Origin of the sequence: Symbiobacterium sp. (assembly GCF_040797425.1) — a bacterium.
Classification (GTDB): domain Bacteria; phylum Bacillota; class Sulfobacillia; order Symbiobacteriales; family Symbiobacteriaceae; genus Symbiobacterium.
In genome coordinates this window covers 1-57,671 of record NZ_JBFNEH010000002.1, presented here as the reverse complement: position 1 = coordinate 57,671, position 57,671 = coordinate 1, and the positions used below count along the sequence as shown (strand labels likewise).

The following is a 57,671-nucleotide window of genomic DNA, read 5'->3' as shown; positions in this document are numbered from 1 at the left end:
GGATCACCCGCCCCCCGGCCGCACGGCGCAGCCGGTTCATGATGGCCAGGCCCATGCCGGTCTCCGGCACGCCCTCGGCCAGAATCACATCCACCCCGTGCCGGTCGAACGCGCGCAGGGCGGCAAACAGGTCGCTGGCCACACCGCTCAGGTCTGCCCGCGAGCCATACTCCAGGATCACCGGCGCCACGTACACGCCCCGGCTCTCGGCGCTGCAGAGGATGCCGACCCGCTTCCCCTCCTCCAGATACTCCATGGCGAGGTCGCGGATCTTGTTCTGCATCTGGATCACGGGGCCGTCCACCAGAATCAGGGGGGCCCGCGGGGCGTAATGCTTGTACTTCATGCCCGGCGAGCGCGGGCGCTCGCCCGGGTCAGCACCCAGCACTGCGGGGGCGACCTCCACGTGGCCGATCGCCGCCTCGAGCTCCTCCAGGGTCACGCCGCCCGGCCGCAGGAGCACCGGCGGGTCGACGGTCACGTCCAGCACGGTGGACTCCACGCCCACGCCGGTCTCGCCGGCGTCGAGCACCAGCGGGATGCGGTCGGCCAGATCCTCCACCACGTGCTCGGCCGTGGTGGGGCTCGGCCGGCCCGAGCGGTTGGCGCTGGGTGCGGCGATCGGAACACCCGCCGCCCGGATGAGAGCCTGCGCCACCGGATGGTCAGGCATGCGCACACCCACCGTGTCCAGGCCGCAGGTGACTTCAGGGGCCACCTTGGGACCCTTGGGCATCACCAGCGTCAGCGGGCCGGGCCAGTAAAGGTCCATCAGCCGCTCGGCCGCGGGCGGCACCGAGGCCACCACGTCTGCAAGCTGCGCCCGGTCGGCCACATGTACAATCAGCGGGTTGTCCGAAGGCCGGCCCTTGGCGGCGTAGATCCGCCGCACCGCCTGGCCGTCCAGCGCGCTGGCGCCCAGCCCATAGACGGTCTCCGTGGGGAAGGCGACCACGTCGCCCGCGCGCAGGAGCGCAGCGGCCTCGCTGATAGCCGCCGGGTCCGGTTCGGCCGAATCCACCTGCAGCACTCGCGTACCCGCTACCTTCCGCTCCACGTTCCACCCTCCCCAGTCGGTAGCCTTGAATCTCGTTAGACTTCGGGGTCAAACGCGCCATTTCCTGCCCGCTTTCCTATGCGCGTGGTCGCGAAGTTAGCATGCGATGTCGACCCTTCCGCCCCTCGTGGGAAAGTGTGGCAGGTGAGGCGCGCACAACGAAAGAGCGCCGCACACTACGGTGCAACGCTCCCGAAGACGGCGCGATCAACGCCGGCGGTATCCGCATGGACGGTGATGCCGACGAACCCCGCCGCCCGGAACAGCCCGGCCACGGCTCCGGCCTGACCCGCCCCCACCTCGACGCCCAGGAAGCCGCCCGGACGCAGAAAGGCCGGCGCCTCCGCCGCAAGCCGGCGGTAGAAGATCAGGCCGTCTGGTCCGGCTGCGAGGGCAAGGCGCGGCTCCCAGTCCCGCACCTCGGGCATCAGCCCCTCCAGTTCCGGCTCACTGATGTAGGGCGGGTTGGACAGGATCGCATCGAACCAGACGTCGTCGGCACCAATCCCGGCCGCAGCCGGCGCATCTGCCCTGAGCGGCTCCAGCAGGTCGCCCTGCCGCAGCTCCACCCGGTCGGCCACGCCGTTCAGGCGGGCGTTCTCGGCGGCCACGGCCAGTGCGGAAGGGCTCACGTCCACGGCCACCACCCGGGCCGCGGGCAGCCGGTGGGCCACGGCGACGGCGATCGCCCCGCTGCCCGTGCCCACGTCCGCCACCCGCACCGGCCCCCGCCCCGCCAGGCGGGCCACCGCCTGCTCCACCAGCACGGCGGTGTCCAGGCGGGGGATGAGCACCGCCGGGGTCACCCGGAACGTGAGCCCCATGAACTCCTCGGTGCCGAGGATGTACTGCAGGGGTTCCCGCCGCTCCCGGCGCGCCACCAGCGCCGCGTAGGCTTCGTCCGCCTCCTGCGGCAGCGGCTCGTCCCGCCGGGCCAGCAGCGCCCCCGCGGAGCAGCCGAGCACGTGCGCCAGGAGCCAGGCGGCCTCCCGGTCGGCGCCGTCAACGTCGGCCGCCCGGAGGCGCTGCCGGGCCCCGGCCAGCGCCTCGCCGACGGAACGCCGCTTCGCCACGGCTGGTCAGGCCTCCTCGCCCTGCAGCCGGGACGCCTGCTCGTGCTGGGCCAGCGCGTCGATGATCTCGTCCAGTTCTCCGTCCATGATCGCGGCGATGTTGTGCACCGTAAGGCCGATGCGGTGGTCGGTCACGCGGTCCTGCGGGAAGTTGTACGTGCGAATCTTCTCCGCGCGCTCGCCCGTTCCCACCTGCGCCCGGCGCTTCTCTTCCTCGGCGCTCTTGGCCTGCTGGCGGTAGTAGTCGTAGACCCGGGTCCGCAGCACCCGCAGGGCCTTCTCCCGGTTCTGCATCTGCGACCGCTCATCGGCGCAGTAGACCACGATGCCCGTGGGCAGGTGGGTCATGCGCACGGCCGACTCGGTTTTGTTCACGTGCTGGCCGCCGGCGCCGCCCGCCCGCTGCACCTCGATCTTCAGGTCCTCCGGCTTGATCTCGACGTCGATTTCCTCCGCCTCCGGCATCACGGCCACCGTGACGGTGGAGGTGTGGATGCGCCCCTGCGACTCGGTGACCGGCACCCGCTGCACCCGGTGGACCCCGCCCTCGTACTTCAGGCGGGAGTAGGCGCCCTCAGCGTTGATCTGGAAGAGCACCTCCTTGATCCCCCCGGCCTCATTCTCACTGATGGAGATGACCTCGGTCTTCCACTTGTGGCGCTCGGCGAGGCGGGTGTACATGCGGAAGAGCTCCGCCGCAAACAGCGAGGCCTCGTCGCCGCCGGCCCCGGCGCGGATCTCCATGATCACGTTCTTGTCGTCGTTGGGGTCGCGGGGCAAGAGCAGGACGCGCAACTCCTCCTGCAGCTTCTCCAGCCGCTCCTTCAACTCTTTCAGCTCCTGGTTGAAGAGGGCGCGCTCCTCAGACTCCAGGTGGCCGTCGAGCAGGTCGAGCACGTCCTGGATGTCCCGCTCGGTCTTTTCGTACTCCCGGAACTTCTCCACCACCGGGCCGAGCCGGTTGTGCTCGCGCGCCACCTGCTGGTACTCCGACGGGTTGCCGATCACCGCCGGGTCGCCCAGCTTGTAGGTGAGGTCTTCATAACGATCAACGACGCCCTCCAGCTTCTCTCTCATGCGGGCATCCATCGGGTTTCACCTCGCGTGTGCGAATTCAGGGCATGGAAAAGGGGCGCGGGCGTCCCCGTGCCCCGTGAAGCGCGACGCTAACCCGGCAGGCCGTGGCCCCGGGCGGTCTCGAAGGAAGCGATGGCCACCTCCAGCTGGCTGTCGTCGGGCTCGCGCGTGGTGAGCCCCTGCAGCCACATGCCGGGCCGGCTCAGGGCGTTCACCAGGGGGCTGTCGGAGCGCCCCGCCAGGCGGATCCACTCGTAGGCCACGCCGGCCACCAGCGGCAGCATGCCGATACGCGCGACGATACGCAGCCACACGTTCTCCACGCTGACGATAGAGAAGATCAGGATGGAAATAACCACAACGTAAAGCAGGAAGCTGGTGCCGCAGCGCTTGTGCTCCCGGGAGTAGCGCCTCACGTTCTCCACGGTCAGCTCCTCGCCCGCCTCATAGGCGTTGATCACCTTGTGCTCGGCCCCGTGGTACTGGAACACCCGCTGGATCTCCTTCATGAGCGAGATCCCCACCAGGTAGCCGATGAACAGCGCGAGCCGGATGCCCCCCTCGACCACGTGGGTGAGCAGCGCACTGGCAGAGAGCGCCTTCACGTAGGTGGTGAGCAGCGTGGGTGCGACGACGAACAGGGCGATGGCCACCACGATGCCCACGGCGGTCGTCAGGGTCATCTCGCCCTTGCTCAGCTGCTCGTCGTCGGGCATGGCCTGGTTGGCCGAGAACATCAGCGCGCTGATGCCGAGGGAGAGGGCCTCCCACATGGCCACCACGCCCCGCAGGAGCGGCAGCCGCAGCAACGGGTAGCGCTGCGTCAGGGACTGGACTTCCTCCCGGTGGATGGCGATATCCCCGTCGGGACGACGGACGGCGATCGCCATCCACTTCGGCCCGCGCATCATGACCCCCTCGATCACGGCCTGTCCGCCGTACACCCCACGCTGGACGCTCACTGCGGGCTCCCCCCTCTCAATCTGACGAAGAAAGCAGAGCGCGCTGGCTCTGCTTTGCTTCTCCCCATCTGCGGACTACCGGCCGTACTTCTTCCTGAACCGGTCGATACGGGAGCCAGCCTCCACGCGCTGCTGCCGCGTGCCGGTGTAGAACGGATGGCAGTTGGCGCAGATCTCCACCCGGATGTTCTTCTTGGTGGAGAGCAGTTCATACGTGGCGCCGCAGCCGCAGGTGATGGTCGCCTTTTCGGTCTTCGGATGGATTCCTGGCTTCATGCTCTCCCAAACTCCTTTACTATGGCTTCGAACCCGACGCCGTTACCGGTGCACCCGGTGGAGCAGTTGCAGCTGCTTTCAGGGCGCCGGTCTACGAAGACGGAGTCGTACCGACGTATTATAACACGCGCGATTTGAGGGTTGCAACGACCCCAGCAGGAGAATGCCCCCTGATCATCAAACCCCTTGTGCAGCCTTTTGCGATCTGATGCTTGCGGGGGTGAACCCTTGCTCCGTCTGTTTGCTTACGCCGGCGCCCTCCTGGTTGCGCTCGTGACCCTGGCGCTGGCGACCCGCACTGCGGCCCCGGCCGTCCTCGCGTTGGTAGTGGGGGCGGCCGCCGCCACGGCCCTGCTTTTCCTGCAGCGCCACCGCCCGCGGCAGCAGGGGGCGGTGACCGTTGCCGGCCTGCGCGCACCGGTGGTGATCCGACGCGATCGGCACGGCACGCCTCACATCACCGCCCAGAACTGGCACGACCTCTTCCTGGCCCAGGGGTACATCGCCGCCAGGGACCGGCTCTGGCAGATGGAGATGGCGCGGCGCACGGCTGCCGGCCGCCTCGCCGAGGTCCACGGCGAGCCGTCCTTGGCCCGCGACCGCCTCATGCGCACCTTGGGCCTCCAGCGGCTGGCCGGGCAGGCCCTCGCCGCCTGCCCGCCCGATGTCCGCGCCTGCCTGGAAGCCTACGCCGCCGGCGTGAATGCCTTCATCGCGGAGGGCCGCCTGCCCCCGGAGTTCGCCGTGGCGCGGCTGCGGCCCGAGCCCTGGCGGGCGGAAGACTCGCTGGCCGTGGGCAAGCTGCTGACACTCGAGTTCACCTCGCCGCTCTCCGGCGCACTCGTGCGGGCCCAGGTTGCCCAGGTGGCCGGGCCCGAGGCGGCTGCAGCGCTCTGGGGCGACGCTGGACCGGACCTCGCGCCGTTTCCGACACTGGCCGACCTGTGCGACGTAGCCGCCTGCTCGCCTCAGACCGTCGCCGGCGGCGCCGCCTGGGCGGTCGGCCCTGACCGCGCGGCAGCGGGCTTCCCCCTTTCCGGCTGCATCCTGGAGACGGCGCCTGTGGCCCCCTCGCCGCTCCACCCGGTCGTGCTCTCCGGCCCGGGCGGGGCCCGCCTGGAGGGCGTGGCCCTCGCCGGCCTGCCGGGGCTCATGGCGGGCCGCTCATCCCAGTTCGCCTGGGGCCTCGCCCCGTCGGGCACCGAGGGGGCAGACCTGGTCACCGAACCCCCGGACGGGCCGGCGCCGCAGCAGTTTGATGCGCCCATCCGGGTGCGGGGCCGGGCGGAGCCGGTCGCCCACACCGTGGCGGAGACCGAGACGGGCCCCGTCCTGGCCGAAGGTCCGGCCGGCCGGCTCGTGCTGCGCTGCCCCGTGCTCCGGCCCGCGGCGGAGGCGGCCGTCCTGGTGAGCCTCTGCCAGGCGCACGGGTACGCCGACTTCCGGGCCGCCCTGTCCGGGTGGACCGCCCCGGGGCTCGCCGCCGTTTACGCCGGGACCGACGGCACCGTCGCCCGGCTGGAGACCGGCCCCGTCCTGCAGGAAGAGGTGAACCCGCCCGGCGGCGTCGCCGTGGCATGCCCTTCCCGGTACGCCGCCCGCCGCATCCGGGAGGTCCTGGAGGCCCGGGCCGACTGGAACCTGGAGCGGATGGCGCCGCTCGCCGCGGACGAGGTGAGCCTGCAGGCCCGGCTGCTGCTGCAGCCCTTGCTTCAGGCCATGCAGGAGGGCCTGCGCCAGGGCCCGCACAACGAGAGCCTCTCCAAGCTGGAAAAGCAGGCACTTCTCCTGCTCTCGGACTGGCAGCAGGACGAGCCGGCCGGGTCGGGGGCGGCCTGCCTGTGGGAGCAGTGGTACTTCAACCTGGTGGAAGACGCCTTCCGTCCCCGCATGGGCCTCACCCTGTTCAACCGGTTCGTCGCGGCGCGGGGCGGCCTGGAGGCGGCAGACCGGCTGCTCCTTCGGACCCTGTCGGGTGAGGAGAACCCGTGGCTCACGCTGGAGGGCGACCTGGGGCTGCCGCGCGTGGCCCTGCGGGCCTTCCGGCGGGCGGTGGCCTATCTGGCGGCCCGGCAGGGGCACCGGCCCGAGGCGTGGGCCTGGGGCCGCGAGCACCGGGTACGCTTCCGCCACAGCCTCAGCCAGGCGCTGCCGGCGCTGGCTCCCCTGGTCGACCAGGGCCCTTATCCGCTGGGCGGCGGCCCCGCAACCGTGAACCGCAGCGGCCCGGACCCGGCCGGGGTGAACGGGGTCCACACCGCCACCACCTACCGGCGCCTCGACGACCTCGGCCCCCCGGGCGACTCCGCCGCCATCCTGGCTCCCGGTGCGGGCAGCCACCCCCTGGACCCGGCGGGCGCAGACCACGTGGCGCCGTGGCTGCGGGGTGAACTGGCGCCGATCGCGACGGGGAGCGGCGGCGTCGAGTTACGCCTGGTGCCTCCTTCGTCCCCATCGTAACCATCAGAGTTTACAGGTAGATGGGAAAATCGCGTCGAATACAACCCCCACCATTCGCTGTGTGGGGGTTGAATTATGGCTGTCACACCACAGAGAGCGCGCCGGCCGCGCACAGCGGCGCGCAGACTGGCCCGATGGTTGGGCTACACGGCGCTGGCCCTGGTGGCGGTGCTGCTGGTCGCCCTGGCGGGCGGCTACGCCTTCGCCAGGCGGAGCCTGCCCGTTACCCGCGGCGAGCTCCAGCTGCCCGGGCTGCGCGCGCCGGTCACGGTGTACCGGGACGAGTGGGGCGTGCCCCACATCGTGGCCCAAAACGAACACGACCTTTACATGGCCCAGGGCTACGTGGTAGCCCAGGACCGGCTCTTCCAGATGGATCTGACCCGGCGGGCCGCGGCCGGCCGCCTGGCCGAGGTGATCGGCCCGAGCCAGCTGGAGTCGGACAAGCTCTTCCGGGCCCTGAACCTGCGGCGGGCCGCCGAGGTTTCGGTGCAATCCCACAGCCCTTGGGCCATGGAACTGCTCGAGGCATACGCCGCTGGCGTGAACGCGTTCATCGCCGAGGCCACCGCCCAGAACCGCCTGCCCGTGGAGTTCACCCTGCTCGGGTACAAGCCCGAGCCGTGGACGCCCGTCGACTCGGCTCTCATCGGCAAGCTCATGGCCTACGACCTGGGCGGCAACTTCGCGGCGGAAGTCTACCGGCTACAGCTGCGCAACCAGGTGGGCGAGGACCTGGCGAACCAGCTCATGCCCGTCTATCCCGAAGACGGTATCACCATGATCCGCTACCGTCCGGAGGGGTTCACGGACCCGGTAGGCCCCGGCGCACCGACCGCCGCCGCGCCTGCAACGGGCATTGACCGAGACGGTGCCGCCACGACCGGCGGCTCCCTGGCCGGCGCCGCTGTGGACGGTGGTGCGCGGCTCGGTGCCGCCCGGCCTGGCTCCACCCTTGACCTCTCCGAACTGCTGGCCCTGCTGCCCGTCCCCGACGAGGGGCGGGGCTCCAACAACTGGGTGGTGGCCGGCGACCTCACCCGCACCGGCAAACCCCTGCTGGCCAACGACCCGCACCTGGGCGCGCGCACTCCGTCCATCTGGTACGAGCAGCACCTGGTGATCGAAGGGCAAATCAACGCCTACGGCGTGATGTTCCCCGGCGCGCCCGGCATCGTCATTGGGCAGAACGACCGCATCGCCTGGGGCGTGACCAACACCAATCCGGACGTGCAGGACCTCTACATCGAGCGGCGCAACCCCGACAACCCCTACCAGTTCGAGTACATGGGCCGGTGGGAGGACGCAACGGTCCACCGGGAACTGATCCTGGTGAAGGGGCAGGACCCCGTCCCGTTCGAGGTGGTGGTCACCCGGCACGGACCCATCATCTCGGAGGTGGTGGGCGACCCCGACAACCGTCCGGCGGAGGCCCTGGCCCTGAAGTGGACCGCCCACATGCCCACGCCTGAACTGGAGGCCGTGCTGCTCTTCCCGAAAGCGCGGGACTGGGAGGAGTTCCGGGAGGCCCTGCGATCGTTCCACGTGCCCACTCAGAACTTCGTCTACGCCGACGTGGACGGCACCATTGCCTACCGCGCCGGCGGGCTGGTGCCCATCCGGCGCCAGGGCGACGGCCTGCTGCCCGTGCCGGGCTGGACCGACGAGTACGAATGGGTCGGCTTCATCCCCTTCGAGGAGATGCCCGAGGCCGTGAACCCACCGGAGGGATACATCGTCACCGCCAACAACAAGGTCATTGATGACGCCTATCCCTACTTCCTGACCCATTCCTGGTCCCAGCCCTACCGGGCCATACGCATCGTGGAGATGATCGAGCAGAAGAAGGGCGACCTCACCGCGGACGACATGCAGGCCATGCAGGCAGACTACGCCAACCTGCACGCCCGCACCCTGCTGCCGGTGCTGCTGCCGCCCGTGGAGCGGGCGGAACTCGCCGAGCCGGCCCGGTCGGCCCTGGAGCTTCTGAAGGCGTGGGACCGGGTGGACAGCGCCGACCAGGGTGCCCCGCTCGTCTGGCACTTCTGGTGGGACGAGCTGACGCGCCGGCTCTACGAGCCGCTGATGGGTGAGGCGCTCTACCGCCGCATGGCCGACAAGGGCAACGTGACCGACATGGCGCTGCTGGACGCCGCCGCCGGCCGCCCGAACGACTGGGTCGAGGCCGCGGGCGGGCTCGACCGCCTGGCCGTGGACTCCTTCCTGGCAGCCGTCGACCGCGCCGTCGCCCTGCAGGGGAAGGACCCCTCCCGCTGGGCGTGGGGCAAGTACCACCGGTTGCAGCCGCCCCACCCGGTGGGGGCGGCGGCGACGCCGCTGGGCTGGCTCTTCAACCCCTCCCGCTACCCTGTGGGCGGCAGCGGCGTGACGGTGGGCAACATGTCCTTCGGGGCCGACGGCATGGTGCGCACCTTCGCCCCCTGGCGACAGGTGGTGGACCTGGCGGACCCCGCCGGCAACAGCCGCTCCGTCGTGACCCCCGGCCAGGCGGGCCACTTCCTCAGCCCGCACTACGACGACCAGTCGGCCCTCCACCAGCGGGGGGAACTGGTGCGCCGCAACTTCACCAGCTACACCTCAGGCCGCGCGCTGCGGCTGCTGCCGGCCAACTGACCGGCCGGTCCGGGTCTGGCGGGCGAGAACCCCGGGGGACCGTCCCCGGGGGTCTCGTCGTTTTTCGACATGATTCGCCACGACGGGTATGCCGCCGGCGGTTCCGGACCGCGTCCGAGAAATGAGATGGCCTTAACCATGAAGTGCATAGTCCTTTTGCCTACGGTAACTCATGCCATGTTGTACGAAAATTTATCAACAGCGGGCTGTGGATATTGTGGGTAAGTCGAACATCGCTGTGGAAACTTCGGTGGATAGCTGCGCCACCCCACCGGCGAGCAGACCGCCCCGGGCCGGCGGGTACGGGTCCTCGGCCGGCGGGCGCCCATCCCGCTGCCCGCCATGGGGGGCCGGCTTGCCCTGTACCGCCTGCAGCCAGCCCAGGTAACCGGCGCCCAGCACCAGAACGAGCGCCAGCAGCCATGCGCCCGCTCGTCGCCCGTCCGGTTCCGGCTTCTGTGAAGCCCACCGCAGTGCCAAGTTCCGTCCACCCCCATCCCGTCAGGGACAGGTCTATGCCAGGAGCGGGGGAATCATGCTTCAGCGGGCCGCCAGCCGGGGCCGGTACCAGTCGGGCTTGCGGTCCAGCTGGTGATAGGCCTCAATAAAGCGCAGGGTGCCGGTCTTGCCCCGCAGGGCAATGGAGTGCGTCTGGGCCCGGTTCTGGCCAGAGTAGCGCACGCCCCTCAGAAGCTCGCCATCGGTGATGCCCGTGGCGGCGAAGAAGACGTCGTCGCCCTTCACCAGGTCGTCCAGCAGCAGCACCTGGTTCGGGTCGCTCAGGCCCATCGCCTTACAGCGGGCGTACTCCTCCTCGTTCATTGGCTTCAGCCGGGCCTGCATGTCGCCGCCCAGACACTTGAGGGCCGCCGCGGCCAGCACGCCTTCCGGCGCGCCGCCGATGCCCAGCAGCATGTCCACGCCGGTCTCCTCAATCGCCGCCGCCACCGCCGGGGCCACGTCGCCGTCGGAGATCAGCTTGATGCGGGCGCCGGCCTCCCGGCACTCCTGGATCATCGCCCGGTGCCGGTCCCGGTCCAGGATCACCACCGTCAGGTCGCTCACGTCCTTCCCCTTGGCCCGGGCCACCCACCGCAGGTTGGCGGTGATGGACGCGGTGATGTCAATGCACCCCCGGGCGCTGGGGCCGACCGCGATCTTCTCCATATACATATCCGGTGCGTGCAGGAGGTGCCCACGGGGCGCCAGTGCGACCACCGCGATCGCCCCGTTCAGCCCCTTGGCCACCAGGTTCGTCCCTTCAACGGGGTCCACTGCCACGTCGGCGGCGATGCCGCCGGCGCCCACCTGCTCGCCGATGTAGAGCATGGGCGCCTCGTCCATCTCGCCCTCCCCGATCACCACCACGCCGTCGATGTTCACCGTGTCGAAGCCGGCCCGCATGGCGTCCACCGCCATCTGGTCCGCCAGTTTCTTGTCGCCGCGCCCCATCCACCGCGCACAGGACAGGGCCGCCGCTTCCGTTACCCGGACCAGATCCATTGCGAGTTCCCTCTCCAACTGCGCTTCCCTCCCCTTTCGTGAGCAGCAGCGAACTCCACTTCCCATTCTACTAGGGAGGGGGACGGGCTCGTTATAGATTCTGCCACGTGACGGAATTGACCGAATCTATTGGTAGAAAGGTGGCAGGGGAGGGCAGGAAACCCCCTGCACCGCAGGAGCCGCAAGCGCGCAGGACCCCGCCGCTCCTCTTACGGGCGGCGGGGTCTGTGTGCCTCTCATCAAGTGCAGGGTTACACCTTGCCCCGGGCGGCCTCCCAGTCCTTCAGGAAGCGCTCGATGCCGATGTCGGTAAGCGGGTGCTTCAGCATCTGATGGAAGACCTTCGGCGGAATGGTGGCGATGTGGGCGCCCGCCTTGGCGCACTCCACCACCTGCCCCGGCGTGCGGATCGAGGCGGCGATGATCTCCGTCTCGATGGCGTGCACATCGAAGATCTCGGCGATGTCCCGGATCAGCTGGATGCCGTCGGTGGAGATGTCGTCGAGGCGCCCCACGAAGGGCGAGACGAAGGCGGCGCCGGCCCGGGCGCAGAGCAGAGCCTGGTTCGGGCTGAAGACCAGGGTCATGTTGCAGCGCACGCCCTTGGCGCTCAGCCGGCTGCAGGCCTTGAGCCCCTCGGCCGTCACCGGCAGCTTGATCACGATGTTCTTGTGCAGCTCGTAGTACTGCTTTGCCTCCTCGACCATCTCGTCGGCCGTGAGGCTCACTACCTCGGCGCTGATGGGGCCGTCCACGATCTCCAGGATCTCGCGCAACACCTGCATGAAGTCGCGCCCTTCCTTGGCGACCAGGGACGGGTTCGTGGTCACGCCGCTCAGCACGCCCCAGGAGGCCACCTCACGGATTTCAGCCACGTTGGCGGTGTCGATGAACAGCTTCATGGCGACGCTCCTCTCTCACTTCTTGCGCCCGCTGCGCCTGGACGGCGACTCGCCGCCGACCTCCAGGTGGGTCGCGCAGAGCAGCAGGTCCAGGTCACGCTCCGACGTGGCCGGCACCGACCGCTCGCGCCCGCAGTCCGCGCAGATGAGCTCCAGGCGGTCCGGAAACACGTTCACCCGGATGTCCCGGCTGCCGCACCGGCAGTGGAGATGGCCCTCGGCGTTCAGCTCCTGCACCTGGTTCAGCACCTGGTACATGATGGCCGGCTCGTCGAAAAACTCGTCGAAGGCCGCATCGTCCAGGATGCGCTCCAGGTCGCTCATGTCGGGGCGGACGTACTCCACCACCGCCGCCTCGCCGCCCAGAACGCCCAACTGCAGGTCGGTCTCGGCGCAGAGGATCTGCTTGAGGGCCGGGTTCCAGAACTCCGCGGGGGTGAAGTACTGGAAGTGGGTGCCGTCGCACAGGTAGCAGGGCACCTGCATCCACACCTGACGGCGCCGCACCCCCACCGTGAGCAGGTGGCGGCCGCAGGTGCACGTGAGCCGCTGTGACCCGTCCTGCCCCAGCGCGAAGCGTGAGAGTTCCACCAGCTCCAGCTGCCCGCACTGCGGGCAGCGCAGCGCCACCGTCACGCTGGTCGGGATGAGCACCATCGCCACACCCCCTTCGGTGCCACTACCGGTCCCGTACAAGTGCCCATCGTTAACCTTTATGACCTTCGCTGGGGCAACCGCAATATCCTTCTGGCCTCTTCCGGCGTGGCCACCTCCCGGCCCAGCTCGCGCGCAAGGCGCACGATGCGCTCTACCAGCATCGCGTTGGTGGCCGGGACCCCGCGGGTATAGTAAAGGTTGTCCTCCAACCCCACCCGCACGTGGCCGCCCATCACGATGGCCACAGTGGCCAGGGGCAGCTGGGCCCGTCCGATGCCCGCCACCGACCAGGTGCAGCCGGGCGGAAGCGACTCGCTCATGTGCACCAGGTTGCGGACCGTGGGGGCGATGCCGCCCGAGACGCCCATCACGAAGTCGAAATGGAGCGGCAGCGTGAGAATCTCCCGCTTCACCAGCGCAAGGGCGTTATCAATGTGCCCCACATCGAAGCATTCGATCTCGGGCACCACGCCGTAATCGCGCATCGTGCGGGCGAACTGCTCGATCAGGTCCGGCGGGTTGCTGAAGACGGAGTCGCCGAAGTTCACGGTGCCGGTGGTGAGGCTCGCCATCTCCGGCCGCAGCCGCACGGGCGCCAGCCGTTCCTCCGCGCCCATACCCACCGCGCCGCCGGTGGAGACCTGCACGATCACGTCGGTTCGGGCCCGGATGGCCTCCAGGATCCGCTGGTAGACGCCCGCGTCCTGGGTCGGGGTGCCGTCGGGCAGCCGCCCGTGCACGTGCACCATTGCGGCGCCTGCGTCCCGGCAGCGGGCGGCGTCTTCGGCCAGCTCCTCGGGCGTGTACGGGATGTTCGGATTCTTGGCCCGGGTGACCTCGGCGCCGTTCAGCGCCACGGTGATGATCAGCTTCTCCACCGCGGCTACCCCCTTCCGCCGTCCCCGCCCGGCGCACCGACGCCGCCCTCCCCGGAGGCGGCCCCGCGCTGGAACGGCTTCGGTACCACGCAGGTGCCGGAGGCTTCGGCCACCAGCACCGGCTCGGGCAGCACCCGCGCCCGGGAAGGCTGCTCGGGCGTCGGATCGGCGGCGATCACCTTGTAGGCCTGGAAGGACATGCCCCGGGAGGTGTTGCCCACGCGGGTGATGCGCCCCCGTACCTCCAGGAAGTCGCCGGCGAAGACCGGCGCCTTGAAGACCACCGAGTCGTAAGCGACGAAGAGCCCCTCGTCGCCGTCGTGGCGGATGAGCAGTTCCGTCGCCACGTCGCCGAAGAGGCCCAGGATGCGGGCCCCGTCCACCAGGTTTCCGCCGTAGTGGGCGTCTTTGGCCGACATGCGCACTCGCAGGGTCGCTTCCATGCTCAGTCCTCCCTCCTCAGGCGCTGGTCCAGGAGCCAGCCGGCCCGGCTGCGCCATGCCTCGTACTCCGTCTCCGGCTCGGTGCCGGTGGGGTGGCTGAGCCATGCGTCCTGCACCGGCAGCCGCAGCGTTGCGGTGTAGAACTGGTAGCCCGGCAGGTCTGCCTCAACCTGCAGGGTATGCACCGACAGCACGGGCTTCACCGTCACCGTCACCTGCCCGCCACGGCTCCGGTAGCGGCGCCCGTCCACGGTGACCACACCGTCCACCGGCTCCCCGGTGGCCTTGTCCCTGAGCTCCAGCACCACCGTTCCGGTCTGGTTCCGCACCAGCCGGGGGACACGGGTGGTCACCTTGATTTCGCCCAGGCCCACCGTCGCCTCCAGGGGCAGCCAGGCCAGGGATTCCCCAGTCGACTCGTCCACCAGGATCACGTACCCGTGGTAGCGGCCCGGGGTGACCGGCGTGTAGAAGGTGAGCGGGACGTTCCACGTGCTGCTCCGCTCGTGCCGGGCGACCTGGTCGCGGGAGCCGATGCCGAACGCCTCCACCGCCACCAGGCGGCGGTACTGGTAGAGCAGGTCGTGGGGGATTGCACCGTCGTAGAGCACGAACACCTGGTAGTAGCCCGGCGGAACGTTCTGCAGCTCGATGTGCTGCCCGCCGCCCGAGCCGCTGCTGGCCTGCCAGTACGGCTGCCAGCCCTGGCCCCGCTCGTACCGGTAGAGCCAGAGCCGCACCCGGGCGCTGGCGGGCAGGAGGTTCGCAATCTCCAGGCGCAGCCGGGCGGCGCCGGTGGCCAGGGTGAACTCGTCGATGCGGCCCACCTGCCGCACTACCTGCCAGGGCAGGCTCAGGTCCTGCTCCGTGAGCCCGTGGGCCACCGCACGGCCTGTGAAGGCGAGGCCCGGGTTGCGCACCGTCGCGCTGCCGGCCACCTCGTCTCCGGTGGGCAGTGCGTACCGCAGGGGCAGTGCGGAGACCACCGCGCCCAGCTCCGCCTGCAGCTGGTACGGCGTCACATCGCCGGCGGCCGCCGCCCGGGGCAGCGCCACCACCACCACTTCCCAGACGCCCGCCACCGGGTCAGGCGTCTCGAACCGCGCCGAGAGGCCCTGGCCCTGGAAGCCGATCTCCTCCGAGCGATACACCAGGTAGCCGTCCGGGCGGAAGACCTGCACCTGCACGGCACCCAGCGGCGCACCGTCGGCGCCCGTGCCCACCCGGGCCGAGACCGCCATCTTCGTCGTGCCCGGCTTCACCTCCACGAAGAAGCGCCGGTAGCGGGCCGGAGAGAGCTGGTCGGACCACTGGTAGGCGGCCGGACCCTCGGCGGTTACCTGGGGCCGGACGAAGGTGACCGGGATCCGCATGATCGGGATTTCCTGATCCGGGTCGCGGATGATCACGTACGCACTGTGCACCCCCGGCGCCGACGGCGGGTTGAGCGACAGGCTCACCACCCGGCTCTGCCCGGCCGGGATCACGGCGGCGCGCAGGGCCGGCCTCACCCAGTCGGCCGTGCTGGCGATCTCCACCTGCACCGGGCGGTTAGTGGGATTGGTCAGCACGAAGGCGTCGCTGCCCGGCTGGTACGACCGGGCCAGCAGCCCCTCACCGCCCCCGGCCATGGCGGTCGTCAGGGCCGGCACGGGCTGCAGCCGCCCCAGCGCGGCGTAGGCCGCGCCCACGTCCAGCAGGCCGCTGCCCTGCTCGTAGGGCTCCAGGCCGGCCAGCGCCCGGGCACCCGATTCCAGGGCCCGCTTCAGGCTGCCGCCGTCCTGCGGCAGGCCGTCACGCCGCGCCGCCTCCAACATCAGGGCCGCCGCCCCGGCCACGTGCGGCACGGCGATGGAGGTGCCCACCGCGGTGGTGTAACCCTCGGGGTGCAGCCACCGGGGCGAAGGGGCGGGGCTGCCGCCGGGCGCCACCAGGCTGGGGATGTAGGCGCCATCGGACCGCGGTCCCATCCCCGACCGCCACCAGACGGTCTCCTCGGACACGGTGTAGCCGTAGTCGCGCTGCCACATCTCGGGGGAGTAGTAGGCGCCGATGGTCATCAACTCATTGGCGCTGCCTACCGTGGCGCCGCTGGAGAGGCCCGGGCCCGAATTGTCGGCCGCGAGCAGGATGAGCACGCCGTACTGGCGGGCCACCTGCGAGAGCCAGGCGGAGGCTTCGGAGTCGTACGTGGCGGAGACGGCCAGGCCGCCCAGGCTCACGTTGATCACCTGTGCCCCCTGCCGGGCGGCGTAGGCGATGGCCTCCCGCACGGCGAACCAGCTGCCGCTGTCCTGGGAGTTGAGCACCTTCAGGGCCATCAACTGCGCGCCCGGCGCGGCCCCGTTCAGCCCGCCCTCGCCGTGGGCGGCGGCCACGCCGGCCACTTGCGTGCCATGCCCCAGGCTGTCGAAGCCGAACTGCACCGAGCCGCCCGCGGGGTCGATGTCGGCTACGACAAAGGCCAGCTGCCGCTCGGCGGCGGCGCCGCTGCGGTACCGGCCCAGCCGGGCCCAGCCGCCGCCCTCCCGGAACACGGCCAGCGGCTGCTCATCCCGGAAGTCGCCGTCGTTGTCGGTGTCCACATAAACCTGTGTGAACCGGCCCGGGGTCTCCGGATCCAGCAGGAGCACGCCGAACCGGTCGGTGGTGAAGCCGTTGCGGTCGAGGTCGCGGTTGATGAGTCCCGGCACCTTCGACTCGTCCCAGTAGCCGAAGCGGGCCGTGCCGCCGGCCGAGCGCGCCGCGGGCAGGGTGAACGTGCGCCCGTCCGGCGCCGTGTACTGCTGACCCCACGGCACCACCCGATCCGTGGTCACCCGCCCCTCGCCGGTGAAGTCTTTCCAGTCCACCAGCTTCCGCCGACCGTCAGGCGTCACCTGCAGGTCGGGGTGGCTGGGGTCAACCCCCGAGTCGATCACGGCGATCGTCACGCCGGTGCCGTCCACCCCCCGGGATGCCCGGAAGGCCGGGATGCCGGCGGCGGCCAGGTTGACAGCCATCCGGCCGCCGGGATCCGCCGTGGCGCCGGCGTCGTCAGGGGGCGGCAGTGCGGGCTTCGGCGTGGCCACGGGCTCGTCGGCCCCCTCCACGACGGCCGCCGCGTCAGGCGGAATAGCCTGCCCGGCGTCGGCCTGCGCATCCGCCGCACCGGAGACGGCCGGCGGGGGGGCCGCATCGGATCCGGTTGCATCGGGCTCGGCCGGGTCGGTTTCAGCCGGCTGCTCCCCCGCCGGCGCCACCTCGGCGGGTCCGGCTCCGGTCACCGGACGCCCCGACGGGGGCAGGTCAACGAGCAGGCCGGCCAACAGGACCACCAGGGCGAGCCGCGCCGCCCATCTCACCGATCGCTGCATCGGCTCACCTCACGATCTCGGCATAGGTGATGTGACCGTCGGCATCCAGCGCCAGGTCCACCCGGTCGCCTTCTTCGATCACATACGGAGCCACCGGCTGCCCGTCCAGCACCAAGATGGCATCATCCGCCAGGGGGTACGGCGTGAACGCCTCCCCTTCCTCGAGCCAGATGCGGTCGTCCTCTACCAGGGCGACGGTACCGGAGACGGAGGTCCGCACGGCGTCGACATAGCGGACGGCACCGGTCCGGGCATCGAGGGTCAGATAGGTGGGCCCCTTCCCCAGGGCGTCCGAAAGCGTCGCCGGCCGGCCGTTCACGAAGGCGAGGGCGCCTGGCTGCACCGTGAGCACCTTGCGTTCGCCGTCAGCCAGCATCGCCCGCACCTTCCCGTCGCCGGCCGCCTCGAGGCCCTCTGCCAGCATGTCGGCGTACCACGCCTCCACGAACCGGACCTGGCCGGCGTCGTTCAGAATCAGCCAGACCTGGTCGCCCACCCGAAGCGCCGGCGGCGAGGCGCGCTGGCCGCCCCGCAGCACGGCGGCGTCCACCGCCAGGCTGAACGGGTGCTCCTCGCCCATGGGCGTGCGCACCACGCCCTCGGCCTCGCGCGGGTCGAAGGCGACCAGCGTGCCCTCCAGGTCGAAGAGCAGGCCCTGCCGGTCGAGGATGCGCGCAAAGGCCGCCGCACCTTCCGCCCGGGTCACCGGGTCGGCGGGGCGGTACCAGCCCATGTCGTCGCCGGTCATCAGGCCGGCCTCCGCGGCCGCGGCCACGGCCCCCACGGCCCACCCGGGGATCTGGGCGGCGTCGCGGTACGCGAGGCGGGCCGTGCGCAGCACCGTGGCCCGCTGCTCCAGGCCGGCCGCCCGCGCCAGCACCACCGCCATCTCCGCCCGGGTGACGGGCTCCTCGGGTCCGAAACGGCCGTCGGGATAGCCCTGGGCCAGGCCCAGCTCCCACAGCAGCTCGATGTAGCCCCGGTCGGGATGGTCCCGGGACACGTCCACGAAGCGGCTGGGGGCGTCCTGCACCCGGGCAGCGTCCTCGGAGTACCCGAGGCCCGTCACGAGGATGCGGGCCAGTTCGGCCCGCGTGAGCAGGTCGTCGGGGTAGAAGTTGCCGGCCCGGTCACCGGCGATCACGCCCCGGACCTCCAGCGCGGTCAGCAGCGCGTTGGACCAGTGGCCGGCCACGTCCGCCAGGTAGGCCAGCGCGCCCCGGGGCACCAGCAGCAGGAGACAGGCGACCAGGGCGATGAGACCGATGAATTTCCGCATATTTCCTCACCAGGGCGGGGCGCCTGCGGCCCCGGGTTGCGGCGGGCGCAGGTGCTGAGCCGCCTGTCATGTTGGACGCGTTTACAGGCCAAAAAGGTTTCAGCGCAACGGGCCGGACGATACCCTTTCCGCTGCGCTGTACGGGAGGGCGCGCCGCCTGCCGCGGCAGGCCGTCAGCGCGCCTGCGTCAGGTATTGAACTGCGGCTTCCAGCTGGGTGTCGGGCCAGTCGGCCGCCCGGAGCTTTGCAGCCACCTGCGCGTTCAGCTTCTCCAGGTAGGCCTGGTCCACGATGGCCGCGTCGGTCAGCCCGTTGTCCCGGGCGAAGGCCCTCACCGCCCAGGCCGTCTGCGCCCGGAAGTAGCCGTCCAGGTCGGTGTGGTAACCCAGGAACGTCAGACGGCGCTGCAGCCCCAGCACGTCGAGCCCCACGTGGCCGTTGGTGAGCACCCGGTCGGTCGTGAGGGGTTCCCACAGCTCGGGGTCGGGCTGGTACGCCTCCACCTCCAGGTCGGGCGTGAGGCCCACGCCCTGCACCCGCTGCCGCTTGCCCGTCAGGTACTCGGCCGTCGTCACCTTCACCGCGGCCCCGTCGGGCAGCGGGATCAGCTCCTGCACCAGGCCCTTGCCGAAGGTCTTGGTGCCCACCAGCACGCCGGCCTTGTAGTCCTGAATCGCCCCGGCGAGAATCTCCGCCGCCGAGGCCGTGTACTCGCTCACGAGCACCGCGGTGGGAAGCCCGATCAGCCGGCCTTCGCTCCGGTAGACCTGCTCGCTGTCGCGGCCCAGTTCATACATGATCGGCTCGCCCTCAGGCACGAAGGCGCCGGCGATGGCGAGCGCCGTGTCCACCCAGCCGCCGCCGTTGGCCCGCAGGTCGAGCACCAGGCTGGTGGCGCCGGCCTCCTTCAGGGCGGAGACGGCGGCGTAGAACTCCTGCTCGGCCCGGTCACCGAAGCCGATGAGTTCCAGATAGCCCACGCCCCCGTCGAGCATGCGGTACTCCACCTGGGGCACGTGGATCCACGCGCGGGTGACGGTGACGTTGAACCGGCGGCCCTCGGCCGGGCGCTCGATGGTGAGCTGCACCGCGGTGCCCGGCTCGCCCCGGACCAGGCTCTGCACCGTCTCGATGGGCTCGCCCACCAGGTTCACCCCGTCCGCCGCCAGGATGCGGTCGCCCGACTGGAGCCCGGCCTCCGCGGCGGGGGTGCCCCGGATGGGCCGGACGATGACGACGTAGTCGCCGTCCTTCTCCAGATAGACCCCGATGCCGGCGAAGTCGCCGTCCAGGCTCTCCAGGAACCCCTGGTAATCCTCGGCGTTGAAGTACTCGGTGTAGGGGTCGCCGAGTGCGTCCAGTCCGCCCCGGATGGCGCCCTCGAGGAACGTCTCCAGGTCCGCGCCGTTCAGGTGGTAACGCTCCACCACGGCGTAGACCGTCCAGAGCTGCCAGTCCGGCCCGAGGGTCACGCCCGACGCCGCCGCCCCGTAGGCGGTTCCGGCCCACGGCGCGAGCGTCAGGCAAAGGGTGAGGAGCAAGACCGCAAGGGCACGCCGCATGAGAACAGACCTCCCCGATGTCAGTTGGGCACGCCCGCCAGCGCCTCCGCCTCTTCGTACGCCTTGTCGGGCCGCTGCCCGCGCACGAGGATGGCGTTCACGAAGTGGGCGGCCTGCTCCTCATTCCATTCACCCTGCTGGAAGATGAGTCCTCCTCCCACCACCGGCAGGCTGATCGCCACCTTCTCGACGCCGGTGACCGCGTCGAGCACCCGCAGCAGGCCGTCGCCCACGGCAAAGTGCACCCGCTCGCCGCTGTAACGCTTGGCCACCGTGTAGAGCTTCTCGGCGTCGGCCCGCTTGAGGCGCGCCGCCGTCTGGCCGAAGGGAGAGGGCGGGACGATGCCGGCCTTCACCCGCTTGTCTTCCCACACCCGGTAGTACCGAACCCCGCCGCGCATCCAGGTGTAGAAGCAGTACCGCGCCGGGTCCAGCCCCTGCTCGGTCAGCCGACGGCGGGCCTCCTCCAACGACTCCACCGTGAACAACTGCTCGTTCGGGTCGTACTGCTGGACCTCCTGAGAATCGATCTTGCGAAGGGAACGGCGCACGAGGTGCATCCCCCTTTCTCGAGAGATCGGGTCAGACGATCAGCTAATACACGCCTATTATCTCTAGAAATGGATGAAAAGTAAACTATCTAGAGTTATGCTATATCTTGAGCATACCATATCCAGCGATGGGGGACGCACGGTTCCCTAGGAAAATGAAGTGTTTGAGCCTTCCTGATGCAACCATCGGGGGATTACGAGGCGTCTAATAAGTTGGCTCGCAGCGGGCCGAAGCGAGCCGAAAGGAGGTAACCAGCACTCATGCTACGACGACTTCGCTCGTCTGTCGCGCTGCTCCTCACGCTGGCCATGCTGCTCACCCTGGGCCCGGCCCGGCCGGCAGCCGCCGCCGAGGAGCTCTCGGAAGACGAGGCGGTCACACTGCTGCAAGAGTACGGCATCGTCCTGGGCGACCCCGACGGCAACCTGCGGCTGGGCGACCCGCTGACCCGGGCCCAGGCGGCGGCAATCTTCGTGCGGGCGTACGGCATGGCCGACCTGGCGCCGCTACTGCGCGACGCGGTCCCGTTCCCGGACGCCGTGGGCCACTGGGGCGCCGGCGAGATCGCACTGGCCCACAGGATGGGGCTGATGCGGGGCGATCCTTCCGGCCTCTTCCGGCCCAATGACCGCATTACCTATGCCGAGGTCCTCACGGTACTGCTCCGGATGGTGGAGCAGGAGCCCAGCCCCTGGAATCCGGACGTGATCCTGGACAGGAGCCGGGCCCTGGCCATCGCCCCCGCGGGCGTCGGCGCCCGGGATTACGCGGTCCGGGGCAAGATCTTCTGGTCCCTGGCCAACACCCTGGTCAACGTGCCGCTGCGCGACGCCCCGAACCTGCTGCGCAAGCACATCGACCAGGAACCGCCTGAGCTGTATGTCAACCCGGTGACGACGCCGACCGCCGACACCCGGGTCACGGTCACCGGCACGGCGGTGGGGGCCTATCAGGTGTTGGTAAATGGCGAGCGAGCCAGCTACAACCCCGAGACCAAGGAGTTCTCTCACTCCGTCTCGCTGGATCTGGGCGTGAACAAGGTGACGGTGCAGGCGGTCGACCGGGCCGGCAACACGGCCACGGACACGGTCACGGTCGAGCGCAGGGGCGTCGTCAGCCGCATTACCATCCAGGGGCCCAGCATCCTCCCCACCAACAGCAGCCAGCGGCTGGAGGTTACGGCCACCGACAGCCGGGGTAATGCGCTGCCCCTCGACGAGGTGGAGGCGACGGTCTCCGGCGGGCTCGCCACGTTCAACACCCGCACCATGACCATCACCACCACCGACAAGACCGGCCGCGGCACCCTCACGCTCCGGTCCGGCAACGCCACGGGCACGTACACCTTCCAGGTCTACGGCCCGTCCGACAAGGCCGAGTCCCTCGAGATCCTCGAGATCAACAAGGGCAACGCCCCCGCCGTGGGCAAGGAGGTCACGGTGACCGTCCGGGTGCTGGACGCCAACGGGAAGGTGGTCACCGACGACTACTTCCGCACGATCACCCTGCGCACGTCGGGCATGAGCGGCCTCACCGTGGAAGACAGCACGGTGCAGACCGAGAAGGGCGTCGCCACCTTCACCCTGAAGGCGAGCCGCACCGGCACAGCCACCCTCGAGGTCTCGTCGCCGGGGCTCCAGGGCGCCGAGCGGGTGGTGGAGTTCCTGGAGTCGACCCGGATCACCCTTACGGTCACCCCGAAGTCCCTGAAGCCCGACGGCTCCTCCAAGGCGACCATCCGGGCGGCACTGGTGGATGAGAACGGCAAGTCCATCACCAACCGGTCCGGCAGGGAGATCCTGATCCGGCTCACGGAGTCTGGCACGGACGGCTACTTCGAGAACGACCTCATCTCGATCCCGCCCGACCGCTCCAACTCCAGCGGCAATGATGCGGTCTTCGTGGCCGGCGTGATGCCCGGCACGGCCACCATCCGCGGGGAGGTCATCAGCGACCACAAGTACTCCGTGCAGACCCTCTCCCTGCCGGTGGACCAGGGCATGACGGGCTCCCGGTTCGACATCACCTTCAGCCCCAGCAACCCCAAGCCCGGCGACACGGTAAAGGTGACCGTCCGGGTGCTGGACAGCTCCAACCGGGTGGTGACCACCGGCTCCTACGCCTTCCAGCTGAAGCTGAGCACCAGCAACAACGACCGGCTGTTGGGCGGCATCCCGGAAGGCGTGACCCTCAGCTTCCCCAACTCCGGCTATTACCCGGTCGATGACGGCCTGTCCGACTCCCACCCCGATCACGACCCGATGTCGGTGGTGGGCCGCACATACAAGGGCGTCGCCGAGCTCCGGCTCACTTACGGGCGGAGCGGCACGGTGCGGATCACGCCGGTGCCGGTGAAGTCGACCTACGAGGCCTACAACAGCGAGAGCGGCTTCGGCGCTGCGGCCTCGAGCCTGGGCTTCTACGCCCCCACCAAGGAGATTTCCTTCGTCGGCACCCCGGCCAAGGTGATCCTCACGGTAGACTCCGACCTGGGCAAGGACCAACCCGGCGGTGCGGCATACAAGGCCCGCAACCTGACGGTCAGGGCCAAGGTGGTGGACGCGTACAACAACCCCATCCCCAACTACAAGGAGTACGCCACCCTGGAGCGCCTGCCCAGCGGTGACGGCGTCACCCGCATCACCGGCGCCAACCGGCGCCTGACCGCCAACGGCGTGGCGGAGTTCACCGTCCACGCCACCGGCGAGGTGGGCTGGGACCAGTACCAGGTGAAGGTCGGCAACATGACCAGCGCCCCGCTGACCATCGCCGTCAACAAGCAGGCGCCCCCGGCGCCCCAGGTGATCGCCATCCACGGCGTGAAGAGCGGCGGCCTCTCGCCCGTGGGCGGCTACGTGGGGCCTGACGCCGACTTCATGGAGATCACCCTGGCCACCCAGGATCCGCTCAACCTCGACCAGCCGGCCAACTACGTGATCGCCAAGGTCTACCGGAAGGGCGAGTCCAAGCCCTTCTTCACCAGCGAGGCGTTCGATCTGGCCAGCGGCGTGCCCACGATCCGCATCCCGCGGAGCGCGCTGAAGCCCGGCACCTACTACTACGAGGTCGTGGTAAACAACGGCGCCGGCGACAGCTACCGCTCCCTGGCGCTAGACGACTACACGAAGGCCACGGTGGTTGAGTACAACGACAGCTATAAGCTGAACAGCGCCACCTACGATGCGGTGGACGGGCGGTTGACGCTTTCGGTGAAGGCCGCCTCGGGCGGCACGGTGGACCCCGGCAAGATCCGCATCGTGAAGGGCAACGAGGTGGTGTGGCTCGATCCCAGCGAGGTGGAGGTCAAGTCGGTCTCCTCCTCCAGCGTGGTGATCCTGCTGCACGGCCAGGCCGGCCAGATCACGCCCGAGCGGTTCTACGGGGCGAACGTCTACGTGGAGGCCGACGCCGGCTGGTTCACCAACAAGGAGGGCACCCAGGTCGCCCGGGCGGCCGCGAAGGCGCCGCTGACGCCGATGGCCACCATCACCGAGGCGGCGCTGGACCTGGACGGCAAGCGGCTCTACCTCTACGGCGAGGGCTTCCGCCAGGGGTCGCTCAGCCTCCCGGCGATCGGCATCAGCGACGGCACCGAGACGGTGAAGCTCACCAGCAAGGACAAGACGGCCACCACGCCGTCTGACACCCAGATCGTGGTGACGCTTCATAACGACACGGTGGCAAAGCTGAAGAACCTGACGGGAACCACCCTCTCCGTGGTGGCCGACGCCGGCTGGGTGTATACGGGGTCGGGCTCCAGCGCCAACCGGGTGGGCGCCGTTGCCGGCGTGACGGTCTACGGCCGGGCCACGGTGACCCGGGCGGAGTACGACCGGGCGGCGGGCGTGCTGCGGCTTACGGGCAGCAACCTGAACGGTGCGACGGTCGACACCACGAAACTGGAGTTCCGGCTGAATACCAAGCAGGAGGGCTGGCGTCCGCAGAACACCCCCGTGGCGGTGACCAACCCGAAGGCGGACACGCTGGAGATCCAGCTCCATCCCGACGACGCGCAGGGTCTCGTGAGCCGCTTCAGCGGCCGGGTGGTCTACATGAACACCCTCGAAGGCTGGCTGATCGACGCCGCCGGCCGCCGGGTGCTCCCGCTGCCCGACTACTCGGTGCAGTTCACGGTGCCCTCGAAGTGAGACAACGGCTGCCAGATTTCCCCTGACCGGGTGGAGCGCAGAGAGCGCCGCACATTACAGGGATTTCACGCCTGCCGTGGAATCTCTTTGGTGGGCGAACTGGCTCTTGGCTCCACCCGGCGGGGTATCGGCTTTGGGTTTCGGGTTCACTGGGGTCTTCACTACTGCCCAAGGAGGAATGGCGGACGATGTCAAGCGGCTTCAAGAGATCTTGGCTGGCCACGCTGGTATGCCTGGCTCTGCTGATCTCGACCCTGGCTCCGGCGCTCGCCGCACCGGTGGGCCCCTCGTCACGGGACGAGGCGATTGAGTTCCTGAAACAGTACCGAATCGTGGAAGGCGACGAGTACGGGCGAATCAACGAAGACAAGAACATCACCCGGGCCGAGCTGGCGAAGATCGCCGTGGCGGCCATGGGCCAGCGGGACCTGGCGCCGATGCTGGCCGGCGTGGTGCGCTTCGACGATTCGAAGGGCCACTGGGGCGCCGGCTACATCGAGCTGGGCGCACGGCTCGGCCTGCTGAAAGGCCGCGACGAGCGGACCTTTGACCCGAACGCCAACATCACCTACGCAGAGGTGTACACCATCCTGCTCCGCATGGTGGGCCGCGAGCCCACGCCGTGGAACCCCGTGACCATCATGCGGACCGCGGCGGACCTGGGCCTGGCCCCCAGCGTCGGGGCGGAGGCCCTGGCGAACCAGCCGGCGGTGCGCGGGGTCATCTTCGAGTCGCTGGCCCTGGCGATGACCACCCTGCCGCTGGCCGACGGCAAGACCCTCGCCCAGAAGTACTTTGACAGCGAGGCCCCGAAGCTGGTGCTCTCGGGCTCCATCCCGGAGGCGACCCTGGCCGAGTCGGTGACCATCGCGGGCACGGCGGTCGGTGCCGACGGGGTGCTGGTGAACGGTACGCGGGCGGTCTTCCAGAACGGGAACGGACAGTTCAGCGCCGTGGTGCCGCTGCAGCCCGGCCCGAACACCATCACCGTCGAGGCGTATGACCTGGCGGGCAACGTGGCGACCCAGACCATCACCGTCACCCAGGGCGGAGAGGTGGCCTCCATCGCCATCAGCGGCCCGACGCAGGTGAACGCGGGCGAGTCGATCACCCTCACGGTGGTGGCGAAGGACGCCCAGGGCCGCACCATGCCCAACAGCCTGCTGACGGCCACGGTGAGCGGCGGCCTCGGCACGTTTGACGTGAACACGGGCAAGTTCACCGCCGGCAGCAAGGCGGGTGTGGCCACCATCACCCTCTCCAGCGGCAGCGTGAGCGAGACCCACCAGGTGGCCGTGCTCGGCCCGGCTGCGGAGGCTGCGGGGCTGCGCATCCGGCCGGTGCAGGCGGGCGCCTTCACGGCCGGCAAGACCGGCAAGATCGAGGTTGAAATCGTGGACGCCGAGGGCAACCTGGTGGCGCACGACGGCGGCCGCAACGTCGCCCTCTCCAGCCGGGATTCGGGCCTGACCATCGTCAATCCGGTGGCTCAGACCAGGGGCGGCGTCGCCACGTTCGAGGTGAAGGCCGATGAGGTCGGCACCTACCTGGTGACCGCCACGGCCGTCGGGCTGAGCAGCGACTCCGTGGATGTGACCTTCGCCAGCAGCACCCGCATCGTGCTGGTGCCCACCACCGAGGGCCCGTACAAGGCCGACGGCGCCACGCCCGTGCGGCTGAAGGTGGAACTGCAGAACGAGGCCGGCAACCCGGTGACCAACACCACCGGCGAGGCCATCGTGATCGAGCTGGACGTGACCTCTGACGAGGCCACCGTGACCCGCACGGTGACCATCGCCGCCGGCGGCCGCTCGGCCGAGGCCACGGTGACCCCGGGCGTCGAGGCCGAGACGGTGACGGTGCGGGGCATCGTGACCAGCGGCCAGCCCTACAGCGTGATCCCGGTCCAGCTGCGGTTCCAGGAGGTTCAGGTTGGGCGGCCGGTGAAGTTCGAGATCCTGGGCGCGTATGCCACCCGCTTCCCCGGGACCCCGATCGAGCTGCGGGTCAACGTGGTCGACAGCCAGGGCAACCGGGTTGAGGAGGGCAGCTATGCCTTCCAGGTGGAGGCCGTCACCTCCAACAATGACAAACTGAACGAGGATACCGGCCTGCCCGAGGGTGTCACGATCACCATTGGCGACACCGGTTTTGTGCCGGCGGCGAAGGCCGAAGACGGTGTGGTCGCCAGGACTCGTAACGGCTCTGCGACGCTCGTACTGACCTACAGCAAGAGCGGCACGGTCACCGTCAAGGTTATCGGCGTCCGCAGCACCAGCGAGGCCGTGGCCGACAACGGCGACATCGGTCCCGCGTCGTCTGCGACCTCCCTCAAGGGCGAGGCCACGGCGACGTATGCCGGTGAGAACGACTCCCTGGCGGTGGAAGTCGAGGTCGCAGGCAGCAAGATCAGCGGCAATTCGGTGGACGCCCAGACCATTGAAGCCATCATCTCCGCCAGCACATCCAGCAGCGCCAAGGTCCGGGTCTACGCCGTGGCGAAGGACAGCGGCCGGCTTCCCATTACGGGCGGTTCTGTGACGCTGCAGAAGACCACCGACAACGGCGCCACCCGGGTGAATGGCATCACCTCGAGTCTGGCGACTGCTCGGTTCAACAACGGCGTGGCGGAGTTCACCATCTACGGCACCGGCACGCTGTATGCGAACCAGACCGACGAGTGGACGATCACCTCAAGCGAGGCGCAGGGTGCGTCGGTCGTGCTGAAGCTGACCACCGTGTCGGGGAAGCCGGCCAAGCCGACTATCGAAGCGGCCTATGGAGACTATAGCAGGGATCCCATGCGGGTAACGATGGACGATGAAAACCTCGTCATCAGGGTCGGCAATGTCAGCTCGAAAGTCTACGTCAAGGTGTATAGAAGCGGCAGCTCCACTCCGGTCTTTGCCTCCGGTCTGCTGACCCCAACTGACCGCGAAGTTACCGTGGAAATCCCGAAGGATAAGCTGCCCGACACGGGCCGGTACTACGTCGTAGTCAACAACGGCTACGCCGACAGCGAGCGGTCTGACACCTACCCGTGGGATTCGTCGCAGCAGATTGTCGTCGAGAAGAGGGTCGACATCAATATCAGCCGGGTCACCTGGACGACGACCACCCAGAAGGTGGGCGACTCGACCGTCAACAAGACCACGCTGACCGTCACGGCCTCCGGCGTCAGTTCGGCCGGTGAACTGCGGCCCTATCTCCTGTACCTGGAGAGCCTGACCACCGGCGAGTACCGCATCCTGGGCGGCGCAGACTGCACGCTGAAGAGCGGCTCGTTCACCTGCGACATCTCCTATCTGAACCTCACGTCCGAGGACCTCTACGGCAGCGTCCGGCTCGTGGCTGAAGAGGGCTGGTACGTCCGGGACGGGCAGGTGGCGCCTGAGGACACCCGGCTGGACGACAACTATGTGCGTCCTGCGGGCCACATCACCCGGGCTGAGCTCGAGGTGCAGGCCGACGGCACCGGCCGGCTCTACCTGGAGGGCGTTGGCCTGAATCACGGCCGCATCTACCCGAGCCTGATCCGCGTCGGCGGCCATGCCTTGAGCAGCAGCAGCAACGCCACCATCACCGCCACCAGCTCGACGCAGGCCACGATCCCCAACCTCTCGAAGGACCTGGTGAACAAGATCCTGCAGAGCGACAAAACGCTTACCGCGGCCGCCGGCTGGCTCAACAACTCGGGTGATCGCAACCTGCCTGTGGCCGAGGCGCCTGTGCAGTTGAGGGTGAAGGTCGGCTGGGTTGAGTACGTGCCCAGCGAGCACAAGCTGGTCATCCACGGCCCGTTTGCGAACGCCTCGGTGACCGAGGAGAAGTTCAGCCTGGTGTACCTGAACGGCGATCCGGTGTTGGCCGGCGGTCAGCAGGTGCTCGACTTCAGCGACGCCAACGTGACCGTAGAGGATGATCGCATCGAGTTCCAGTGGGCAGCCGAAGCCGTGGCGGAGTTTGAGCAGAACATGGACGAGTACTCCCGTAACGTCTACGTCAAGACCGAGGCCGGTTGGCTGACAGTGACGGCCGGTGACCAGCGTTGGGACGTGGCGCCCGTGCCGCACCGCGATCTGCGGGTGATCTGGTAACCTGACTCAGCGATGAAGCCCTGGGGTTGCCCCAGGGCTTCGCTTTTTGACACTGTTTCCCGGCTTCTTCCCGCTGGTGGTTGCGCGTTTTATCCACTGCAATCAGCGCCTGCTCCGCGGGCACCGACAGTAAGCATGCGGCCGCTCGAGGCCCCCGCACGGGGCCCTCTGGCCTCCTGTGATGCCGCGGAAGTAATAAGCAAGGAGCGAAGCCGGGCTTCGCTCCTTGCTTCTCAGGCCTTAGTCGCTGGACCGGATTTCGTACTCGTTGTCGTCGATGATCAGCCGTCCCTTGGTGGCATCGGTGACGAAGTAGAGGCGCAGCGAGGTCGAGCCCTTCCGGATCTCGTACGTGGCGCTCGGCAGCCCGCCGCCGGTGGCGGTGTCCCGGATCAAGCCGTACGAGCCGTTGTCCCATTCGATCTCGACTTCAAACCGGTAGTTCTCGTCCTTGGCAGAAGCCTTGTTGCCGAACTCGTCGATCAGGTTGATGACGAACTCCTTGGGCTCATTCCGCTTGTAGGTGATGGGCGTGCTGCCGACGTAACCCGCTTTCTCAGCAGGCCCACCGGTCACGGTGATGGTGCGGGAGCCCGACACCTTCGTCAGGCTGTAGTCATCGACAACCGCCAGCTTGTAGGAGCCGGCCTTCTTGAAGGCGACCTCGGCCTCGTAGTACTTGCCCTCTTCATTCCACACGAAGGGCGTGGGACCCCAGAGCAGGTCGTCCTCCTTGAAGCCCTCAAGCACCAGCCGATCCTCGAATGCGGGGCCGACCCACTTCACGCCGTTGCTGTCGGTCACCGTGGCCCGCACCTGCAGCGTGTCGCCGGCCTTGACCGTGCTGCGGTTCCCCTCGTCGGTGTACGTGGTAACGCTGATCGACCGGGCCAGCGAGGGCACGATTTCGAGCGTCACATCATCGTACACTTCGCTACCGTTGAGGGTTGCGCTCGCCCGAATGGTGAACTCGTCCTCGTAGGGCAGGAGGTAGACCCGTACCGACGCCTGGCCCTGCGCGTTGGTCGTCGCAGTGTAAGCCCGGTACGAGCCGTTCAGCCTGGCGTAGCTGGACGGCGTGGCCTCGAAGGTCACCTTTACGCCGGACTTCGCCACGTCGTTGTCGTTCTCGTCCTTGATCTGAACGGTCAGGGTAAACTCACTGTTGCCCAGCACACCCAGCGTGTCGCGGTCGTAGGTGAACGCGATCTTCGCCGGGTCACCGGCTGCAAACTCGACCGTTCCGGTGGCGCTCACGAGCCCCGTGGAGGACGCGGTCACCTTGATGCTGCCGGTGGTCTCAGACCAGACTCGCACCCGCAGATCCCTCTGACCCTCAGCGAAGAGCACGGTGGCCTTGCGGTCTTCCACCGTCACGGTCTCGTCGTCGCCATTCTTGTCCACGTAGGCGACGACCAGGTCTTCATCTGCCTTGCTCGAGTCGAACGTGAGCACAATCTCCAGGTCGTCGTCAGCCCTGACGGGCACGCCGTTGCGGTCGATCAGGCCCAGCTTGAACTCGTAGGGCGCGTCGCTGCCGACCTCGACCGGCTTCTCCGTGACCGGGGTCAGCACGATGCTCCGCGGCGCCATGGCGTAGACCGCCTCGACCTGGGCGCTGGCGCTCTGCAGACCCGGGGCGGTGGCCCGAATCGTGATGGTACCCTCCGTGTATCGGTCAACCGGCTCCAACTCGAAGTACACCGTACCGGCTGCGTCGATGCGCATCTCCTTGGTCCCGTCGCTGAAATACGCCGGACCGGAGATGGAGAGGGTTACTTCATAGCTATCCCCATACTCCACCGGGTTGCCAGCCTGATCGACGATGCGCAGTGCGCCCTCGAAGGCGGGCTGGTTGATGGCCAGGTACTTGGGCACCTCGAGCTTGAGCCCCTTGGCGACCTGGCTGGCGATCTCGAAGGTGGCGGTGCCCTCCAACACCTCGTCGCCCGTGTCGTGGTAAGCCCGGAACTCCGCCTCCAGGCCGTCCATACCGTACGGCACGACCACCTTGAAGATGGCCACGCCGTCCTCTGCCTCAACAGTGCTGTCGCCAACGATGTCCACGTTGGACTCCAGCGTCACGTCGCCCTCGAACGTGGTGACCTTGTTGCCGCCCTCGTCAACGGCGTACACGTAAATGGTGTATTCGGACGAGTCGTTGGCCACCAGAGGCTGTTCCGTCTCGATGGCAAAGCCGGCGTGCTCGCCAAACACGGCCACAACACCGGTGCCCGTCTTGCCATCCTTCGTAGCCGTCACGGTGTACTGCCCGGGCTTGGTGGCGATGAACTGGTCGCCTTCGATGAACGCCTCAGCATAGTCCTCGCTGAACGTGGCGCCCGAAATGGCGTTGCCAAACTCGTCGGTGGCGATCAGCCGAACCGTCTGGCCGGGAGCCACAGAGGGGCTGGCCGGAACCACCTTGGCCACGTCGCCGGGGACGATGGTCACGTTGACCGTGCGAGGCGGCAGGTCGCCGTACCGGACCGTAATCGTGCCACTGCCGAGCTTACCGCCGGCAGTGAACTTGCCGTCCTCATAGGTGCCAATGTCACCGCCGATCGTGACCTCATAGTCGCTGATGCCCGTGTCCACGCCGGCGTCGTCGACGATCCGAACACCCAGGTCAACCGTGGAACCGGCCTTGATGTTGCGGTCAGGCAGGTTCACCTCGATCTTGCTCGCTGTACCGGAGCCGCGGGTGACTGTGGCCGTCGCGGTAGCCACGTTGCCAGCCAGGTCCTGCACGCTCACCTCGATCTCATTCCGGCCCGGATTCAGGCTGACCACCTTGCTGAACGTGCCGTCCGCCGCAACCGTCACGGGGTCGGGACCGACGTAGACCCTGTAATAGTCGCCGCTGACCTTGCCGCTCACAGTAATCGTGGACTGGCTCGTGTTCTCAGGAAGAGGACTCAGCGTGATGCTGGGGGCCTCGTTGTCGTGGTACCGCTTGTATACAGTGGTACCATCTACACCGCTGTAGTTATAGAAGATATTGTCTGCCAGAGCAAACGCCAGCCCGCGGGTGGCCGGGGCGTTGGGATTGTCGAGATACTTCGCGACGTCATCCGCCGTCAGCACACCATTGGCCACTGCGGAAGCGATCGTGTCCTGAACCCAGTTTGCGCCGGTACCAACGGGAACCCCGAGGAACTTCATGACGAAGGTAAGGGCCTCAATACCGGTGACGGTCTTCTCAGGCTGGAAGGTTCCGTCCGGGTAGCCCAGCGGGAAACCCTTCTGGGTGGCAATGGTGTTCGCAATTGCCACGTAACCCGACGCCCAGTGCGATCCGGGCACGTCGCTGAACGGAGAGGAGCCCTTCAGAATCTGGGCCGCCATCTCCTCGCCGAAGGCCCGAACGATGATGGTGACGATCTGCGCACGCGTCAGGGTCATGTCTAGCGCCGGGCTCACGGAGCCGTCGGGCATCAACACGCCTTGCACAATGCCGTAGTGCTCGAGTCGTTCGTAGGCCGCGTTGGTTTCCGCCGGCGTCGGGGCTGCAAGCGCCGTGCCCACCAGGCTGAGCACTAAGCTGGATGCGACCAGGGCCGACGTCAGCTTCCTCATCAAGCCCATTCCTCTGTAGCCTCCTTTGACCAGGTTGTAGAAATGCCCTCAAATGGCCACCATGAACGTTTCCAGCAAGCACACGAAAACTCCTCTGTCTCCTAATAGACGAGAGGAGCCCACGTGAGGTTCCCTATTTATCCCGATGGCACATGACCCCGCTTGTGTAGGTGTCTCCCATGTTTCAGACGTCCAGTAGCCCGGCGATGCTACCTAACCTCCATGGACTTTCGCGTTGCCGGTTGGCATACACGGAATCCGTTGCGCCTCTATACTGACGCGTCCCCTTCAAGAGCTGAAGAGAGCGAAGCCCGAAGGCTTCGCTCTCTTCGCTCCGCAACGGCAGTGCTGACCGTTACTTCTTCAGGGTGACGATCTTCTCAGCCGCGTCGGGCCCGTCGCCGTCATGGTCGACGTACAGGCCGTAGCCGTCAGCCGGATCACTGAGCTCGTTGATGACAACGTAGACCTTATAGGTGTTGACGAACTGCTTCAGTTCGATGCTCACCTTGTTGGTCCCGCCGCCGTTCTCGCTCAGGCGGATCATGGCATACTCGCCGTCAGTGGCGTTGGCGCCCTCGTCAGCCTTCAGCTCGACGTCGACGTAGTACTTGCCGTGCTTCTCGTAGGCGGCCTTGTACTTGCTCGTGATAAAGTCCTTCGTCACCTTCGCGGCCGGCACCTTGTTGCCGTGCTTGTCGGTGATGCTCAGGGTGATCTCCAGGACCTCGCCGTTCTTGAAGGTCATCTCATCGTCGCCGTCGTACGCCAGCTTGTTGGCATCGCCAGCCACGACGCTGATGCTGCGAGTCGCCTCAACCTTCGTCGGGCTGCCGCTATCGGTGACCTTAACGGTGTACCGATCAGCATCGGTCACAACGAACGGGCCGGCAACCCAAGCATCAACCGCACCGCCGCCAGGAGTGTTGACGCCGAGCGTCGCGTCGCCTTCAGCAACACCATAAGTGGTGCCGAACTTCTTCTCGATGCCGTCAATCTTCCCAACGGACAGACGATCGGTGACCGTGTAGATGTCGCTGTCGGTGAGCTTGATGCCGTTGTTGTCCGTCACCTGGGCGAAGACCCAGAACGGAGTGCCGGCGTCGACCGAGGAGACCCGCTTCCAGCCACCCTCGTCGCTGTAGGTCCACGTAGTGACACTGATGGACTTGGCCACAGAGCTGGCCACATTGACCTTGGCCTCAACGTCCTTGACAAGCTCGGTGTCGCCATCCAGGACATTAGCCTTGATGGTGTAGGTCTTGAGGTAGGAAAGGGCCAGAGCCTTGATCGTGGCCTTGCCATCCTCGCCAGTGGTAACCTCCAGCGGCGACTTGTCGGACCGGTTCTTGCCATCCAGCTTCACGTACTGGTCGGCGCCAACCGCCCAGACCTGAACCTTGAGCCCGGCCTTCGGCACGACGTTGCCCGCCTCGTCCTTGACGACCAGAGTGAGCGGGAACTCCTCGTTCGCCAGGACGTAGACGTTAGCCGGATCGAATACGGCCGTGTCGATCTCGTTGGCCTTGAACGAGACCGTACCCGTGGCCGAGGTCAGATCCTTGATGTTAGCCGTGACCTTGATGTCACCGGTCAGCTTCTTGGCCTTGACCTGGACCTTGACGCTCGCCTGACCAGCGTTCTTGAAGGCGCTCGGGAACTTCACCTTGCCGTCCTTGTCCGGGCCGTACCAGTTCTCGCCGTCGACGGAGACAGCAAGCTCGTCCTTGGCCTTGTCGCTATCGAAGACCAGCTCCAGGTCGTACGCCTTGTCAGCGGCGACGGGGACACCGTTCTTGTCGCTCAGGCGGATCTCGAACTCGAAGGCCTTGCCGTTGCCCTTGCTGAAGTCGTACTTCTTGCCGTCACCGGCCTCGTCGTTGTAGTCCCAAGTGCCCGCCACCTGAGCCTCGCTGCTGACAGCCTTGAAGACGACGTTCTTCGGATCCATCGCGTACGCTGCGATGACCTCGACAGAATCGCTGGTCAGGCCCTCAGCGGTGGCGGTGATGGTGACGGTGCCGTCAGTGTAACGGTCGACCGGCTCGATCACGAAGGGCAGCTCGCCGCCGACGTCAACGACGATCTCCTTGTCGTCGGTGTCCTCGAAGTACGCCGGACCGGTGATGGTCAGCGTCACCTCGACGGAATCGCCGGTCAGCATCTTCTCGCCCATCTGGTCGAGGACCTTGACCTTGCCGCTGAACGCGGAGTCGACGTTGATGGCCAGGTACTTATCGGCCTCCAGCTCGAGCTTGGTGGCCACCTGAGCCTTGACCTCGAAAGTCTCGGAGGCCTCGATAACGTCAGACTTCTCGTCCTTCTGGTACTTGGCAGTGAACTCAGCCTCAAGGCCCTCCATGCCCTCGGGCACGATCACCTTAAAGGTGGCTACGCCATCCTTAGCCTTAACCTGAGGGCTCTGGTCCTTCGCGAACTCGAGGTTAGTCTCGAGGGTCACGGTGTCCTCGAAGTCGGTGACAGCGTTGCCGTCCTTGTCAACGGCGGTAACGGTCACGGTGTACTCAGTAGCGCCGTTGGCAACCAGCTCGCCGTCGACAGCGATGTCGAAGCTGGCATGGTCACCGAAGACGGAGACGGTGCCCTCAGCGGTGACGGCCGCCTCGCCCTCGCCCTTGGTGCCGACGACCTTGTAGGTGCCAGGCTTGGTGGCGATGAACTGGTCGCCCTCGATGAAGGCCTCGGCGTAGTCCTCAGCCTCAGCGAAGGTGACGCCCTCGACCTTGTTGCCGTACTGGTCAACGCCGATCAGCTTGACGGCGGTGCCGGGCTTGACGGACTTGGTCTCAGCCTCAACCTTGGCCAGCGGGCCAGCCACGATCTCGATCTCGGCGGTGGCAGGCTCGAGGCCCTCGTAGGTGACGGTGATGGTGTACTTGCCAGCCTTGGTGCCAGCGGTCAGCTTGCCGTCGGCCCAGGTGCCGGCCTCGCCGGCGTCAACCTTGAAGTCGGTGATGCCGGTGTTCGCGCCCTCAGCGTCGACGATGGCCACGGGCAGGTCGATGGTAGAGCCAGCAGCCACGCCGCCCTCAGGAGCGGTGATCTGGATCTTGGCGGCCTCGCCCGGGACCCGCTCGACAACAGCCTTGGCGGAGCCAACGTTGCCGGCCCGGTCCTTAGCGGTGACCTCGATGCTGTTGGAGCCGACTTTCAGCGCCACCGCATGGGCGAAGGTGCCGTCCGGGTTGACGGTGACCTTGTCGGAGCCGACATAGACCTCAATGTAGTCGCCGGAGACGGTACCGGTGATCTCGATGGAGGCCTTGTTCGTGGTGGCGGGAACCTCACCGAGCGTCACCGACGGGACCTCGGTGTCGATCCGGGTGTAGACCGACTTGCCGTCAGCGCCCTTGTAGTTGTAGAAGATGGCATCGGCCATGGCGAACGCCAGACCGCGGGTGGCAACCTCGTCCGGGTTCGACAGATACTTCTCGACGTCGGCGTCGGTGAGCACGCCAGCGTCCTTAGCAGCGGCGATCATGTTGTCCTTCCAGTTAGCGCCGCCGCTGACCGGGATCCCGAGGAACTTCAGGGCGAAGCCCAGGACCTCGATGGCGGTAACCTGGTTCTCCGGGCCGAAGGTGCCATCGGGATAGCCGATCACGTTGCCGTTCTTCTCGGCGATGTTCTTGGCGATGGCCAGATAGCCGCTGGCCCAGTGGTTGGCGGGCACATCGCTGAAGGTCTGGGCGCCGGCCATGTACTGGGCAGACTCCTTCAGGCCGAAAGCCTTGACCAGCAGGGCCACCATCTGGACCCGGGTCAGGGTCTCATCCAGCGCGGGATCTTTGGTGCCATCCTCACGCAGGATGCCCTCCGCGATGCCGTAGTAGTTCAGCCGTTCGTAGGCCGCGTTGGCTTCCTCAGCCGTCGGGGCGGCGAGGGCGGTGCCAAACAGGCCCAGAACGAGGCTGGACGCCACGACAGCGGACGTCAGCTTCTTCATCAAGCCCATTCTCTAGTAGCCTCCTTCGTCTAAGGATCCTATAAGCTACCTTCCTCACGAGCGGTGAACATGAGGAAGCTTTGCAACCTTGGCTGGGGCTCGCCCCCGTAAGACCATTCGGGGTGAGGCGGCGGAACCTGTCCGCCGAGTAAACTAGGTTCGGCCCGCAGAGCGCAATTCCTTCTCGCGCGTACATTAGCAGTGTTTGGCCGTTCCCCTTCCACGGGGTGGGACTCGTGGCAGCCGACCGACAGGTTTAGAGACGACATTCGGGGCGGCATTGTTCCCGCTTTCCGCGCGTTTTTTGTCGCCTTGCTCCCCTTGTTCAGGGTCGCACAGAAATAGACGCCGGACAGACCGATTTGTTCCGCGAATCCGCGCGAAAACTGGAGTAAATCCCTGGGCGCGCGGAAACACCGCCCCGTGCGGGGCGGTGTTTCCCATTGTTGCGCCCTTCTGCTAGGCCGTCACCGTGCCGGGCTGGCCCTTCTGGCCCGTGCCCAGCACCCGCTTCACCAGCTCGTGCTCCCGGTTCAGCCGGCAGGCGGTGGTGGGGAAGAGCTCGTCCTTCGGGTTGGGCACCTTGTAGGTGTCGATGATCCCCTCCGCGATCGCCTGGTTCACGAGCTCGTACGTCTTCCGGTCCACGATGTCGGAACCCGCCAGCACCCGCAGGAAGTACTTCAGGCCCACAAACGGCTTGCCGTACTCGGCGCTGTCGAGCTTGCGGATCATCATCTCCATGTCGTGCATCGCCGGCGGCAGCATGCCCAGGAGCGACTCGATGGTGGTGAACTGGTTGACGAAGGACATCACATCCTTGCTCATCGTCTTCTCCACGGCCACCACGTGGACGTACTTGCCCCGGGCCCTGAGCTTCCGGATGACCTGGATCATGTCCCGGTCGCCGCAGACCAGCACGAACGTGTCGATGTCATCCCGTGTGTACATCAACTCCAGCGCATCGAGGCTCATCTCGATATCCGCCGCGTTCTTGCGGGTGCCGTCCTCGTAGTTCTTCGAGAAGACATGCCGGGGCTCCACGCTGCGCCTTTGCAGGTCGCTCATCAGCCCCCGGAACTCCTCGTGGTCGAAGTCTGCGTACGCCTGCATCAGGCAGACCTGCCCGTCGGACCGCTCCCCCATCTCCCGCAGGCTCGTAATCAGCCGGTCCAGGTCGGGCGCCACGCCGTACTGCTGCTTCATGCTCCAGTAGATGTTCTCGTAATCCATAAAGATGACCGATCTCAACTGGGTCCCTCCTCATTAGTCACCCTGCTCCTAGCTTTGGCCGATGCCGCCCCTTCCATACCACGGTTACTGGCCAGCATACGAAAACCGGGCGGACCGTGCCACACGGCACGTTCGCCCGGTTCCCCGTCATAGCGCTCCAACCCGCAGTTACAGGCGATCACCGCTTTCTTCCTCGCCCCGAGTCAGAGAACTGGATGGTGTTCCGCTTTCAAGCAGGGCCCGGCGCACCCCGGCGGCCGCCTCCCGCGGCACGAAGAGGTAGCAGCGGGCCACCGGCTGGGCCGCGATCCCCCGGATTACCTCCGACACCGCCGTCACCTCCCGGAGTTCGGGCGGATCGGTGCGGGAGAGGAGGATCTGGATCGGGGCCGTGGAGCCCTGGTCGGGCCGCACGTAGTACTGATAGGCGACGCTCGCGGCCCGGTCGATGCGGTAGTAATAGTCAGGCTCGAACCCGGCGGCCCGGAGCGCCTCCCGCACCGCCTCCTCCCGGGGGGCGCTGAGGGGCTCCTCCAGCCGAATGCCGGCCAGCAGCCGCCGGTGGAGGAAGCGCCGGCTCAGGTCGGCGAGGACCGGGTCGGGCGCCTCCGTCCAGCGCTTCACCGCGTAGAGCACGTCGGTCTCGTCCAGGGCCACGTACTGGGCCAGGCTAAGCGGCTCGCCGCTCAGCACCGGCTCCAGCGCCGGCGGCAGGAAGCCCAGGTCGGCCTTTGCGCCGCCCTGCACCAGCGCCACGGCCCGGCGCACGGCCAGCTCCAGCAGCGTCTCGCTGGAGCGGGTCGCCTTATGGAAGTAGACGTTCCAGTACATAAAATACCGAGCCAGGAGGAACTCCTCGGCCGAGGTAATGCCCTTGTCGGTGAGGACGACGTGGCCGTCCACCACCGTGAGGGTCTGGATCAGCCGCTCCAGGTCGAACTGGCCGTAGGTCACGCCGCACATGCGGCTGTCCCGCAGGAGGTAGTCCATGCGGTCCACGTCCAGCTGGCTGGCGATCAGCTCCTTCAGGAAGGGCCGCCCCTCCCAGGTTCCGCTAATCAAGGAGGCAATACGCACCGGCCAGGCCGCATTCCTCTCGGCGAGGATGTGGGAGATGCTGGAATCGGGGCTGGCGATGATGCAAGCCACCCACTCCTCGTGCCGGGAGCCCGTCACCCGCTCAAACAGGTGGGAAAAGGGGCCGTGGCCGATGTCGTGCAGCAGGGCCGCGGCACACGCCAGCGCCCGCTCGTCGGGGTCGATCTCCACCCCGTGCTCCACCAGGTGGCGCAGCACCCGATTCATCAGGTGGTAGACGCCCAGGGAGTGGGCGAACCGGGTGTGCTCCGCCCCGGGGTAGGAGATGAAGGAGGTGCCCAGCTGCCGGATGCGCCGGAGCCGCTGAAACTCCGGGCTCTGGATGAGTTTGAAGATGATCTCGTCGGTCACGGCGATGTTGCCGTGGATCGGATCGCGGAAGATGTACTCCTTCACGGGCCTCCCCCCTGGTGCGGGGCCCGGCGGCCGCCGCCAGACTGTTGAGTCCTCAATACTGCGAGGATTGTGCGAATCCCTGCCAGGTGTTCGGATGCGCGCGAAACGGCACCCATGTCAGTGTTCGCCAGTTGCGCAAACAGTATTGCAACAGATGTTCGGCTGGGATATAATGGGAGCCAGCCGCGGGGAAGGCTAGCGGCAAGCGAGGGCGTGAGACGTGGACCGCGAGAATACCAGGCGCTCTTCGGACTGATGCAGGAGGTGGTTGCGCGGCTGAAGGCACTGGAACGGGGTCAGGCCGGTCTGGCCGAGCGCGTAGCACGCCTTGAGGAAGGCCAACACCGACTGGAAGAACCACTGACGGGGGTGGCGGATCGGTTCACGGGCGTGGGGGAACGCCTGACGAACGTGGAGAAACAGCTCACGAGCGTCGAGGAACGCCTGACGAATGTGGGAGAACAGCTCACGAGCGTCGAGGAACGCCTGACGAATGTGGGAGAACGGCTCGCGGGTGTCGAGGAACGCGTCACCCGGGTGGAAGAAGGACTGGCCCAGGTGCATCCCGATTTGCAGGAGTTCCGCCGGGAAGTACGCGACAAGCTCAACCGCATGGAACGCATCGTGGCCCACCGGGACCACGTGCTCCTGGAACACGAGCGCCGGCTCTTCGGCCTGGAAACCCGGGACAAAAAGAACAGGACCTGTGCGCCGCTCTGGCTGCACAGGCCCGTTGTATGATTGGTCATTACGCCTGCTTGGACTCCCGGTACTCCAGGGCCGCCTTGATGAAATCGCGGAAGAGCGGGTGCGGCCGGTTGGGCCGGCTCTTGAACTCGGGATGGTACTGGACCCCGACGAACCAGGGGTGGTCCTCCAGCTCCATCACCTCGACCAGGTTCCCCTCGGGCCAGATGCCCACGGCCTTCAGGCCGGCGGCCTCCAGCTGCTTCAGGTAGGCGTTGTTCACCTCGAAGCGGTGGCGGTGCCGCTCGTGGACAAGCTCCTGGCCGTAAGCGGCATGCGCCTTCGAGCCCGGCTTCAGCTTGCAGGGGTAGGCCCCCAGCCGCATCGTGCCGCCCAAGTGGGTGATCTCCTTCTGTTCGGCCATCAGGTCGATCACCGGATCCTTGCAGTCCATGACGAACTCGGTGGAGTTGGCCTTCGGCAGCCCCAGCAGGTGCCGCGCCACCTCAATCACCACCGACTGCAGGCCGAGGCAGATGCCGAAGAAGGGCACCTTGCGCTCCCGGGCGAAGCGCACGGCGTTGATCTTCCCCTCCACGCCCCGGTAGCCGAAGCCGCCGGGCACCAGGATGCCGTCCACCTGGCCCAGCAGGGCCTCCAGCGCCTGCGCCGAGGAGCCGTTCTCCAGCCGCTCCGAGTCGACCCAGTGGATGTGCACCCGGGTGTTGTGGTGGATGCCGGCGTGGTGCAGCGACTCCACCACCGAAAGGTAGGCGTCCTCCAGGGCGACGTACTTGCCCACCAGGGCGATGTGCACCTCTTTCTCGGGGCGGAGCGCCCGGTCCACCAGCCCCCGCCACTCGGTCAGGTCGGGGCTGCGGTCGGCCAGCCCCAGCCGCTGGCAGACGATGTGCCCCAGCCCCTCCTCCTCCAGGGCGAGGGGGACCAGGTAGAGTGAGTCGAGGTCGATGTTGGGGATGACGGCCTCAGGCGGCACGTCGCAGAAGAGGGCGATCTTCTCCCGCAGCTCCTTGGGAATCTCCCGGTCGGAGCGGCAGACGATCACGTCCGGCTGGATGCCGATGGAGCGCAGCTCCCGCACGGAGTGCTGCGTGGGCTTCGTCTTCAGCTCGCCCGAGGCGTCAATGTAAGGTACCAGCGTGACGTGGACGAAGAGCACGTCGTCCTTCGAGGGCACCTCGTTCTTGAACTGGCGGATGGCCTCCAGGAACGGCTGCCCCTCGATGTCGCCCACCGTGCCGCCGATCTCCACCAGCACCACGTCGGCCCCGCTGTCCTCGGCCACCCGGCGGATGTTGGCCTTGATCTCGTTGGTGACGTGCGGGATCACCTGCACGGTGCCGCCCAGGTAGTCACCCCGGCGCTCCTTGGCAATCACCGAGGAGTAGATCTTGCCGGTGGTGACGTTGTTGCCCTTGCCCATGTTCACGTCCATGAACCGCTCGTAGTGCCCCACGTCAAGGTCGCACTCGCCGCCATCCTCGGTGACGAAGACCTCGCCGTGCTGGATCGGGCTCATGGTACCCGGGTCCACGTTCAGGTACGGATCAAATTTAAGGGCGGTGACCCTATAGCCTCGACTCTTGATGAGCCGGCCGAGGGACGCCGCCGTAATTCCTTTTCCGAGCCCTGAAACCACGCCGCCCGTTATGAAAATGAACTTGGCCATCGCGAGCCCCTCCCTGAATGTTCGGCCGGTCCTGGTACGGTATGCAAATACTTTACCATACTAGCCATAGGCGTGGTCTCTGTCAAGGCAGGGGAGACCGCATCAGCGGTCTTCGTCGAACTCGTCGTCCGAGAGGTCTTCCTCCTCCTCGTCCTCCAGCCCGAACTCGTCCTCCAGTTCGTCCTCCAGTTCCTCGTCCTCCTCTTCTTCTTCCCCAACCAGGTCCAGCTCATCCTCGTCGAGAACGGCCTCGTCAGCATCCTGGCCGCTCTCCGGGCGCGTGCGCACCTTGGCCGACTTCGGCTGCCACTCCCGGAGCCCCCACTCGCCGCCTCCCTGGTGGATGAAGCGCGAATCGAGGTTGATCTCGGTGTGCATCTGCGCGATCAGGCGGCCGGGATTCTCCTGGTGGATGGCTTTCACCTGCATGACCTCGCTGATGAGCTGCTTGAAATGCATCGGCTTGCCATGCTTCTTCAGAATGGTATAAGCCAGGTCGGTCACCGACATGTCAGGCTTCAGGTCCATAGGCGCTCCCATCTTCATCTACACTCCCTGTCTGTCCATCTGCCCCGATGGGCAGCCACAGGTCCACGGGCCGACCCGTCGGCCGCCGGAAAAACCGAAAACACTTTCGACCACCGCGCGCGGATTCCTGCTGCCACGGGCGGTGTCCGAAGGCGAATTTAGCCCGCGCGCGGCAATCCGTCAAGACCCTGTCAACCTATGCAGCGCACCCGCCCGCGGATACCCGGAAAAAACGGCAGACCCCGCCCTTCCCGCGAGGGCGGGATCTGCTTCAGCGGGGCGGCCGCGGCGGGCTCGATCCCTTCTGCGGTTCCGGCCGTCCGATTCCGTGTCCCCGGCTTCTCTCCCCGCAGTCAGCGTCTTCCGGCCGTCCCGTCCGGGCCATCCGCCCGCTCCAGCAGGGTCTGCACGATGAAGGCCGCCACCTGCGAGGGCAGGGTGCCCGGGCCGAAGCCGGCGTCGTAGCCCAGCTCCACCGCCAACTCATGGGTGATGCGCGGGCCGCCGCAGACCAGCACCACCCGCTCCCGCATCCCCTCGGCCTCCAGCAGGTCCACCAGCTCGGTCAGGTTGGCGAGGTGAACGTTCTTCTGCGTGACCACCTGGCTCACCAGGATCGCGTCCGCCTCCACCGCCTGCGCCCTGGCCACCAGCGTCTCGTTGGGCACCTGGCTGCCCAGGTTCCACACCCGGAATCCCTGGTAACGCTCCAGACCGTAGTCGCCGCGGTAGCCCTTCATGTTGAGGATCGCGTCGAGCCCCACCGTGTGCGCATCGGTGCCCGTGCAGGCCCCGACGACCCGGATCGGCCGGCCGATCCGCTCCGCCACGATGCGGTCGACTTCCTCCCGGGACCAGTTCGGCACCCGGGCCTCGGGCACGCGGAGCTCGTCCAGGTCCACGCCCTGCGTGGCCCGGGCGTACACGATGAAGAAGGTGTAGCCCCCGCCGAGGTCGCGCATGGCCACCACCTGCGGGTTCTCCAGGTTCATCCTGAGGCAGATCTGCCGCGCCGCCTCCCGGGCTGCGGGGCCCGCCGCCACCGGCAGGGTGAAGGAGAGCTGTACGGCGCCGTCGCCCGTCGTGTCACCGTAAGGCAGGATCACCCGGCTCATGCCGCACCGCCCCCTTTCCGGCAGAGGTCGTAGAAGGGGTTCAGGTAGTCCTCGCTCCGGGGCAACACGCCGTCGAGCCCCTTGCCGCCCTCCGGCGGCCGGCGGATACCGGCGAAGACGCCGGCTGCGATGGCCTGCAGCAGCCCCGTCTCGGCGATGGACTCGAGGAGTGCCACCGCCCGGGCCAGCACGTCGGCCGCACGCCGCTCGATGCGCCCGCCCGGCACCAGCTGGAACTCCGCGGCGAAGTGGCGGGCGTTGTTGAAAATGTAGCGGGCGTTCTCGAGGGCCAGGAACCGGTCGTGCAGGTACGGCGTGTGGATCGCCTCGGTGAGGACCCCCACCAGGTGGATCTGCTGCCCCGTGGCGACACTGGTCAGGTTGAACATGGCGTCCATCACGTGCCCCATGAAGATGTCGCCCGTCATGAACCGGGTGGGCGGCATGTACTTCAGCGGGGCGTTCGGGAAGCAGACCCGGCTGAGCAGGGCGTCGGCCATCTGGTAGAGGAGGCCGTCCTCCAGTTCCGGGTCCATCTCGAAGGCGTGGCCCAGGCCGATCTGGGCGTCGGTCATGCCGGAGCGGTGGGCAAACTGCTCGTTGATGAACTGCGAGGCCAGCACCGTGTGCGCCGCCTCGAAGGCGTCGGCGGTGGTGAGGTAGTTGTCCTCCCCGGTGTTGATGATGATGCCGGCCTCGGCCTGGATCATGCGGGCGAAGTGCTGGTCGATGAGCGTCCGCTTGGGATTGATGTCGCGGAAGAGAATGCCGTACATCGAGTCGGAAAGCATCATGTCCAGCCGCTCCAGGGCTCCCAACGCCGCGATTTCGGGCATACAGAGGCCGCTGGCGTAGTTGGTCAGCCGCACGTAGCGGCCGAGCTCTTCGCTCACCTCGTCCAGCGCCCGGCGCATGATGCGGAAGTTCTCCTGCGTGGCGTACGTCCCGCCGAAGCCCTCCGTGGTCGCCCCCTCGGGCACGTAGTCGAGGAGCGACTGGGCGGTGGAGCGGATGACGGCGATCACGTCCGCCCCCTGCCGGGCGGCGTTCTGCGCCTGCACCACATCTTCATAGATGTTGCCCGTGGCCACGATCACGTACAGCCAGGGCGACGGCCGCTCGCCGTAGCGGCCGATAAGTTCCTCCCGGGTCCGGCGGTTCCGGTGGATGCGCTCCAGGGCGGCGCGGGCGAGCCGCTCCGCCTCGGCCCGGATCTCGGCCTCGGAAAGCAGCGGCAGCTGCATCAGATCGAGCCGGCCGGCGGCCACCTCCTCCGCCAGGGCCTGGGGCGTGCGGCCTGTCCGGGCACAGCCGTTGGCCAGCCAGAAGGCGGCGCCGCGGCCCAGACCGCCGCCCTCCTGCAGAGACGAGACCACCAGGTTGGGCAGCGGCACCCCGTCCGGCCCGGCTCCTTCCACACCGAAGAGCCGCACCACGGCCCGCTCGATGGCCGTGGTGGTGTGGGCCTCGATGAAGGGCATCACCGCCCCGGTGATCCGGCGGGCCAGATCCCGGGCCCGGGTCACCTGTTCAGGGTCCACGTGCAGCATGAGCGACAAGTGTGATCCCTCCGGTTCATCTCAAGGGCGATTCGTCCGGTTCATCCTCAGGGGCGATCTACGCCTCCATCTGCAGGTTGTGGGCGATGCCGGCCACCAGGTCGGCCACCGGCCGCCCGGCCACCGCGGCCACCCGGGCGCAGAAAGCCGCGGGGTGATAACTGGGCCCCACCGGCGAATAGGCGTTGGTGGTGACGGCGGCCACGTCCACCGGCCGGCGCACCCAGACCGTCCCGCCCTGCCGGCGCCAGCGCTGCCAGACGGACCGGCTCACCAGCACGTGGGTCGCGTCCGGCACCAGCAGCGGAAGCGTGAGCCGCCGTTCCATAAGGGCCAGCAGCAGGCCGTCGGTGAGGGCCCCGCCCAGGCCCAGCACGGTTCCCGGCGGGGAGGCCGCTGCCGCCGCCGCCACGGTGGCCAGGGCGGCGAGGGCGCTCCGCACCGGCACGGCCTGCGCCGGCCCGCCCGGTGGGAGGAGGGCAACGGGCGCCGGTTTCCCGTGCGGTTCGACGCCCGAACGGCGGGCCAATCCTGGCGCAGGCCGGTCGGTGTCCAGCGGGGCATCTGGCAGACGGGCCAGGATCTCTCCTGGCGCCGGAGGCAGGTCGAAGAGCTCCAGCAGATGGCCCACCTGCGCCACGGTGGCCTCCATGGAGGCCGAGTAGGCGGCGCCTGCGGCCAGTACCGCCCGGCCGGTCACCGCCGGCCCGGCGGCCGCGCGCCGGTCGAAGGAGCCATCCACCAGGCAGAGCGACGCACCGGCCGCCTCCAGGGCCGCCAGCAGCGCCTCGACCCGCGCAACCGGGCCAGGGCCCACCAGCAGCACCGCGCCCGGGCGTGCCACCCGGCCGATCACCACCGGCCCGAGAGGCGTGGGAATGCCCGTCTCCAGGAGCACCTCCACCCGGGCGGCTTCGTGCCCGCCCGTCTGACCCGGGTCGCACCCGCTCCCGCCCACCTGTTCGAGGGCGGGCCGGGCCGTGGCCACCAAGGCCCCCGCCGGCGCCCAGACGCGGGGCTTGGGCAGTTCGGTCACCGCGTCCACCGCCTCGCCGTCCCGCCCGGTGGAGAGGAGCCCCGGGGTGTGCCCCAGCGCCGCGGCGGCCGCGACCAGGCGGTTGAGCGTCACGGTCTTGCCCGCGTTCTTGCAGAGGCCCACCAGGCTGATGCGGGCCGGAGACGGGCCGGGGCGCCGCAGGACGGCCTCCAGCAGCCGCCGGGCCAGAGCGTCAGTCATCGCCGGCCTCCTGCTGCGGCGCAGGGGCCGCAGGCTCGGCAGACGCTCCGGGCTCCAGGGTCCCGAGCGCCGCCAGCTGCTCCGGCGTGATCACGGGCTGCGGCCGGCCCACTCGGGTGACCCCCTCCGGCAGGTTCACCTCGCCCGACCGCGGCTTCACCGCCCAGAGTTCGGCAGCCGGGCCGATGCGGATCTCGCTGTGGTCGGTGCCGCAGATGGTGCACCGGCCGTCTTCGATGTGGTCCTCCGGCGCGCCCTCGTGGTAGATGCTGATCTTCCCCTCGAAGTTGCGCAGGATCACCCGGCCGTCGGAGCGAGCGATCAGGTACTGGGGCATCACCGGGATCTTGCCGCCACCGCCCGGGGCGTCCACGACGTACGTGGGCACCGCGAAGCCCGAGGTGTGGCCGCGCAGTGCCTCGATGATGGCCAGCCCCTTGGCCACCGACGTGCGGAAGTGGCTCAGCCCCTCGGAAAGGTCGCAGTTGTAGATATAGTAGGGACGGCACCGCACCTTCACGAGCTCGTGCACCAGCCGGCGCATGACGACGGCGCAGTCGTTGACCCCCTTGAGCAGCACCGACTGGTTCCCCGTGGGGATGCCGGCGTCGGCCAGCCGCTCCATCGCCTCCCGCGCCTTCGGATGCTGCACCTCGAAGGGATGGTTGAAATGCGTGTTCAGCCAGATGGGGTGGTACTTCCGGAGCATGCTCACCAGCTCGGGGGTGATGCGCTGCGGCAGCACCACAGGCATGCGGGTGCCGATGCGGATGATCTCCACGTGGGGAATCGCCCGGAGGTTCTTGATGACGTACTCCAGCCGCCGGTCGGGCACCGCCAGCGGGTCACCGCCGGAGATCAGCACGTCCCGGACCTCGGTGTGCTCCCGGATATAGGCGATGGCCCGGTCCAGCATGGCGGTGGACATGGCCTCCTGGTCGCCCACAATGCGCCGCCGGGTGCAGTGGCGGCAGTAGAGCGAGCACTCATGGGTGATGAGGAAGAGCACCCGGTCCGGGTACCGATGGGTGATGCCCGGCACGGGGGAGTCCACGTCTTCGTGCAACGGATCGCCCATCTCGTAGTCGGCCCAGGCCAGCTCTGCATACTTGGGAACGGCCTGCAGCCGCATGGGGCAGTTGGGGTCGTCGGGGTCGATGAGCGTGGCGTAGTGAGGCGTGATGCCCAGCCGGAAGAGGTGCGCGGAGTCGGTGATCGCCCGCTCCTCCTCCTCGGTGAGGTTCATCACCTGTTTCAGCTGCGCCAGGTTGGTGATGCGATGGCTCACCTGCCAGCGCCAGTCGTTCCACTGCTCCTCCGTCGCGTCGGCCCAGAGCGGAATCTCCCGCCAATCGCGCGGCTTCGAAAGCATGCCGTCGTCCCTCCCACACACGTCGGTGCGCTTCCGGTCCTGCTTGCCTCAAGAGGTCTGAACGGCCACCGAACTCACCCGACCCGGTCCCTCCTCCGGTGGCTGGTCCTCGCCCATCCGGTGCAGGTCCTGTTCCGGGCGGCCCCGGCCCGGATCAGATCGCCCCTCACACGGGCGTGCACCGGGTTTCAGGCGTAGATTTCGGTGAAGATCTCCCGCAGGGCGGGGCTCTCCCGCAGAAGGTCCAGGGCGAGTTCGGCGTGGCCCGGGTAATACCCGTTGCCGATCAGCATCTCGACCTGGCTTCCCACCCCCTCAGCCCCCAGGGCCGCGGCGGTGAACGAGGTGGCCATGCTGAAGAAGTAGATCGTGCCGGTCGGCTTCGTGGCCAGGATCGCGCCCATCTCGGCCCCGGGCAGGTTCACCAGCGAGAGCGTGAGGTCAACCTTCTCCCCCACCGCCCGCAGCACGCCCAGGGCATCGCGGGCGTCGCCCTGGATGTAGCGGTGGGCCGCGCCGAGCCGCCGCGCCCGAGCCAGGCTCTCCTCGCTGTAGTCGAAGCAGATCACCTCGGCCGCGCCGGCCCGCCGGGCGGCGTAGCTGCAGAGCAGCCCGCTCTTGCCGCCTCCGCCCAGGATCAGCACCCGGTACCCCGGCTTCACCAGCCGGGCCGTCTGGGCCGGGGCGCCGCACACGTCCAGCACCGCCAGGGCCAGGGCGTCGGGGATGTCGTCCGGGAGCCGGGCATAGATCCCGGTCTCGAAGAGAATCGCCGTGCCGGTGACCTCCACCTGGTCGGCCTCGGGCCGGACCGCGCGGACCGCCTCCAGGTGCAGCGGCGTGAGGCTGAGGCTCACCAGTGTGGCAATGCGGTCGCCCGGCCTGAGATCGGTCCGGAGCGCCGGCCCCACCGCCCGCACGGTGCCAATCAGCATGCCGCCCGACCCGGTGACGGGGTTGTGCATCTTCCCCCGCTCCGCCACGATGGCCATGACCCTGGCAGCAATGCGATCCGGGTCGCCCCCCGCCTCGTCGCTGATCTGCCGGAAGGAGGCCGAGTCGATGTTCAGCCGCTCCACGTCAATGAGGATCTCGTTGTCGTAGATCACCGGGTCGTTGTCGAGCCGCCAGGCCGGCTGGGGCAGGCTGCCTTTGGGCTCCAGCACCCGGTGCGTCCCGTAGGGACAGCCCATCGCCATTGCTGAATCACTCCCTGACGAGTGGGAATTGCAATAATCGTGCCAACACGGCGGGCGCATGAAAAAGAGGGCCCCTATGCCGAAAACCCGGCATAAGGGCCCATTGTTATGCGGATGTGCCGAAACTTGGGCGACTAGTCCGCGGGACTCACCTGCAAGGCTGGTTCACCGCGCCGCACGACCTTGCCCGGCCATCCGGGCATCATGGCGCCCAGGAGCAGGGCCACCAGGGAGGCGTAGAAGGTAAAGGTATACGCATGCTCCAGCCCCTGCGTGTACTCGGCGCAGAAGGTGCGGATCGGCCCCAGCGCCTGAGGAGGCAGCGTGACCTGGCCCACCGTGCCCGTGGTCGCTATCCCCTCCGGACCGCAGAGCACCACCCGCTCCGCCGCGGCCCCCTCCCCCTGGAACCGCTCGGCGGCGCCCATCTGCTGGGAGGTAGAGCCCGAAAGCGCAGAGGCCAGGATGGACCCCTGGGCCCGGCGGGCTCAGGGGTGCGGCATGTGCTCGGGTCGTTTCAGGCCCAGCACCTTCATGCGGTACTGCAGCGTCTGCCGCGGCAGCCCGAGGATGCGGGCCGCCCGGCTCAGGTTCCAGCCGGCCTCCTCCAGGGCTTTCTCCACCGCGGCGCGCTCCAGATATGCCAGGCGCCGGCGCAGCGTATGCCCGTCGCCGCGGTGCACGTGTGAGCGTCCCCCCTGGCTGCGGGGGACCGTTGTCCCTTCGTGCAGCGACCAGCCGTCAGGGTGCTGGACAGGCTCTTCCGCCGCGAGCCGCTGCAGGTGGGCCGGAAGGTCGGCCACGGTGATCACCGGGCCGCTGGCCAGCTGCAGGGCGGCCTCCAGAGCGTGCTCCAGCTCCCGCACGTTGCCGGGCCAGGTGTGGGTGAGGAACAGCCGCTCCACCTCGGGGCTGAGCGGGCGCGGCTCCACCCCGAGGCGGGCACTGTGCTTCGCCAGGAAGTGCTCGACCAGCAGCGGGATGTCCGACCGGCGCTCTCGCAACGGCGGCAGTTCCAGGGTCACCACGTTGATGCGGTAGTAGAGGTCGCGCCGCAGCCGTCCGGCCGCCACAGCCGCCGCCGGGTCCTCGTTGGTGGAGGCGATCACCCGCACGTCCACCTGCCGCTCGACGGTCTCGCCTACCCGGCGGATGCGGCCGTCCTGCAGCACCCGGAGCAGCTTCGTCTGCAGGTCCGGTTGCATCGAGTTGATCTCGTCCAGGTAGAGCGTGCCGCCGTCGGCCAGTTCGAAGAGCCCGGGCCGGTCCTCTGCGCCCGTGAACGAACCCCGGGCCGTGCCGAAGAGCAGCGACTCCAGTAGCCCTTCCGGCAGTGCGGCACAGTTCTGCGCCACCAGCGGGCGGCGCCGCCGGGAGCTGGCCGCGTGAATGGCGTGCACCAGGAGTTCCTTCCCGGTGCCCGTCTCGCCGCAGACCAGCACCGGCGAGTCGCTGCAGGCGGCCTTCAGCGCCTTCTCCTTCACCGCTGCCATGAGCGGGTGCTCGCCCACCAGGTCGTCCATGGTATACCTGGCGCCGCTGGCCCCGGCGCTCCGGCCGCCCCTCCGGCCCAGCAGCTCTGCCTGCAGGCCGACCACCCGCTCGGAGAGCTCCCTTACCCGCGTGACGTCCCTGGAGACCTCGATCGCACCCACCAGCCTGCCCTCGTGGAAGATCGGCAGGGTGGAGTTGACGGTGGTCACCCGCTGGCCCTTGTAGTTGGTGAAGGTCTGTTCGTGGGCCGGGATGGGCTGCCCGGTGGCCAGCACCTTGAGCAGCGTGGAGGTGGCCGGCGTGAGCGAGGGGAACACGTCGAGCAGGTGGCGGCCGACCACCTCTTCCGGCGTGAGGCCGTCGTTCAGCCCCGCCTGGTGGTTGTAGAGCACGGTCACGCCGCTCTCATCGACCACGTGAATGCCCTCGTCGATGACGTCCATCAGGGCCTTGAGCAGTCGCGTCTGGTCGATCACGCCTCTCCCTCCCGCGCGGCTGGCTGACGCATGGACGCCGTGAGAGCCCCGGCCCACCGCCGGGCCCGTGCTGGCGGCGCCTGCGGCGCGACCGCCTTTGTGCTGGCCGACTGCCGGATCCGCACCGGACACGGCCGCGCATCAGTGCGCCGCCTGCCCCGGCTCCGCCGCCCGCCCGGACAGTTCGGCCAGTCGAGCCCGAATCCGGGGGATCACCGCCTCGGCGGCGGCCCGGCCGCGGGCCACCAGCTCGCCCACCCGGTCCAGCTCGAACACGCTGAACTCCTGCAGGTCGGGCCGGATGAGCACGTCGGCGTCGGCCGCCGACTCCCGGATCAGGGGCTGCTGCACCAGGGCCAGACTCTCGAGCATGATATGTATCAAGTTCCGGGGCGGCTGGGCCGGGCTCCGCCCCTGGCTCAGCTCCACGCCGATCACCAGGTCTGCCCCCATCTGGCGGGCGGCCGCCGCGGGCACCGGCTGGCTGATGCCGCCGTCCACCAGGGTGTGCTGGCCCGACCGCACCGGCAGGAACAGGCCAGGGTACGCACAGCTGGCCCGCACGGCGGTGGCCACCCGACCCTGGGTGAGCAGCACGGCCTGCCCGGTCAGCAGGTCAGTGGCCACGGCGGCGAAGGGCAGGCACAGGTCGGAGAAGTGGAGGTCGCCCACCCGGGCCACCAGGAAGCGCTCCAGCCCGCTGGCGTCCAGCAGGCCCTCGCGCCGCAGGCGCAGCCGCACCAGCGATCGCCAGTTCATCTCACCGGCCAGCCGCTCCATCTGCCCCGGGTCGCAGCCCGCGGCGAAGAGCGCGCCTACCAGGCTGCCGGCAGAGGTGCCCGCCACGACGTGAACCGGGATGCGATGCGCCGCCAGGGCCTGCAGCACGCCGATGTGCGCCACGCCCCGGGCGAAGCCGCCCCCGAGGGCCAGCCCGATCCTGGGCTCTCGCGCCATGCGCCACACCTCCTCTCTTCGCCGAAAATTCGCCGGACTCCTTGGAATCTGACGCCGACGCCCACCAGCCTATGCAACAGGCAGGGAGGACGGTGCCTCCCTGCCTGCATGTCGTCTTCTAGTAGCTGAACGTGGCGGTGAGAGACGGGAAGGTGCCTCCCTGCTCCCGGGGCAGCGGCGGCACGGTCAGGCTGATCGCCTCCCCTGCGGGCGCCGCATCGCAGTACAGCTGGAAGTGGATCGCCCCCCGGCCCTGCTCTGCGGTGAGCGACCGGCAGGTGAGCGGCCCTGATTCGGTGCTGGCGGTGGGCATCAGCGCCCTCTCGTCCTCCGGCAGCGTGAGCCCCTCGCCCCGCAGCGTGTAGGCGATGCGCAACGACTGGTCGCTCAGCGCCGCCGCGGTCACCGTGAGTTTGAGCCCTTCGGCCTCTGCGGTGACGTTCAGTTTCACCGACCGCTGGGGCCGGAAGAGGGCTGCGGTCATGCGTTGCTGCGGGTCCAGGTGGATCTCCAGGTCAGGTTCCAGCAGGTGGGCCGCGAGCGCCCCCAGGAAGGGCACCGACGCGACCTGCTGTGCAAACTGGGGCTGGGTGGACAGGGCGAACAGGAGCACCGCAGCCGCGGCCGCCACCGCCGTGATCGCGGCGGCCGCGCGCCGCCGGGTGAAGCGGCGGCTCTCGCCCCGCAGGCTGCGCTGGATGCGCTCCGCCACATCCGGCGGGCACACCCCTTCGTTCACCCACTCCTTGAGCCCCCGGGACAGCTTGTCGCTGATGTCTCGCATCGCGTTGGCCTCCTCTGAGCAGGCCTCGCACTGCATCAGATGTGCCTCAATGGCGGCGCGCTCCTGCGGTGAGAGCGTACCGTGGAGGTACGCGATCAGCTCCGATTGGATCTGCTCACACTGCATCGACTCCGCGCCCCTCCTTTCGTTCCCCGAGAGCGTTCAGGCGGTTGCGCAGCTGTTTCATCGCGGCGTGCAGGCGCGACTTCACCGTGCCCAGGGGGATGTCCAGGGCCGCGGCGATCTCCTCCAGTTGCATGTCGTTCAGGAAGCGCAGCACGACCACGGCCCGGTAGCGCTCGTCCAGGCTGCGCACCGCGTCCCACACGTCCCCGTCCAGGGGCAGGTCCACCTCCGTGACGGGGTGTGCGGTGAGGTCCTCGGGCCGCTCCACGGGGATGACCCGCATGCGCTTGCGCAGGATCTGAGTACAGGTATTCACGAGGATGCGCCGCATCCAGGCGGAGAACGCCACGTCCCCGCCCCGGAGCTGCCCAAACGCCCGGTAGGCGCGGATCGTGGCCTCCTGCAGCGCGTCGGCGGCATCGGCCTCGTTACCGAGAATCGCCCAGGCGGTCCGGTAGAGTTTCCCCTGCTCGTGCCGGTAGAGTGCGAAGAAGCGCTCCTCCATGGTCACGCTGGTATCCCCTCCTTCTCGGCGCGCCCCTGCCGCCGAACGCCTCTCGCCATCAAGAGCGCGTCACGGGGGAAAAAGGTTCGGCAGGCGATGCACAATAAGCGACGAATCACGTATCGAGGTGATCTTCCACATGAGAGAGGCTCTGGTCCGTTGGGCCGGCGGAATGGCGTTTGAAGCCCGGGTGGGTTCCGGTCACACCATCGTCATGGATGCAAGCCGCGAGGTCGGCGGCGAGGACAGAGGCCCCCGGCCCGGGGAGCTGCTGCTGGCCGCGCTGGGCGGCTGCACCGGGATGGACATCGTGTCGATCCTGCAGAAGATGCGGGTGGACTTCGACCGGGTGGAGGTGGCGGTGGAGGCCGAGGCGCGGGAGGAGTACCCCAAGTACTACGATCGTTTTCGCGTGATCTACCGGGTCTTCGGAAACGACGTGCCCGCGGACAAGGTCAAGCGGGCGGTCCAGCTTTCGGAGGAGCGCTACTGCTCCGTGGGCGCCCTCTTCAGCCACGGCGCCAAGATTACCCACCGCATCGAGATCAACGGCGAACCTGTAGAATAAGCGCAGACAAGCGAACGGAGCCCGCACCCGCGTGCGGGCTCCGTTCATTGTAACATATCAAAGGTTTGGTGTGCGCCTACAACACCGACTCCTCCGGCTCGACCTCCAGGAGGCCGATGGAAACCGCGTACCGCACGAGTTCGGGGAACGTGTTGACCTCCAGCTTGCGCATGATGCTGGCCCGGTGCGTGTCCACCGTCTTCGGGCTGATATACAGCGCCCGCGCGATGGCCTTGTTGGTGTAACCGTCCACCAACAGCCGGAAGACCTCCTGCTCCCGCGGCGTCAGCTCCTCGTAGCGGCCGGTGGCCATGCGCGCTTTGCGGCCCTGTAGGTACTCCGCCACAATGTGCGTGGAGCTGTCGGGGCTGAGGTAAGTCCGGCCTTGGTGCGCCCACCGCACCGCCCGCAACACCTCGTCGCTGGGTGAGATGCCGACCGGCAGCACTTCCAGTATTTCAAACTCCGGCCCGTAGGCAGAGGCAGGCATGCGCACCCTCTCCTTCCCGCATCCGGCCGCCTGCAGTCCGACGGCCGCTGCCGCACACCCGTGGCACACCGCGTCCATCGTACCACGGGAACGGGCATCCTTGAGGGCACGAAAGCACCAAGGGCGGGTTAGCTTCTTATGCCACCGCCCCGTTTACCACCAGAAACTCGGGTAGCGGCGCGGGTACTTCTCGGTACGGGCCCAGAGGGTGTTGTACAGTAACGCCACGATGACGGTAGCACCTGCGAGAACGGGGCTGATCACCCGGCCCGAAGCCAGGCCCATCGCCCAGAAAGCCGATCTGCCCGTCAGCATGTACACAGCGAGCCCACCGAGTGCGGCCGTTTCCACGTCTCCCTGGCGCGCAAAAGGGGCCTGCCCGCGATCGGGCAGACCCCATTCGATCACACGTTACATCCGCTCGGGCGCCGAGACTCCGAGGATCCCCAGGGCGTTGGCCAGCACGATCCGGGTGGCATCCACCAGCACCAGCCGGGCCCGGGTGAGCGCCGGGTCGTCCGTCACCACCCGGCACCGGGTGTAGAACTGGTGGAACACCGTGGCCAGCTCATTGAGGAACCGCGGGATGCGGTGCACCTCCCGGGAGTCCGCGGCGCCGATGACCTCCTCGGGGAACTCGGCCAGCTTGCGCATGAGTTCGACTTCGGACTCGTCGGAGAGCAGCCTGAGGTCCACCTCGGATGCGGTAGGCACGTCGATGCCCTGCTCCTTCGCCTGCCGCAGGATCGAGCAGATGCGGGCGTGGGCGTACTGCACGTAGTAGACCGGGTTGTCGCTGGACTTCAGGTTGGCCAGGTCCAGGTCGAAGTCCATGTGCGTGTCGAGGCTGCGCATCAGGAAGAAGAAGCGGGCGGCGTCCACCGAAACCTGCTCCAGCAGCTCCTCCAGCGTGACGTAGTTGCCCTTCCGCTTCGACATGCGGTACTCCTGGCCGTCTTTGAACAGGCGGACGATCTGCGTGAAGAGAATCTCCAGCGAGTCCCTCGGGTGGCCGAGGCACTCCACCATCGCCTTCATGCGGCCCAGGTAGCCGTGGTGGTCCTGGCCGAGGATGTCGATGAGGGTGGTGAAGCCCCGGTCATACTTGTCCTTGTGGTAGCAGGCGTCGGCGGCGAAGTAGGTGTACTCCCCGTCAGACTTCACCAGCACCCGGTCCTTGTCGTCGCCGTAGGCGGTGGTGCGCATCCAGATGGCGCCGTCCTTCTCGTAGGCCTCGCCCTTATCCAGCAGCCACTGCACCAGCCGGGCCGGCGCCCCCGCTTCCCGCAGGCTCCGCTCGCGGAACCAGCGGTCGAACTCGACGCCGTAGCGGCGCAACACCTCCTCGTGGCCCTTCCGGAAGTACTCCGGCGCCCAGGTCTCAAGGAAGGCGAGCCGCTCCTCCTCCGGCCGCTCCAGGAAGTCGGGGTACTGCTCCAGCAGGTGCCGGGCGCACTCGATGACGTCCTCGCCGGGGTAGTAGCCCTCGGGAATCTCCACTGTTGCCCCGCGCAGTTCCTGTGCCCGCAGGTCGACGGTGCGGGCCAGGATCTTCACCTGGTTGCCGGCGTCGTTCACGTAGAACTCGGTCTTGCAGTCGTAACCGGCCCAGTTGAGCAGGCGGGCGAGCGCAGAGCCAAAGGCGCCGGCGCGGGCCTGCACCAACACCATGGGACCGGTGGGGTTGGCGCTCACGTACTCCAGCAGGATCTTCTGCCCCCGGCCGTGATCGCTCTTGCCGTAGTCGGGCCCCTCGGCCTGAATGGCGGGGAGCACCTGGTGAACCCAGCCGTGGCGCAGCCGCAGGTTGATGAAGCCGGGTCCGGCGATCTCCACCGACTCGATCCAGGTGCCCTCCGTCTCCAGGTGGTCGACGATCGCCTGGGCGATGACGCGCGGCGGCTTCTTCTCCTGCCGGGCCATCACCATGGCCAGGTTGGTTGCGAAGTCTCCGTGAGCCTTGTCCTTCGGGCTCTCCAGCATGATCTCCGGGGCCGGGCCCACGAGTTGGCCGGCCGCGGCCGCCCGCGTCACCGCGTCGGCCAGGGCCTGCCGAATCTCGCTCTTGACGCTCTCGATCACGCGCATCTCCGGTCCGTCCTCCTATCTCTCATTAGCCGAACGCCAGGATCGCCTCGCGCAGCAACTTGGCCGCAAGCACCGGCGTCCGGTCGGTCGGGTCGAGTCCCGGGGCCACCTCCACCACGTCGAGCGCCACCACGTTGAGGCCGCGCATCGCCAGCAGGGCGTCGATCATCTCCCGGCTGGTGATGCCTCCGGGTTCCGGTGTGCCGGTTCCCGGCGCGAAGGCCGGGTCCATCACGTCGATGTCGATGGTGACGTACACCGGCCTGTCCCCCAGCGTGGGGACCACTCGTCGGAGCGGCTCCAGAACCTCGTGGGGGAAGAGGTGGCACTGGCTCATGCCGAACTCGTACTCCTCCCGCGTGCCGCTGCGGATGCCGAACTGGTAGAGGTTCCGGGCCGGCAGGAAGTCGAGGCAGCGGCGCATCACCGTGGCGTGGGAGAGCGGGTTGCCCAGGTACTCCTCCCGCAGGTCCGCGTGGGCGTCGAACTGCAAGAGCACCAGGTCGTCGCCGTACCTCTCGTACGCCGCCTTCACCACGGGCAGGGTGACCAGATGCTCGCCGCCCATCATCAGGGAGAGCTTGCCATCGGCGAAGAGCCGGCGTGCCACCTGTTCGGCCCGCGCCAGGCTCTCGCGCACGTCGCCGTAGACCACCGCCACGTCGCCCAGGTCGAAGAAGTTCTTCTCCGTGAGGCTCTGGCCGGAATGGTAGCTGAACTCCTCGATGCCGTACGAGGCCTCCCGGATGCGCACGGGGCCGAACCGCGTGCCCGGGCGGTAGGAGGTGGTGAAGTCCTGCCCGATTCCCCAGAGCACCGCCCGGGCGGAGGCGTAGTCGTCCGACGACGCCATGAAGTCAGCCAGCCGCTCGATGTGCGGGAAACCGGCGAAGTTGCGCCCGCCCATGGCTACCGCCGCTCCTCCTCCGCCGCCACGAGGTCGGCCACGAAGCCCGGCAGCTGGAAGGCGGCGAAGTGAACCGCGGGCGTGTAGTACTTGAGGCGGCCGAGAGCACCGATCCGCTCCTCCGGCCGGGCCTCCAGCGGGTCGTACTTCTTGGAGCCCAGCGTGAAGGTCCAGAGCCCGGTCGGGTAGGTGGGCACGTTGCAGGTGTAGAGCCGGGTGATGGGGAACGACCGGCGGATGCCCCGGTACGCCTGCTGGATGACCGGGGCGTTTACCCACGGGGATTCGGTCTGCGCCACGAGGATGCCGTCGTCCTTCAGGCAGCGGTAGGCGCTGGCGTAGAACTCGGCGCTGAACAGCCCCGCCCCGGGGCCGATGGGCTCAGAGGAGTCGATGATGATCACGTCATACTCCGCCTGGTGCTCCCGCACCCACTGGATGCCGTCCTCCACGTGCACGTGCACCTTCGGGCTCTCGCGGAGGGCGACGGAGATCTGCGGGAAGTACGTCTTGCAGCACTCGATGACGCGCTCGTCGATCTCCACTAGATCCACGTGCTCGACGCTGGGGTGGCGGGCGACCTCGCGCGCCATGCCACCGTCACCCCCGCCGACGATGAGAACCTTCCGGGGGTTGGGGTGCGTGACCAGGGGCACGTGGGCGCCCATCTCGTGGTAGACGAACTCGTCGCGGTCGCAGG

Annotated in this window: 41 protein-coding genes (1 of these 41 running past the window's edge); 6 read left to right on the top strand and 35 right to left on the bottom strand. The window is 68.1% G+C overall.

The genetic code is table 11. From position 1 onward, the window contains the following. The 5 genes from AB2385_RS00980 to rpmE form a co-directional block, all read right to left on the bottom strand. Window positions 1–1,057 carry the 5' portion of an L-threonylcarbamoyladenylate synthase gene (locus AB2385_RS00980; protein ID WP_367653037.1) on the bottom strand. Its footprint begins 8 nt before the window's first position, so only the first 1,057 of its 1,065 coding nucleotides appear in the window; it begins with the start codon at window positions 1,055–1,057; the stop codon falls past the left edge of the window. 176 nt (window positions 1,058–1,233) lie between these two features. Next, window positions 1,234–2,130, bottom strand: a complete 897-nt coding sequence (gene prmC, locus AB2385_RS00975) for a peptide chain release factor N(5)-glutamine methyltransferase (RefSeq protein ID WP_367653036.1) — start codon at window positions 2,128–2,130, stop codon at window positions 1,234–1,236. Between the two features lie 6 nt (window positions 2,131–2,136). Continuing rightward, window positions 2,137–3,207, bottom strand: a complete 1,071-nt coding sequence (gene prfA, locus AB2385_RS00970; protein ID WP_367653035.1) for a peptide chain release factor 1 — start codon at window positions 3,205–3,207, stop codon at window positions 2,137–2,139. 89 nt (window positions 3,208–3,296) lie between these two features. Then, window positions 3,297–4,169, bottom strand: coding sequence for a DUF1385 domain-containing protein (locus AB2385_RS00965; protein ID WP_367653034.1), 873 nt, complete (start codon window positions 4,167–4,169; stop codon window positions 3,297–3,299). A gap of 75 nt (window positions 4,170–4,244) precedes the next feature. After that, window positions 4,245–4,445 (bottom strand): 50S ribosomal protein L31, encoded by a 201-nt coding sequence (gene rpmE, locus AB2385_RS00960; protein WP_367653033.1) that lies wholly within the window; start codon window positions 4,443–4,445, stop codon window positions 4,245–4,247. 228 nt (window positions 4,446–4,673) lie between these two features. On the opposite strand from rpmE, the gene AB2385_RS00955 reads away from it, so the two are divergent. Beyond that, the gene (locus AB2385_RS00955) at window positions 4,674–6,905 is read left to right on the top strand and encodes a penicillin acylase family protein (protein WP_367653032.1); all 2,232 of its coding nucleotides are present in this window, start codon (window positions 4,674–4,676) and stop codon (window positions 6,903–6,905) included. 75 nt (window positions 6,906–6,980) lie between these two features. Further along, window positions 6,981–9,539 carry a penicillin acylase family protein gene (locus AB2385_RS00950; protein ID WP_367653031.1) on the top strand — a complete coding sequence of 853 codons (2,559 nt, stop codon included), beginning with the start codon at window positions 6,981–6,983 and terminating at the stop codon, window positions 9,537–9,539. Between the two features lie 540 nt (window positions 9,540–10,079). On the opposite strand, the gene glpX is transcribed toward AB2385_RS00950, so the two are convergent. The 9 genes from glpX to AB2385_RS00905 all read right to left on the bottom strand — a co-directional run bounded on the left by glpX (window position 10,080) and on the right by AB2385_RS00905 (window position 20,670). Next, window positions 10,080–11,060, bottom strand: coding sequence for a class II fructose-bisphosphatase (glpX, locus tag AB2385_RS00945; RefSeq protein ID WP_367653030.1), 981 nt, complete (start codon window positions 11,058–11,060; stop codon window positions 10,080–10,082). Window positions 11,061–11,293: 233 nt separating this feature from the next. Further along, window positions 11,294–11,944 (bottom strand): fructose-6-phosphate aldolase, encoded by a 651-nt coding sequence (gene fsa / locus AB2385_RS00940; protein ID WP_367653029.1) that lies wholly within the window; start codon window positions 11,942–11,944, stop codon window positions 11,294–11,296. Window positions 11,945–11,959: 15 nt separating this feature from the next. Then, a complete protein-coding gene (locus AB2385_RS00935) occupies window positions 11,960–12,601 on the bottom strand; it encodes a hypothetical protein (protein WP_367653028.1) in 642 nt (213 codons plus the stop codon). A gap of 56 nt (window positions 12,602–12,657) precedes the next feature. After that, window positions 12,658–13,479, bottom strand: coding sequence for a 3-keto-5-aminohexanoate cleavage protein (locus AB2385_RS00930; RefSeq protein WP_367653027.1), 822 nt, complete (start codon window positions 13,477–13,479; stop codon window positions 12,658–12,660). Window positions 13,480–13,484: 5 nt separating this feature from the next. Then, the gene (locus AB2385_RS00925) at window positions 13,485–13,922 is read right to left on the bottom strand and encodes a hotdog domain-containing protein (protein ID WP_367653026.1); all 438 of its coding nucleotides are present in this window, start codon (window positions 13,920–13,922) and stop codon (window positions 13,485–13,487) included. Between the two features lie 2 nt (window positions 13,923–13,924). Further along, a complete protein-coding gene (locus tag AB2385_RS00920) occupies window positions 13,925–17,278 on the bottom strand; it encodes a S8 family serine peptidase (protein WP_367653025.1) in 3,354 nt (1,117 codons plus the stop codon). A 4-nt stretch (window positions 17,279–17,282) separates the two neighbouring features. Further along, a complete protein-coding gene (locus AB2385_RS00915; protein WP_367653024.1) occupies window positions 17,283–18,557 on the bottom strand; it encodes an S-layer homology domain-containing protein in 1,275 nt (424 codons plus the stop codon). Between the two features lie 173 nt (window positions 18,558–18,730). Next, the gene (locus AB2385_RS00910; protein ID WP_367653023.1) at window positions 18,731–20,119 is read right to left on the bottom strand and encodes a S41 family peptidase; all 1,389 of its coding nucleotides are present in this window, start codon (window positions 20,117–20,119) and stop codon (window positions 18,731–18,733) included. Between the two features lie 20 nt (window positions 20,120–20,139). Beyond that, the gene (locus AB2385_RS00905; protein ID WP_367653022.1) at window positions 20,140–20,670 is read right to left on the bottom strand and encodes a hypothetical protein; all 531 of its coding nucleotides are present in this window, start codon (window positions 20,668–20,670) and stop codon (window positions 20,140–20,142) included. A gap of 261 nt (window positions 20,671–20,931) precedes the next feature. Between AB2385_RS00905 and AB2385_RS00900 the strand changes: the two genes are divergently transcribed. Beyond that, window positions 20,932–24,819: an S-layer homology domain-containing protein gene (locus AB2385_RS00900; RefSeq protein ID WP_367653021.1), complete on the top strand. Its 3,888-nt coding sequence runs from the start codon at window positions 20,932–20,934 to the stop codon at window positions 24,817–24,819. 188 nt (window positions 24,820–25,007) lie between these two features. Further along, window positions 25,008–28,916: an S-layer homology domain-containing protein gene (locus AB2385_RS00895; RefSeq protein ID WP_367653020.1), complete on the top strand. Its 3,909-nt coding sequence runs from the start codon at window positions 25,008–25,010 to the stop codon at window positions 28,914–28,916. Between the two features lie 240 nt (window positions 28,917–29,156). Here the strand turns inward: AB2385_RS00895 and AB2385_RS00890 are convergent, their stop codons facing one another. The 4 genes from AB2385_RS00890 to AB2385_RS00875 all read right to left on the bottom strand — a co-directional run bounded on the left by AB2385_RS00890 (window position 29,157) and on the right by AB2385_RS00875 (window position 39,189). Further along, window positions 29,157–32,504 (bottom strand): S-layer homology domain-containing protein, encoded by a 3,348-nt coding sequence (locus AB2385_RS00890; RefSeq protein WP_367653019.1) that lies wholly within the window; start codon window positions 32,502–32,504, stop codon window positions 29,157–29,159. Window positions 32,505–32,850: 346 nt separating this feature from the next. Continuing rightward, window positions 32,851–36,471, bottom strand: coding sequence for an S-layer homology domain-containing protein (locus AB2385_RS00885; protein ID WP_367653018.1), 3,621 nt, complete (start codon window positions 36,469–36,471; stop codon window positions 32,851–32,853). A gap of 450 nt (window positions 36,472–36,921) precedes the next feature. Further along, the gene (locus AB2385_RS00880) at window positions 36,922–37,713 is read right to left on the bottom strand and encodes an NYN domain-containing protein (protein WP_367653017.1); all 792 of its coding nucleotides are present in this window, start codon (window positions 37,711–37,713) and stop codon (window positions 36,922–36,924) included. Window positions 37,714–37,863: 150 nt separating this feature from the next. Continuing rightward, entirely contained in the window at window positions 37,864–39,189 is a 1,326-nt protein-coding gene (locus tag AB2385_RS00875) for an HD domain-containing protein (protein ID WP_367653016.1), read from the bottom strand. 255 nt (window positions 39,190–39,444) lie between these two features. Between AB2385_RS00875 and AB2385_RS00870 the strand changes: the two genes are divergently transcribed. Further along, complete coding sequence (locus tag AB2385_RS00870) at window positions 39,445–39,930, top strand: hypothetical protein (RefSeq protein ID WP_367653015.1); 486 nt, start codon at window positions 39,445–39,447, stop codon at window positions 39,928–39,930. A 7-nt stretch (window positions 39,931–39,937) separates the two neighbouring features. Here the strand turns inward: AB2385_RS00870 and AB2385_RS00865 are convergent, their stop codons facing one another. From AB2385_RS00865 to AB2385_RS00810, 12 genes are all read right to left on the bottom strand, one after another. Next, a complete protein-coding gene (locus AB2385_RS00865) occupies window positions 39,938–41,566 on the bottom strand; it encodes a CTP synthase (RefSeq protein ID WP_367653014.1) in 1,629 nt (542 codons plus the stop codon). A 102-nt stretch (window positions 41,567–41,668) separates the two neighbouring features. Then, window positions 41,669–42,094 (bottom strand): DNA-directed RNA polymerase subunit delta, encoded by a 426-nt coding sequence (rpoE, locus tag AB2385_RS00860; RefSeq protein ID WP_367653013.1) that lies wholly within the window; start codon window positions 42,092–42,094, stop codon window positions 41,669–41,671. A 353-nt stretch (window positions 42,095–42,447) separates the two neighbouring features. After that, window positions 42,448–43,209, bottom strand: coding sequence for an OAM dimerization domain-containing protein (locus AB2385_RS00855; protein ID WP_367653012.1), 762 nt, complete (start codon window positions 43,207–43,209; stop codon window positions 42,448–42,450). Continuing rightward, window positions 43,206–44,759, bottom strand: coding sequence for a lysine 5,6-aminomutase subunit alpha (locus tag AB2385_RS00850; protein ID WP_367653107.1), 1,554 nt, complete (start codon window positions 44,757–44,759; stop codon window positions 43,206–43,208). Before AB2385_RS00850 ends, AB2385_RS00855 begins: the two co-directional genes overlap by 4 nt. Window positions 44,760–44,826: 67 nt before the next feature. Further along, window positions 44,827–46,005, bottom strand: coding sequence for a hypothetical protein (locus AB2385_RS00845; RefSeq protein WP_367653011.1), 1,179 nt, complete (start codon window positions 46,003–46,005; stop codon window positions 44,827–44,829). Next, the gene (ablA, locus tag AB2385_RS00840; protein ID WP_367653010.1) at window positions 45,998–47,377 is read right to left on the bottom strand and encodes a lysine 2,3-aminomutase; all 1,380 of its coding nucleotides are present in this window, start codon (window positions 47,375–47,377) and stop codon (window positions 45,998–46,000) included. The genes AB2385_RS00845 and ablA overlap by 8 nt, the downstream gene beginning before the upstream one ends. A gap of 188 nt (window positions 47,378–47,565) precedes the next feature. Further along, window positions 47,566–48,576, bottom strand: coding sequence for an L-erythro-3,5-diaminohexanoate dehydrogenase (locus AB2385_RS00835; RefSeq protein WP_367653009.1), 1,011 nt, complete (start codon window positions 48,574–48,576; stop codon window positions 47,566–47,568). A gap of 134 nt (window positions 48,577–48,710) precedes the next feature. After that, window positions 48,711–49,004 (bottom strand): hypothetical protein, encoded by a 294-nt coding sequence (locus AB2385_RS00830; RefSeq protein WP_367653008.1) that lies wholly within the window; start codon window positions 49,002–49,004, stop codon window positions 48,711–48,713. 60 nt (window positions 49,005–49,064) lie between these two features. Next, the gene (locus AB2385_RS00825) at window positions 49,065–50,546 is read right to left on the bottom strand and encodes a sigma-54 interaction domain-containing protein (RefSeq protein ID WP_367653007.1); all 1,482 of its coding nucleotides are present in this window, start codon (window positions 50,544–50,546) and stop codon (window positions 49,065–49,067) included. 141 nt (window positions 50,547–50,687) lie between these two features. After that, window positions 50,688–51,503, bottom strand: a complete 816-nt coding sequence (locus AB2385_RS00820; RefSeq protein WP_367653006.1) for a patatin-like phospholipase family protein — start codon at window positions 51,501–51,503, stop codon at window positions 50,688–50,690. Between the two features lie 118 nt (window positions 51,504–51,621). Next, a complete protein-coding gene (locus AB2385_RS00815) occupies window positions 51,622–52,413 on the bottom strand; it encodes an anti-sigma factor (protein WP_367653005.1) in 792 nt (263 codons plus the stop codon). Next, window positions 52,403–52,918: an RNA polymerase sigma factor gene (locus AB2385_RS00810; RefSeq protein ID WP_367653106.1), complete on the bottom strand. Its 516-nt coding sequence runs from the start codon at window positions 52,916–52,918 to the stop codon at window positions 52,403–52,405. The genes AB2385_RS00815 and AB2385_RS00810 overlap by 11 nt, the downstream gene beginning before the upstream one ends. Window positions 52,919–53,057: 139 nt before the next feature. Between AB2385_RS00810 and AB2385_RS00805 the strand changes: the two genes are divergently transcribed. Next, the gene (locus AB2385_RS00805) at window positions 53,058–53,486 is read left to right on the top strand and encodes an OsmC family protein (RefSeq protein ID WP_367653004.1); all 429 of its coding nucleotides are present in this window, start codon (window positions 53,058–53,060) and stop codon (window positions 53,484–53,486) included. 76 nt (window positions 53,487–53,562) lie between these two features. Here AB2385_RS00805 and AB2385_RS00800 read toward each other — a convergent pair whose 3' ends face one another. The 5 genes from AB2385_RS00800 to speE all read right to left on the bottom strand — a co-directional run. Next, window positions 53,563–53,976: a response regulator transcription factor gene (locus tag AB2385_RS00800; RefSeq protein WP_367653003.1), complete on the bottom strand. Its 414-nt coding sequence runs from the start codon at window positions 53,974–53,976 to the stop codon at window positions 53,563–53,565. A 153-nt stretch (window positions 53,977–54,129) separates the two neighbouring features. After that, complete coding sequence (locus tag AB2385_RS00795) at window positions 54,130–54,297, bottom strand: hypothetical protein (protein WP_367653002.1); 168 nt, start codon at window positions 54,295–54,297, stop codon at window positions 54,130–54,132. A 90-nt stretch (window positions 54,298–54,387) separates the two neighbouring features. Continuing rightward, window positions 54,388–56,064 (bottom strand): arginine--tRNA ligase, encoded by a 1,677-nt coding sequence (gene argS, locus AB2385_RS00790; RefSeq protein WP_367653001.1) that lies wholly within the window; start codon window positions 56,062–56,064, stop codon window positions 54,388–54,390. A gap of 25 nt (window positions 56,065–56,089) precedes the next feature. Continuing rightward, on the bottom strand, window positions 56,090–56,971 hold the full coding sequence (gene speB, locus AB2385_RS00785; RefSeq protein WP_367652999.1) for an agmatinase: 882 nt from the start codon (window positions 56,969–56,971) through the stop codon (window positions 56,090–56,092). Between the two features lie 2 nt (window positions 56,972–56,973). After that, a partial coding sequence (gene speE / locus AB2385_RS00780; RefSeq protein WP_367652998.1) for a polyamine aminopropyltransferase occupies window positions 56,974–57,671 on the bottom strand: 698 nt, incomplete at its 5' end.

Bases quoted from the DNA above. Each gene is read 5' to 3' on its own strand.
- prfA (WP_367653035.1), bottom strand. From the start codon at position 3,207: ATGAGAGAGAAGCTGGAGGGCGTCGTTGATCGTTATGAAGACCTCACC.
- rpmE (WP_367653033.1), bottom strand. From the start codon at position 4,445: ATGAAGCCAGGAATCCATCCGAAGACCGAAAAGGCGACCATCACCTGC.
- AB2385_RS00950 (WP_367653031.1), top strand. From the start codon at position 6,981: ATGGCTGTCACACCACAGAGAGCGCGCCGGCCGCGCACAGCGGCGCGC.
- fsa (WP_367653029.1), bottom strand. From the start codon at position 11,944: ATGAAGCTGTTCATCGACACCGCCAACGTGGCTGAAATCCGTGAGGTG.
- AB2385_RS00935 (WP_367653028.1), bottom strand. From the start codon at position 12,601: ATGGTGCTCATCCCGACCAGCGTGACGGTGGCGCTGCGCTGCCCGCAG.
- AB2385_RS00925 (WP_367653026.1), bottom strand. From the start codon at position 13,922: ATGGAAGCGACCCTGCGAGTGCGCATGTCGGCCAAAGACGCCCACTAC.
- AB2385_RS00920 (WP_367653025.1), bottom strand. From the start codon at position 17,278: ATGCAGCGATCGGTGAGATGGGCGGCGCGGCTCGCCCTGGTGGTCCTG.
- AB2385_RS00915 (WP_367653024.1), bottom strand. From the start codon at position 18,557: ATGCGGAAATTCATCGGTCTCATCGCCCTGGTCGCCTGTCTCCTGCTG.
- AB2385_RS00910 (WP_367653023.1), bottom strand. From the start codon at position 20,119: ATGCGGCGTGCCCTTGCGGTCTTGCTCCTCACCCTTTGCCTGACGCTC.
- AB2385_RS00900 (WP_367653021.1), top strand. From the start codon at position 20,932: ATGCTACGACGACTTCGCTCGTCTGTCGCGCTGCTCCTCACGCTGGCC.
- AB2385_RS00895 (WP_367653020.1), top strand. From the start codon at position 25,008: ATGTCAAGCGGCTTCAAGAGATCTTGGCTGGCCACGCTGGTATGCCTG.
- AB2385_RS00890 (WP_367653019.1), bottom strand. From the start codon at position 32,504: ATGGGCTTGATGAGGAAGCTGACGTCGGCCCTGGTCGCATCCAGCTTA.
- AB2385_RS00885 (WP_367653018.1), bottom strand. From the start codon at position 36,471: ATGGGCTTGATGAAGAAGCTGACGTCCGCTGTCGTGGCGTCCAGCCTC.
- AB2385_RS00870 (WP_367653015.1), top strand. From the start codon at position 39,445: ATGCAGGAGGTGGTTGCGCGGCTGAAGGCACTGGAACGGGGTCAGGCC.
- AB2385_RS00865 (WP_367653014.1), bottom strand. From the start codon at position 41,566: ATGGCCAAGTTCATTTTCATAACGGGCGGCGTGGTTTCAGGGCTCGGA.
- rpoE (WP_367653013.1), bottom strand. From the start codon at position 42,094: ATGGACCTGAAGCCTGACATGTCGGTGACCGACCTGGCTTATACCATT.
- AB2385_RS00855 (WP_367653012.1), bottom strand. From the start codon at position 43,209: ATGAGCCGGGTGATCCTGCCTTACGGTGACACGACGGGCGACGGCGCC.
- AB2385_RS00850 (WP_367653107.1), bottom strand. From the start codon at position 44,759: ATGCTGCACGTGGACCCTGAACAGGTGACCCGGGCCCGGGATCTGGCC.
- AB2385_RS00845 (WP_367653011.1), bottom strand. From the start codon at position 46,005: ATGACTGACGCTCTGGCCCGGCGGCTGCTGGAGGCCGTCCTGCGGCGC.
- ablA (WP_367653010.1), bottom strand. From the start codon at position 47,377: ATGCTTTCGAAGCCGCGCGATTGGCGGGAGATTCCGCTCTGGGCCGAC.
- AB2385_RS00835 (WP_367653009.1), bottom strand. From the start codon at position 48,576: ATGGCGATGGGCTGTCCCTACGGGACGCACCGGGTGCTGGAGCCCAAA.
- AB2385_RS00830 (WP_367653008.1), bottom strand. From the start codon at position 49,004: ATGGGCGCCGCCGAGCGGTTCCAGGGGGAGGGGGCCGCGGCGGAGCGG.
- AB2385_RS00820 (WP_367653006.1), bottom strand. From the start codon at position 51,503: ATGGCGCGAGAGCCCAGGATCGGGCTGGCCCTCGGGGGCGGCTTCGCC.
- AB2385_RS00815 (WP_367653005.1), bottom strand. From the start codon at position 52,413: ATGCAGTGTGAGCAGATCCAATCGGAGCTGATCGCGTACCTCCACGGT.
- AB2385_RS00810 (WP_367653106.1), bottom strand. From the start codon at position 52,918: ATGGAGGAGCGCTTCTTCGCACTCTACCGGCACGAGCAGGGGAAACTC.
- AB2385_RS00805 (WP_367653004.1), top strand. From the start codon at position 53,058: ATGAGAGAGGCTCTGGTCCGTTGGGCCGGCGGAATGGCGTTTGAAGCC.
- AB2385_RS00800 (WP_367653003.1), bottom strand. From the start codon at position 53,976: ATGCCTGCCTCTGCCTACGGGCCGGAGTTTGAAATACTGGAAGTGCTG.
- argS (WP_367653001.1), bottom strand. From the start codon at position 56,064: ATGCGCGTGATCGAGAGCGTCAAGAGCGAGATTCGGCAGGCCCTGGCC.
- speB (WP_367652999.1), bottom strand. From the start codon at position 56,971: ATGGGCGGGCGCAACTTCGCCGGTTTCCCGCACATCGAGCGGCTGGCT.